General features: G+C 39.2%; 55 protein-coding genes and 2 riboswitches (1 of these 57 only partly in view). Of the genes, 37 read left to right on the top strand and 18 right to left on the bottom strand.

Features of this window, described 5'->3' with window-relative positions; translation table 11 throughout:
* Positions 1 to 283: 283 nt before the first annotated feature.
* Both DL897_RS13680 and DL897_RS13675 read left to right on the top strand, forming a co-directional pair.
* The gene (locus DL897_RS13680; protein WP_113659714.1) at positions 284 to 1,918 is read left to right on the top strand and encodes an SLC13 family permease; all 1,635 of its coding nucleotides are present in this window, start codon (positions 284 to 286) and stop codon (positions 1,916 to 1,918) included.
* 146 nt (positions 1,919 to 2,064) lie between these two features.
* Positions 2,065 to 2,373 carry a hypothetical protein gene (locus DL897_RS13675; RefSeq protein WP_113659713.1) on the top strand — a complete coding sequence of 103 codons (309 nt, stop codon included), beginning with the start codon at positions 2,065 to 2,067 and terminating at the stop codon, positions 2,371 to 2,373.
* A gap of 297 nt (positions 2,374 to 2,670) precedes the next feature.
* Here DL897_RS13675 and DL897_RS13670 read toward each other — a convergent pair whose 3' ends face one another.
* From DL897_RS13670 to DL897_RS13625, 10 genes are all read right to left on the bottom strand, one after another.
* A complete protein-coding gene (locus tag DL897_RS13670; protein ID WP_113659712.1) occupies positions 2,671 to 4,011 on the bottom strand; it encodes a 5'-deoxyadenosine deaminase in 1,341 nt (446 codons plus the stop codon).
* A 27-nt stretch (positions 4,012 to 4,038) separates the two neighbouring features.
* Positions 4,039 to 5,403, bottom strand: a complete 1,365-nt coding sequence (locus tag DL897_RS13665; RefSeq protein WP_240627446.1) for an NCS2 family permease — start codon at positions 5,401 to 5,403, stop codon at positions 4,039 to 4,041.
* Between the two features lie 143 nt (positions 5,404 to 5,546).
* Positions 5,547 to 5,647, bottom strand: a riboswitch (purine riboswitch).
* Between the two features lie 267 nt (positions 5,648 to 5,914).
* Entirely contained in the window at positions 5,915 to 7,420 is a 1,506-nt protein-coding gene (gene gcvPB / locus DL897_RS13660; RefSeq protein ID WP_113659711.1) for an aminomethyl-transferring glycine dehydrogenase subunit GcvPB, read from the bottom strand.
* Position 7,421: 1 nt separating this feature from the next.
* Positions 7,422 to 8,765: an aminomethyl-transferring glycine dehydrogenase subunit GcvPA gene (gene gcvPA / locus DL897_RS13655; RefSeq protein ID WP_113659710.1), complete on the bottom strand. Its 1,344-nt coding sequence runs from the start codon at positions 8,763 to 8,765 to the stop codon at positions 7,422 to 7,424.
* Between the two features lies 1 nt (position 8,766).
* Positions 8,767 to 9,156 (bottom strand): glycine cleavage system protein GcvH, encoded by a 390-nt coding sequence (gcvH, locus tag DL897_RS13650; RefSeq protein ID WP_113659709.1) that lies wholly within the window; start codon positions 9,154 to 9,156, stop codon positions 8,767 to 8,769.
* Between the two features lie 24 nt (positions 9,157 to 9,180).
* A complete protein-coding gene (gene gcvT / locus DL897_RS13645; protein WP_113659708.1) occupies positions 9,181 to 10,296 on the bottom strand; it encodes a glycine cleavage system aminomethyltransferase GcvT in 1,116 nt (371 codons plus the stop codon).
* Positions 10,293 to 11,192 (bottom strand): L-serine ammonia-lyase, iron-sulfur-dependent, subunit alpha, encoded by a 900-nt coding sequence (gene sdaAA, locus DL897_RS13640; protein ID WP_113659707.1) that lies wholly within the window; start codon positions 11,190 to 11,192, stop codon positions 10,293 to 10,295. The genes gcvT and sdaAA overlap by 4 nt, the downstream gene beginning before the upstream one ends.
* A 4-nt stretch (positions 11,193 to 11,196) precedes the next feature.
* Positions 11,197 to 11,712: a serine dehydratase beta chain gene (locus DL897_RS13635; protein ID WP_113659706.1), complete on the bottom strand. Its 516-nt coding sequence runs from the start codon at positions 11,710 to 11,712 to the stop codon at positions 11,197 to 11,199.
* Between the two features lie 12 nt (positions 11,713 to 11,724).
* On the bottom strand, positions 11,725 to 12,975 hold the full coding sequence (glyA, locus tag DL897_RS13630) for a serine hydroxymethyltransferase (RefSeq protein WP_113659705.1): 1,251 nt from the start codon (positions 12,973 to 12,975) through the stop codon (positions 11,725 to 11,727).
* A 171-nt stretch (positions 12,976 to 13,146) separates the two neighbouring features.
* A riboswitch (glycine riboswitch) is annotated at positions 13,147 to 13,252 on the bottom strand.
* 138 nt (positions 13,253 to 13,390) lie between these two features.
* Complete coding sequence (locus DL897_RS13625; RefSeq protein ID WP_113659704.1) at positions 13,391 to 15,481, bottom strand: golvesin C-terminal-like domain-containing protein; 2,091 nt, start codon at positions 15,479 to 15,481, stop codon at positions 13,391 to 13,393.
* Positions 15,482 to 16,227: 746 nt separating this feature from the next.
* Here DL897_RS13625 and DL897_RS13620 point away from each other — a divergent pair.
* From DL897_RS13620 to DL897_RS13550, 15 genes are all read left to right on the top strand, one after another.
* On the top strand, positions 16,228 to 16,599 hold the full coding sequence (locus tag DL897_RS13620) for a Na-translocating system protein MpsC family protein (protein ID WP_113659703.1): 372 nt from the start codon (positions 16,228 to 16,230) through the stop codon (positions 16,597 to 16,599).
* Positions 16,600 to 17,128: 529 nt separating this feature from the next.
* A complete protein-coding gene (locus DL897_RS13615; protein WP_113659702.1) occupies positions 17,129 to 18,547 on the top strand; it encodes a dihydroorotase in 1,419 nt (472 codons plus the stop codon).
* Positions 18,548 to 18,702: 155 nt separating this feature from the next.
* Positions 18,703 to 19,272, top strand: a complete 570-nt coding sequence (locus tag DL897_RS13610) for a cysteine hydrolase family protein (protein WP_113659701.1) — start codon at positions 18,703 to 18,705, stop codon at positions 19,270 to 19,272.
* 64 nt (positions 19,273 to 19,336) lie between these two features.
* Positions 19,337 to 19,894, top strand: a complete 558-nt coding sequence (locus DL897_RS13605; protein WP_113659700.1) for a UbiX family flavin prenyltransferase — start codon at positions 19,337 to 19,339, stop codon at positions 19,892 to 19,894.
* 1 nt (position 19,895) lies between these two features.
* A complete protein-coding gene (locus DL897_RS13600; protein WP_113659699.1) occupies positions 19,896 to 21,236 on the top strand; it encodes a UbiD family decarboxylase in 1,341 nt (446 codons plus the stop codon).
* Between the two features lie 29 nt (positions 21,237 to 21,265).
* Positions 21,266 to 21,535, top strand: a complete 270-nt coding sequence (locus tag DL897_RS13595; protein ID WP_113659698.1) for a BMC domain-containing protein — start codon at positions 21,266 to 21,268, stop codon at positions 21,533 to 21,535.
* A gap of 18 nt (positions 21,536 to 21,553) precedes the next feature.
* Positions 21,554 to 22,528, top strand: coding sequence for a hypothetical protein (locus DL897_RS13590; protein WP_113659697.1), 975 nt, complete (start codon positions 21,554 to 21,556; stop codon positions 22,526 to 22,528).
* A gap of 16 nt (positions 22,529 to 22,544) precedes the next feature.
* Positions 22,545 to 23,018: a BMC domain-containing protein gene (locus tag DL897_RS18905; RefSeq protein ID WP_113659696.1), complete on the top strand. Its 474-nt coding sequence runs from the start codon at positions 22,545 to 22,547 to the stop codon at positions 23,016 to 23,018.
* Positions 23,019 to 23,144: 126 nt separating this feature from the next.
* Positions 23,145 to 23,426, top strand: a complete 282-nt coding sequence (locus DL897_RS13580) for a BMC domain-containing protein (RefSeq protein WP_113659695.1) — start codon at positions 23,145 to 23,147, stop codon at positions 23,424 to 23,426.
* Positions 23,427 to 23,434: 8 nt separating this feature from the next.
* Positions 23,435 to 24,169 carry a hypothetical protein gene (locus DL897_RS13575; protein ID WP_113659694.1) on the top strand — a complete coding sequence of 245 codons (735 nt, stop codon included), beginning with the start codon at positions 23,435 to 23,437 and terminating at the stop codon, positions 24,167 to 24,169.
* Positions 24,170 to 24,181: 12 nt separating this feature from the next.
* Positions 24,182 to 24,454 (top strand): EutN/CcmL family microcompartment protein, encoded by a 273-nt coding sequence (locus tag DL897_RS13570; RefSeq protein ID WP_113659693.1) that lies wholly within the window; start codon positions 24,182 to 24,184, stop codon positions 24,452 to 24,454.
* Between the two features lie 68 nt (positions 24,455 to 24,522).
* On the top strand, positions 24,523 to 26,331 hold the full coding sequence (locus DL897_RS13565) for an adenine deaminase (protein WP_113659692.1): 1,809 nt from the start codon (positions 24,523 to 24,525) through the stop codon (positions 26,329 to 26,331).
* 13 nt (positions 26,332 to 26,344) lie between these two features.
* Complete coding sequence (locus DL897_RS13560; RefSeq protein ID WP_113659691.1) at positions 26,345 to 27,037, top strand: cyclase family protein; 693 nt, start codon at positions 26,345 to 26,347, stop codon at positions 27,035 to 27,037.
* A gap of 24 nt (positions 27,038 to 27,061) precedes the next feature.
* Positions 27,062 to 27,673 carry a DUF1989 domain-containing protein gene (locus DL897_RS13555; RefSeq protein WP_240627444.1) on the top strand — a complete coding sequence of 204 codons (612 nt, stop codon included), beginning with the start codon at positions 27,062 to 27,064 and terminating at the stop codon, positions 27,671 to 27,673.
* Between the two features lie 57 nt (positions 27,674 to 27,730).
* Positions 27,731 to 28,891: a M20 family metallopeptidase gene (locus DL897_RS13550; protein WP_113659690.1), complete on the top strand. Its 1,161-nt coding sequence runs from the start codon at positions 27,731 to 27,733 to the stop codon at positions 28,889 to 28,891.
* Positions 28,892 to 29,029: 138 nt separating this feature from the next.
* On the opposite strand, the gene DL897_RS13545 is transcribed toward DL897_RS13550, so the two are convergent.
* On the bottom strand, positions 29,030 to 29,536 hold the full coding sequence (locus DL897_RS13545; protein WP_113659689.1) for a GNAT family N-acetyltransferase: 507 nt from the start codon (positions 29,534 to 29,536) through the stop codon (positions 29,030 to 29,032).
* A 395-nt stretch (positions 29,537 to 29,931) separates the two neighbouring features.
* Between DL897_RS13545 and DL897_RS13540 the strand changes: the two genes are divergently transcribed.
* From DL897_RS13540 to DL897_RS13525, 4 genes are all read left to right on the top strand, one after another.
* Positions 29,932 to 31,023, top strand: coding sequence for a DUF871 domain-containing protein (locus DL897_RS13540; RefSeq protein WP_113659688.1), 1,092 nt, complete (start codon positions 29,932 to 29,934; stop codon positions 31,021 to 31,023).
* Positions 31,024 to 31,242: 219 nt separating this feature from the next.
* Entirely contained in the window at positions 31,243 to 32,904 is a 1,662-nt protein-coding gene (locus DL897_RS13535; RefSeq protein ID WP_113659687.1) for a tetratricopeptide repeat protein, read from the top strand.
* A 180-nt stretch (positions 32,905 to 33,084) separates the two neighbouring features.
* On the top strand, positions 33,085 to 33,498 hold the full coding sequence (locus DL897_RS13530) for a thiol-disulfide oxidoreductase DCC family protein (RefSeq protein WP_113659686.1): 414 nt from the start codon (positions 33,085 to 33,087) through the stop codon (positions 33,496 to 33,498).
* Between the two features lie 17 nt (positions 33,499 to 33,515).
* A complete protein-coding gene (locus DL897_RS13525; RefSeq protein ID WP_113659685.1) occupies positions 33,516 to 33,998 on the top strand; it encodes a hypothetical protein in 483 nt (160 codons plus the stop codon).
* A 230-nt stretch (positions 33,999 to 34,228) separates the two neighbouring features.
* Here DL897_RS13525 and DL897_RS13520 read toward each other — a convergent pair whose 3' ends face one another.
* The gene (locus DL897_RS13520) at positions 34,229 to 34,909 is read right to left on the bottom strand and encodes an oxidoreductase (RefSeq protein WP_240627443.1); all 681 of its coding nucleotides are present in this window, start codon (positions 34,907 to 34,909) and stop codon (positions 34,229 to 34,231) included.
* Positions 34,910 to 35,214: 305 nt separating this feature from the next.
* Between DL897_RS13520 and DL897_RS13515 the strand changes: the two genes are divergently transcribed.
* From DL897_RS13515 to DL897_RS13435, 16 genes are all read left to right on the top strand, one after another.
* Complete coding sequence (locus DL897_RS13515) at positions 35,215 to 36,105, top strand: NAD(P)-dependent oxidoreductase (protein WP_113659684.1); 891 nt, start codon at positions 35,215 to 35,217, stop codon at positions 36,103 to 36,105.
* A gap of 831 nt (positions 36,106 to 36,936) precedes the next feature.
* Positions 36,937 to 37,794 (top strand): polyamine aminopropyltransferase, encoded by an 858-nt coding sequence (gene speE / locus DL897_RS13510; protein ID WP_113659683.1) that lies wholly within the window; start codon positions 36,937 to 36,939, stop codon positions 37,792 to 37,794.
* A 171-nt stretch (positions 37,795 to 37,965) separates the two neighbouring features.
* On the top strand, positions 37,966 to 38,625 hold the full coding sequence (locus tag DL897_RS13505) for a DUF2953 domain-containing protein (RefSeq protein ID WP_113659682.1): 660 nt from the start codon (positions 37,966 to 37,968) through the stop codon (positions 38,623 to 38,625).
* Positions 38,598 to 39,104: a GerW family sporulation protein gene (gene ytfJ, locus DL897_RS13500; protein ID WP_113659681.1), complete on the top strand. Its 507-nt coding sequence runs from the start codon at positions 38,598 to 38,600 to the stop codon at positions 39,102 to 39,104. Before DL897_RS13505 ends, ytfJ begins: the two co-directional genes overlap by 28 nt.
* Before the next feature lie 277 nt (positions 39,105 to 39,381).
* The gene (locus tag DL897_RS13495) at positions 39,382 to 40,530 is read left to right on the top strand and encodes a D-alanyl-D-alanine carboxypeptidase family protein (RefSeq protein ID WP_113659680.1); all 1,149 of its coding nucleotides are present in this window, start codon (positions 39,382 to 39,384) and stop codon (positions 40,528 to 40,530) included.
* Positions 40,527 to 41,111, top strand: a complete 585-nt coding sequence (locus DL897_RS13490; RefSeq protein ID WP_113659679.1) for a nucleoside recognition domain-containing protein — start codon at positions 40,527 to 40,529, stop codon at positions 41,109 to 41,111. The genes DL897_RS13495 and DL897_RS13490 overlap by 4 nt, the downstream gene beginning before the upstream one ends.
* Positions 41,112 to 41,209: 98 nt before the next feature.
* Complete coding sequence (locus DL897_RS13485) at positions 41,210 to 41,743, top strand: spore maturation protein (RefSeq protein ID WP_113659678.1); 534 nt, start codon at positions 41,210 to 41,212, stop codon at positions 41,741 to 41,743.
* Between the two features lie 151 nt (positions 41,744 to 41,894).
* Positions 41,895 to 42,404 (top strand): GNAT family N-acetyltransferase, encoded by a 510-nt coding sequence (locus tag DL897_RS13475; protein ID WP_113659676.1) that lies wholly within the window; start codon positions 41,895 to 41,897, stop codon positions 42,402 to 42,404.
* A gap of 237 nt (positions 42,405 to 42,641) precedes the next feature.
* Entirely contained in the window at positions 42,642 to 43,391 is a 750-nt protein-coding gene (locus tag DL897_RS13470) for a pseudouridine synthase (RefSeq protein WP_113659675.1), read from the top strand.
* Positions 43,392 to 43,570: 179 nt separating this feature from the next.
* Positions 43,571 to 45,136 carry a cytochrome c biogenesis protein ResB gene (resB, locus tag DL897_RS13465; protein WP_113659674.1) on the top strand — a complete coding sequence of 522 codons (1,566 nt, stop codon included), beginning with the start codon at positions 43,571 to 43,573 and terminating at the stop codon, positions 45,134 to 45,136.
* Positions 45,137 to 45,148: 12 nt separating this feature from the next.
* A complete protein-coding gene (gene ccsB / locus DL897_RS13460; RefSeq protein ID WP_113659673.1) occupies positions 45,149 to 46,351 on the top strand; it encodes a c-type cytochrome biogenesis protein CcsB in 1,203 nt (400 codons plus the stop codon).
* Positions 46,352 to 46,413: 62 nt separating this feature from the next.
* Positions 46,414 to 47,130, top strand: a complete 717-nt coding sequence (locus DL897_RS13455; RefSeq protein WP_113659672.1) for a response regulator transcription factor — start codon at positions 46,414 to 46,416, stop codon at positions 47,128 to 47,130.
* A complete protein-coding gene (locus tag DL897_RS13450; RefSeq protein WP_113659671.1) occupies positions 47,127 to 48,881 on the top strand; it encodes a HAMP domain-containing sensor histidine kinase in 1,755 nt (584 codons plus the stop codon). The genes DL897_RS13455 and DL897_RS13450 overlap by 4 nt, the downstream gene beginning before the upstream one ends.
* Before the next feature lie 173 nt (positions 48,882 to 49,054).
* Positions 49,055 to 49,963: an EamA family transporter gene (locus DL897_RS13445; RefSeq protein ID WP_113659670.1), complete on the top strand. Its 909-nt coding sequence runs from the start codon at positions 49,055 to 49,057 to the stop codon at positions 49,961 to 49,963.
* Between the two features lie 378 nt (positions 49,964 to 50,341).
* Positions 50,342 to 51,130: a helix-turn-helix domain-containing protein gene (locus tag DL897_RS13440; protein ID WP_113659669.1), complete on the top strand. Its 789-nt coding sequence runs from the start codon at positions 50,342 to 50,344 to the stop codon at positions 51,128 to 51,130.
* Positions 51,131 to 51,178: 48 nt separating this feature from the next.
* Entirely contained in the window at positions 51,179 to 51,712 is a 534-nt protein-coding gene (locus DL897_RS13435) for an MOSC domain-containing protein (protein WP_113659732.1), read from the top strand.
* A gap of 169 nt (positions 51,713 to 51,881) precedes the next feature.
* Here the strand turns inward: DL897_RS13435 and DL897_RS13430 are convergent, their stop codons facing one another.
* From DL897_RS13430 to DL897_RS13405, 6 genes are all read right to left on the bottom strand, one after another.
* Positions 51,882 to 52,256, bottom strand: coding sequence for a carboxypeptidase-like regulatory domain-containing protein (locus DL897_RS13430; RefSeq protein ID WP_168188793.1), 375 nt, complete (start codon positions 52,254 to 52,256; stop codon positions 51,882 to 51,884).
* A gap of 92 nt (positions 52,257 to 52,348) precedes the next feature.
* A complete protein-coding gene (locus DL897_RS13425; protein WP_113659667.1) occupies positions 52,349 to 53,305 on the bottom strand; it encodes a trypsin-like serine peptidase in 957 nt (318 codons plus the stop codon).
* Between the two features lie 343 nt (positions 53,306 to 53,648).
* Positions 53,649 to 54,338, bottom strand: coding sequence for an SDR family oxidoreductase (locus tag DL897_RS13420; protein WP_113659666.1), 690 nt, complete (start codon positions 54,336 to 54,338; stop codon positions 53,649 to 53,651).
* Positions 54,339 to 54,350: 12 nt separating this feature from the next.
* The gene (locus DL897_RS13415) at positions 54,351 to 54,689 is read right to left on the bottom strand and encodes a hypothetical protein (RefSeq protein WP_113659665.1); all 339 of its coding nucleotides are present in this window, start codon (positions 54,687 to 54,689) and stop codon (positions 54,351 to 54,353) included.
* A gap of 301 nt (positions 54,690 to 54,990) precedes the next feature.
* A complete protein-coding gene (serA, locus tag DL897_RS13410) occupies positions 54,991 to 56,571 on the bottom strand; it encodes a phosphoglycerate dehydrogenase (protein WP_113659664.1) in 1,581 nt (526 codons plus the stop codon).
* Positions 56,564 to 57,671: the 3' portion of a pyridoxal-phosphate-dependent aminotransferase family protein gene (locus DL897_RS13405; RefSeq protein ID WP_113659663.1), read on the bottom strand. The gene runs 50 nt beyond the window's last position; the window shows 1,108 of its 1,158 coding nt (coding positions 51-1,158); the start codon falls outside the window, past its right edge; the stop codon is at positions 56,564 to 56,566. The genes serA and DL897_RS13405 overlap by 8 nt, the downstream gene beginning before the upstream one ends.

Raw genomic sequence — 57,671 nt, 5'->3', positions numbered from 1 at the left:
AATAAAAACAATGAAAGGAGCTTTAACATATTTGCTGGGAAATCGAGCTATCGAAGTACCTATTGGTAGATCAACTTGCTTAGGCTACGTTACCATACAATAACCTCTATATCCAAAAACCTTCTATTAGGAAGTAAATAAGATTATAAATATAAGGAATTATTAAGTAAAATAATTCCTGTATAGACGAAAATTATAAATATAATTGAAAGCGTTTACTATTTATGTATACTTATATATAGAATGTTAATAAAAATCGAAAATTATAAGGATGTTGATATGGATGAGATTGGCTACACTTACAAAATGGTGGAGTTACGCATGGCAGCTTCATGCGGAAACAAAAGATTTACTTCGATTCTTTAGTGGAAAGAAAAAAATAAAAGCAGGTAAATTAGAAAAAGGGCAAACGAAAGAAGAGCAACCAAAAAAGCCTCCCAAATTGGAAACAAGACAAAAAGTTGGATTGATTTTAGGACCGCTCCTATTCCTACTTATTCTTATATTCGGTAATTTTCCTGGAATGGGTTATGAAGCCAAAGCTGTCCTAGCTTCTACTGTTTGGATTGCGACATGGTGGGTAACTGAAGCGATCCCTATTCCTGCGACGTCACTCTTACCCATTATCTTATTTCCCATCACAAAAGTAACTGAAGTAAAGGATGTCACTGCAGACTATGGTGATACAACGATTTTCCTGTTTATGGGTGGATTTATCGTCGCTTTGGCGATGGAAAAGTGGAACTTACATAAACGTATCGCTTTGACGATCATTTCTTGGATTGGAACAAAAGCAGATCGGATTGTGCTAGGTACCATGGCTGCAACTGGCTTTCTTTCAATGTGGATTTCCAATACGGCTACCGCTATGATGATGGTTCCCATCGGTTTAGCAATCATTTATCAATTTTCCGCAGTATTAAAAGATCATCCCGATGTGGATACAAGTCAAGGAAATTTCCCATTTGGTAATTCAATGATGTTAGGAATTGCTTATGCAGCGTCGATTGGTGGACTTGGAACATTGATTGGAACCCCGCCCAATGCGATTTTTGCTGCACAAGTCAAAAAACTATATAATGTAGAAGTTTCTTTTGCTACTTGGATGTTGATCGGTGTTCCCATTGTGATTATTTTACTAGCATTAACTTGGCTTTATCTAGTGAAAATCGCTTTTCCAATGAAAGTGAAAGAAATTCCGGGTGGAAAAGAAGTGATTCAAAAAGAGATTCAAACCCTTGGAAAAACATCAAGCGAAGAAAAAATGGTGATGGTGGTATTTACACTCACAGCATTGGCATGGATTACACGAGACTTTCTCCTAGACCTATGGATTCCTGGGATTGATGATACGATGATTGCGATTGTAGCGGCTGTCGTCCTCTTTTTATTACCAGCGAAGAGCCAACCTGGAAAAATGATTATGGATTGGGATACTGCCAAAAAACTACCATGGGGCATTTTGCTATTGTTTGGCGGTGGACTGGCTATTGCTGGAGGATTTAAAGATTCTGGACTGACGAAGTGGATCGGCGAGCAACTAACAGGGCTTCAAGGCGTTTCATTTATCCTAGTACTTACACTTGTAGTGACACTGGTTATCTTCTTGACCGAAATAACGTCAAATACAGCCACGGCTACGATGATGTTCCCAATTATGGCAGCTTTTGCAAGTGCAATTGCCGTTCATCCGTATGGATTAATGGTAGGAGCTGGCTTAGCAGCATCTTGTGCCTTTATGTTACCAGTGGCCACCCCACCGAATGCCGTTGTCTTTGGTTCCGGTTATGTCCGAATTGGGACCATGGCGAAAGCGGGATTCTGGCTAAATATCATTTCTATTATTGTGATTGTCCTAGCGATTTATTTTATCATGCCACCTGTGTGGGGAATTGATTTATTAAAGCCAATGAAATAGCCTTAAATGAACGGTTTGTATTCAATGTTAAAGAAAAATAGATATAGGCTTCAGATTGAGCTGAGGGAATTTGAATTTGCTATAGAAATAACGTTATAATAGATCTCTCTAAACTTTTCGTCTTAGAGAGAAGGAGCATATCATGTATGATTGGGTCTGAAGTACTAAGCGTTTTAGAAACAGGCATTCATGAACGTATCAAACAAATAGAGCATGGGCTAGATTATCATCGCAATAGCGGAATCCATAATCCAGATACCATTTTTTATATCATTGCTAATTGGCATGATGTTAAGATGGTGATGGACTTTTTGCAAAAACATAAGTTACGGTCTGATTATCAAGAAATCTTTAACAGAATTACGGATGAGATTTTGGAAGCAGGTATTGTCTTGCCTGACACTAAAGAAGAATTTGACCAAGTTTTACAAATACTAAAGCAATTAGAAGGTTAAGTATACCCACAGTTCCTTAAACTGTGGGCTTTCTTTTTTACTTCCCGATGATATTAAATCTGGTTCATCCTTGGTGGATGGGGGATAATCCCCAAAAATGTATAGTGATGGATAATTATTATAATGGAGTTAATCGTAGGCTATTGAAAAAGACTACTGACAATTGGACTGACTATTCTAATTGTCAGTAGCCTATCTTATCACAAGGGACTATATCTATTCGTTGAAATAGAAGGAGGAGAAATCATATAATAAAAAAGAGACTTATATAAAAACTATTCCAAAAAAACTGTTTAATTAGTATTGGATGGATGGTAACTTTTTAAGTAAACGTTTGATGGACTTATTTGCTTCTTTAAGTACGACTTTTTCGTCAATGGTTTTCATGATCCGATTTTCCATAACGATTTGACCGCCTATGATGGTGGTTTCCACATCACCCGAGTTGGCGGTGTAGACAATCCGGGAGATCGGATCGACCTCTGCCCATGGTGCAGAGTGGAATTTGTTTAAGTTAAGGATAGCTAAGTCCGCTTTTTTACCCACTTCTAGACTTCCGATTTTGTCTTCCATTCCCACTGCTTTAGCACCACTGATGGTGGCCATTTCAAATACCTGTCTTGCTTTCATCGCTGTTGGACCGTAGGCAGGCTTATGCATAATCGCAGCTAAGCGCATCTCATGAAACATATCCAACGTATTGTTACAAGGTGCTCCATCTGAACCTAAGCTAACATGGATCGCTCGATCGATCATATCGGGAACATCAGAGATTCCGGAAGCGAGCTTTAAGTTAGAGCCCGGACAGTGAGAAACCTTAACCCCACGCTTTTTAATGATTTCTTTCTCTTCATCATTAAGGTGTACACAGTGAGCGAGAATAAGATTTTCCCGAGCCATACCAATATGATCGAGATAAACAACGTTACGCATACCGCGTTCAGCTTCAACGATGGCGATCTCCCCACGGTTTTCGGAAGCATGAGTATGAATTTTAACACCATACTGTTCAGCTAGATCACGTACATTGACGAGTAGTTCTTCGGTACAAGATACGACAAAGCGAGGGCAAAAAGCATATTCAATCCGACCATGATCATAGTTATGCCACTTCTCCAGCAAGTTTACACTTTCTTGAATAGAATGAGCTGTGTTTTCGCGAAGTAGGATCGGAACTTCGTTACCATGATCCATCATACATTTTCCAGATAAAGCGCGGAAACCACTATCTGCAAGGGCTTGGAAAGCAGAATCGGTATGGTGTACGGTTTCCATATCGACGATACAGGTGGTACCACTTTGGATTAATTCCCCAATGCCAAGTAGGGCAGAGTAGTAAAGCGATTCTTCATCATGAGATGCTTCAAGTGGCCATACCCGTTTTTGTAGCCAATCCATCAGTTCTAAGTCATCAGCTTGTCCACGGAATAATGTTTGGCATAAATGAATGTGTGTCTGGATAAAGCCAGGAATAACGATCCGACCCGTTCCATCAATCACTTTATCTACTGAACTGGGATTTAGATTTTCTCCTACTTCACGGATGGAATCGTTTTCAATATAGAGATCACCTGTGAAAATCGTATGATTGGGATCCATGGTAATGATTTGGGCGTTCTTAATTAGTAGACTGGACATTCATATCACCTACTTGTATAAATTTGGTTAGCCATGATAGAGAAAGCTAATGATAAAGGCTATGCTGATCACGTGAACCATCCAATGGGGCTCTTTATATTTACCACTTAAGATTTTTAGCAAGCTATAAGCGATAAAGCCAATTCCAATTCCATTGGCAATACTATAAGTAAGCGGCATCATAAAAATGGTGATAAAAGCAGGAAGTGTATCTGTGAAATCATCAAACTTAAGATGTCGTATTTCTTCCAACATAAATGCACCGACAAGAACGAGAATAGGAGCAGTTGCTACACTTGGAATTAGTTGAATAAAAGGCATTAAGAAGATAACGGAGATGGCTACTAATCCAGCTACAATCAGAGCTGTTAAGCCTGTTCTGCCACCAGCAGCAATTCCTGCTGCATTATCACTGTATGCGTTGGTTGCGGTTGAACCAAGTGCTGCACTTCCCATAATGGCGAATGCATCACCATAGAATGCTTGTTGCATGTTCGGAATTTTTCCTTCTTTATTGATTAAGCCCGCTTTTTGTGCCAAGGCAACGAGTGTTGCAGAGTTGTCTAGCAAATCGATGATGGTAAAAGAAAAGATGACTGAGAATACGCCGTAGCCAAATGCTGCAGGAATATCCATGGCTAGGAATGTAGCTGTTATATCAGGGAATTTAAATGAGAAAATATCGCCGACCGCTTTAGGAGCAGGAGAGTTTCCTACCACCATCGACAAGAGGGTCACGATGAGAATACTAATAACTAAACTTCCTTTGATATTCCTAGCCGTGAGTACTCCAGCAATGATTAAACCGATGAAAAATAGAATCACACTAGGGGAGGTTATCGATCCAAGAGTCACAAAAGTGGATTTGTCAGCGACTACCACTCCAGCACTTTTAAGACCAATCAAACAGAGAAATGCTCCTACACCAACGCCAACGGAATATTTGAGCGGATTAGGTATTGCTTCGATAATCACCTTTCGAATATTGGTGATGGTTAGAATGAAAAATACAACACCAGAGATAAATACAGCGCCTAAAGCAGTTTGCCAAGGTAATCCCATCCCTTGTACGATGGAATAAGCAAAAAATGCATTTAATCCAACACCAGGTCCTACAGCAATGGGTAAGTTTGCAAATAAAGCATATAAGAGTGACCCTAACACAATCACAAAGCCAGTCGCTCCGATCGCTGCTTCTAGTGGAATTCCAGCATCATGTAGAGCTTTTGGATTTACCAAAAGAATATAGCTGATTGTCATAAAAGTCGTTAATCCTGCAATAATCTCAGTGCGAACATTTGTACCTCTTTCTTTTAATTGGAAGAATTTTTGCAAAAAAGAGGTTTGACCTACTTGGGTATGATCTTCATGATTTACTTTGGCGCTACTCAATGGTTTTCCCTCCAATATGGATCATTTAGCATGACCTAGGTGACCTTCAACAGGATGATGCTAAATTGATAAAGCGCTTACATTTTTGACTCACCTCCTAATAGTATTCCATAATAAAAAACTTCCTAACGACAAGAACAATCGCATAAAACGACTGTTCTCGTAGCTAGGAAGTTATCGGTTCCCTCTAGATAGTCCCAAACCATATTTTCAGGATTATACGAGCGATGATGAATCTATGAAATTATCCGAAAATAATAGCTATAAATAACCTATTGATTGTAATTATTTTTATATTTCATTCGATTATTATTCTATCAAGTATTTAATGATAAATCAATACTTTTATGGAAAAATATTTATTAATTTCACCATATAATATCAATAGTAAATATTAGAAATATATAGTAATTAGGTAGTGTTTTATTGTTAAGGTTGTATCAACGAGCATCATCTAACCTTAGTAGGGATATTCCCCCACCTCTTTGGCATAGAGGATGGGGGAGTTTGTTTAGGCTTTAACCGTTTCTTTGTTGGATGGGTTTGCGCTTGCTTCATGATTTGGAGTATAACGAAGAATAGGCTTACGAGCTGCAGATACTTCATCTAATCGGGAAACTACTGTATCATGAGGTGCTTCTAAAACAATCTCTGGTGATTCTTCTGCCTCTTTGGCGATTTGGATCATGGTGTTAATAAATGCGTCTAAGGTTTCTTTGGACTCGGTTTCGGTTGGTTCGATCATCATACATTCCTCGACAATCAGTGGGAAGTAGATAGTTGGAGGATGGAAGCCAAAGTCCAGTAGTCTTTTAGCGATATCAAGTGTACGAACTCCCAGTTTCTTTTGACGGCGACCTGAAAGGACAAATTCGTGTTTACAAACCCGGTCATAAGGAAGATCAAAGTAAGGCTGTAATTTACGCATCATATAGTTGGCATTTAAAACAGCATCTTGTGACACTTTGAGAAGTCCATCTGGTCCATTGGAACGAATATAAACAAAAGCACGTAGTAAGATACCAAAGTTCCCAAAGAATGCTTTAACACGTCCGATCGATTGTGGAATATCATGGTTTAATTTAAAGTGATCTCCAACTTTTACCACCTGTGGACGTGGTAAGAATGGTGCTAAGATTTTTTTCACACCAACGGGTCCTGCACCAGGACCACCGCCCCCGTGGGGTCCAGTAAAGGTTTTATGCAAGTTAAGGTGAACCACGTCAAAGCCCATGTCCCCAGGACGGGTAATCCCTAAGATCGCATTGGCATTGGCTCCATCATAATAAAGAAGCCCACCTGCTTCGTGTACGACTTTAGCGATTTCGACAATGTGTTCTTCAAATAAACCTAAAGTATTGGGATTGGTAAGCATCAGTGCTGCCGTGTCAGGACCGACCGCTTTTTTCAGTTCTTCAACATCGACGAGACCATGTTCATCTGATGGAATTGTAATCGTATCTAGACCGGCTACTGCAGCACTAGCTGGATTGGTACCATGAGCACTATCTGGAACGATTACCTTGGTACGATTTTCGCCACGGCTTTCATGGTAAGCACGAATCATCATCAAAGCAGACCATTCACCTTGTGCGCCAGCTGCTGGTTGTAGAGTTACTTCGTCCATCCCTGTAATTTCAGCAAGCTCAGTCTGAAGGTTATAAAGAACTTCTAATGCACCTTGTACCGTTTCTTCAGATTGGTAGGGGTGAATCTTCGCAAAGCCAGGATAACGTGCTACATCTTCATTAATTTTTGGATTGTATTTCATGGTACAAGAACCAAGCGGATAGAATCCAGAATCAATCCCGTGATTTCGATTGGATAGCTCGGTATAGTGACGCATTAAGTCTAATTCCGAAACCTCAGGTAGTTCAGCTGGAGTTTGGCGAATTAAATGAGATGGAATCAGCTCTTCCAACTTTGTTTCAGGTACATCGCAATCAGGGAGGTCGTAAGCCGCACGTCCAGGTCGGCTCATCTCAAAAATGAGCGCTTTTTCCTTTTGCTTGATCATATTAGATTTCCCCCAATCCTTGAACTAACAAGTCAATTTCTTCTTTTGTACGTGCTTCAGTAACTGCGAGTAATATATGCTGCGATAGCTCTTTATAATCACGACCTAGATCATATCCACCTACAATGCCACGTTTAAGTAATGCGGAGTTGATCTCGGACACGGGCTTAGGAGCTTTGATTACAAATTCATTAAAGGTAGGAGCATCAAATACGACTTCATATCCCTCTAATTGATTAATAGCCTGTTTAGCATAGTGCGCTTTTTGGATGTTTTGTATGGCAACTTCTTGAACTCCTCTTTTACCAAGGGCAGTCATGGCGACAGAAGCTGCTAAGGCGTTGAGAGCTTGGTTGGAACAAATATTGGAAGTAGCTTTCTCCCGACGGATATGCTGTTCACGAGCTTGTAAAGTAAGTACAAATCCACGTTTACCATCTTCATCCGTGGTTTGCCCGACAATTCTGCCTGGAATTTTACGCATATATTTATTACGAACAGCAAAATAACCACAGCTTGGTCCGCCAAACTGCATCGGGATCCCAAAAGGTTGTGCTTCACCGACAACGATATCAGCAGCAAATTCTCCTGGTGGTTTTAAAACACCCAAAGAGAGTGGATTGGAGCTTACGACGAACAATCCTTTATGCTTATGAGCAATTTTTTCAATGGCTGCTAGATCTTCGATGCTACCCAAGAAGTTTGGATATTGTACAATGACTGCGGCAGTGTCTTGATCGACAGCTTGATCTAAAGCTTCCAAATCAGTCAGTCCATTTTTTATATCAACTTCTACTACATCATAACCTTGCCCATTGGCATTGACTTGTAAAATAGCACGAGATTGTGGATGAACCGCTTTAGAAATAACTACTTTTTTCTTTCGTGTTACTCCACAAGCGAGATTCGCTGCTTCAGCCAATGCGGTAGGGCCGTCATACATGGAAGAGTTGGCCGCATCCATGCCCGTTAATTCACAAATCATCGTTTGGAATTCGAAAATAGCTTGTAATTCTCCCTGACTAATTTCTGGCTGATAGGGAGTATAAGCTGTATAGAATTCAGAACGTGAGATCACATGGTTTACGGTACTAGGAATGTAATGATCATAAATACCAGCACCTAAGAAGTAGATATAATCATCACTATTTACGTTCTTTTTAGCTAAGCGACTAAAATACTTGACAGCTTCAGGCTCAGACAGTGCTTCAGGAATTTGGAGACGACGATTTAATTTGATTTCGTCTGGAATGTCAGCGAATAGTTCATCTACAGAAGAAATGCCTAAGAACTGTAGCATTTCTTTTTGATCTTCTTCAGTCATTGGTAAGTAACGGAAGTTCATATTATTCACCCTCAATAAATTCTTTGTATTGGTCTGCACTAAGGAGTTCTTTTAGTTCATCTAAGTTGGAGAGTTTTACTTCAAACATCCAGCCTTCACCAAATGGATCATCATTAATCACTTCTGGAGAGTCTACTAATAGTTCATTGACTTTGGTCACCACACCTGAAACAGGACAATACAAGTCGGAAACGGCTTTGACCGACTCTACACTTCCGATACTGGTATGTGCCTCAACTTCAGAATCTACTTCAGGTAACTCTAAGAAAACAATTTCACCGAGTTGATCTTGGGCAAAATCACTAATCCCAATTCTTACTGTATCATCATCTAACACTTGTACCCATTCATGTTCTTTACTGTATATGAGATTTTCTTTGACTTGACTCACGATTTATTCCTCCCCAAAAAATCGTTATGTTCTTTTATAGAATGGTGTTTTTACGGTAACTGCTTCAACTCGTTTATTACGAATCTCGACGGCAACTGGGGTACCAACACTGGCATATTCTGCTTGAATGAGGGCAAATCCTAAGTTTTTCTTTAATGTAGGAGAATGGGTACCAGAGGTGACAAATCCAATTGGCTCCGCTTTATCGATCGCATAAACAGCATAGCCATGACGTGGAATTCCACGTCCTACCATTTCAATTCCTACTAACTTTCTTGAGAGCCCTTTTTCTTTTTGTTCTTTGAGTGCTTCTTTCCCAATAAAATCATTTTCTTTATTTACTTTGACAGCAAAGCCGATCCCAGCTTCAAGTGGACTAATATCAGCACTTAATTCTTGACCATAAAGTGGTAATTTTGCTTCAAAGCGGAGGGTATCACGAGCTCCTAATCCGCAAGGAAGAACCCCCTCTTCTTTACCTGCCTCTAAGATTTTATCCCATAAACTCTCTGCGTCTTTGGCATCCAGATAAAGCTCAAAACCATCTTCACCCGTATAGCCTGTTCGTGAAACAAGCACTTCAATGCCGGATATATCTACCTTAGGCAAGAAATGGAAGAAGCCGATTTCTGATAAGTTGACAGAGGTAAGCTTTTGCAAGACCGCTTCTGCTAGAGGACCTTGCAATGCTAACAGTGCCACTTCGGATGAAATATTTTTCACCGTTGTTTTGCTATTGACATGTTCTTCAATCCATTTTACATCTTTATTGATATTGGAGGCATTGATAACTAATAAGTATTCGTCCTCTGCTAGTTTATAGATCAGCAAATCGTCAATGGTGCCACCATCTGGGTAACACATAGCCGTATACATCGCTTGGTTAATGGATAGACGACGAATATCATTGGTCATCAGATATTGCAGGGAATCGATGGCTCCTTCACCTTTTAAGAGCACTTCACCCATATGAGAGACATCAAACAAACCAGCTTTGGTTCTTACCGCTTGGTGCTCGTCTAGAATGCTGGTGAATTGAACGGGAAGCTCCCAACCACCAAAATCAATGGTTTTCGCACCATACTTTTGGTATACAGGGAACAAGGGAGTTCGTTTTAACTCTTGGTTTGTCGTACTCATTTTTCATACCCCATTTGATTTTTGTCTTGAAAAATACGTTTCTTTACTTTTTTACCTGTAGGAGTCATAGCTAGACCGCCCAAAGCTGTCTCGCGTAATGTTCTTGGCATGTTTCTGCCAATGTCATACATAGCACCAATGACTTCATCACACGGAATCTGGCTCTTTATCCCTGCTAAGCCGAGATCGGCAGCTGCGAAGGCAATGGAAGTACCAATCACATTGCGTTTGATACAAGGCACTTCGACCAAGCCAGCGACGGGATCACAGACAAGTCCAAGTAGAGATTTAAGAGCAATGGCGGTTGCTTGAGTCGCTTGCATCGGTGTTCCACCTTTTAATTCTACAATCGCCGCAGCTGCCATGGCCGTCGCAGATCCGACTTCAGCTTGGCAACCTCCAGCAGCACCAGAGATAAATGCACGGTTAGCTATAACATAGCCAATTGCACTTGCTGTCATCAAGCCCAACACTAGTTTCTCATAAGAATATCCTAGGTTATGATGTAAAGAAAAAAGACATCCGGGAAGGATTCCAGCCGATCCAGCCGTTGGAGTTGCCACAATGACACCCATTCTCGCATTATTTTCTGATGTGGCAAAAGCAAAGCGCATCGCATCAGAGACGATAGAACCAGAGAGTGCTTGCCCTTTTTCTTGATATTCGGTCATCAAGATGGCATCTCCGCCTGAAATTCCACTTGGAGCAGTTGAACGATCAGAAAGACCCGTGTCAATTGCCTCTTTCATTTTTATGAGACGTTCGGCCATCATTTCTATAATTTGCTCATTCGATCGACCCGATTTCTCACTTTCAAAGTCCAACATCACTTCAGCGATACTTTTATTCCTTTGTTCACAGTGTTTGATGAGCTCTTCGATTGATTGGATATTCATAATTTCAACTCCCGACAAGCGGAATATAAGTCGATGAGGTTCGACGATAACTTCTTAACTTCTCAAGATCATAAGGAGTGTTTAGTAGAATGTCTACTTTCTTGTCATCAATGAGAAAGATTTTAGAGAGCCCACCGCCAAGAGAAACACCACCCACGGTGATGGTTTCACCGTTTTTTTCTGCTTGAATCACCACCGTATTGGGATGATCATAATAAGTGCATGTTCCTTTTAAATGAAAGATGATTTCAACCTGATTATGTTTGGCATGGTTCAGGGAGTGACGAATGCGAATATCATCGGTTTCCATTCCTAAAAGTCCACCTACGATCGCCTTATCTGTACCATGACCTTGGTATGTTTCGGCAAATGAATCATAAAAGGTAATCTCGGCTCGGTCAGGGACATCCCCGATCAGGTCATACACAAATTTTCCTATGGATACAACCCCAGCGGTATGGGAGCTGGAAGGCCCCACCATGATGGGACCGATAATATCAAAACAGCTTTTGAATTCCATGATCTTCCTCCTTTAGCTTATCGCCACTTTTTGATGGAGAGGAAAAGACTCACATAGCTGTCTTATGTTCTGACGAACTTCTTTTATCACTTCTGGATTTCCTTGGCTCATTAGTACTTTGGCAATCAACTCTCCAATTACTTTCATTTCGTTCTCTTTCATTCCACGTGTAGTGACTGCTGCTGTTCCGATTCGAACACCACTGGTTACAAATGGACTTGTAGGATCATAGGGGATGGTATTTTTATTAACAGTGATACCAGCGTCTTCGAGGATCTTTTCAGCTACTTTACCAGTCAATCCCCATGGACGAACATCAACTAGGATTAAGTGATTATCCGTTCCGCCAGATACAAGAGCAGCTCCTTCTTTTTTCAAAGTGTTAGCTAGTTGGGTAGCATTACGTACCACTTGAATGGCATATTTTTTGAAATCAGGTTGTAAGGCTTCTTTAAAAGCAACCGCTTTCGCAGCGATGACATGCATTAAAGGCCCACCTTGAATACCAGGAAAAATCGCTTTATTTACTTTTTTGCTAATTTCTTCATCATTAGTTAAGATAATTCCACCGCGTGGCCCTCGTAATGTTTTATGTGTCGTGCTTGTAACGACATGGGCATGTGGAATCGGGGAAGGATGGAGATGGGTAGCAACAAGCCCAGCGATATGAGCCATGTCTACCATCAAATATGCTCCAATGGAATCGGCAATCTCTCTGAATTTAGCGAAGTCAATATAGCGTGGGTAAGCGCTTGCACCAGCAATGATTAATTTGGGTCGTTCACGTTTAGCAATAGAGGCAACTTCATCATAATCGATCATGTGTGATTCTTCATGTACACCATATTGAACGACATGAAACCATTTACCAGACATACTTACTGGGCTACCATGTGTAAGGTGTCCGCCGTGGGATAGGTTCATACCCATAATGGTATCACCCGGCTGTAAGAGGGCGAAGAACACAGCAGTATTGGCTTGTGCTCCTGAATGAGGCTGTACATTAGCGTACTTCGCGTTAAATAGTTGAGTGACTCGTTCAATCGCTAATTTTTCGACAACATCGACAAATTCACAGCCACCATAATAGCGTTTGCTTGGATATCCTTCAGCATACTTATTGGTTAATTCTGAGCCCATTGCTTCTAAAACGTCTTCACTTACAAAATTTTCGGATGCGATGAGTTCTAAGGTAGAAAGTTGTCTATGTTGTTCTTGTTGGATCGCTTCATAAATTTCAATGTCACGGTCTTTTAGAGTCATAAGAATCCTCCTAGGCCAGCTGTTTTTCTACCTTTCCAAGACAACACAAAAAGACAGAGGAAAGGCAGAATTGTACCCATTCTACCCTTCCTCTGTCTTTTTACCTGAGAGTTTTACTTCAAGGATATGAAGCTTTCCCCATCGGTGGCCAGCCGGCTCTTTCCAGAGGTGCGTCGTATTGTGGTCTCTTTACCTGAGAGATTGCGCCCCAAGGTTTTTAGGGACATTGCTCCTTCGGTGTCGAACGGGATTGTCCGATCTCTCCCACAACAGTCATCCGCTTATTTAATTGGCTTTTATAGTCATCATAATTGTCAAAAACAAATATGTCAATATATTGAGTAATAAAATGGAAGTCTATTTTGAAAAAAGAGCTCAGGTTTCATTGAGCCCTTTTTTATGTAAAAATGTCTTATTACTCTTTAACTAACTTCACTGCATCCGCGATCACATAGCCATCTGCATTTGCAGATAAAGTGATGGAAGTTGCACCTTGAACAAAGGAATAGACCCCTAGATCAACCCATTTTTTGCCATCTGTTTTTTGGTTTACAGGTTTGATAACACTTTGTCCATCACCATAGCGGATAGTATAAGGAGCATTAGTTGCTCGGTCATTAGCAGATGTATACCAGACATAGACACGATAGTTTCCGGATTCAGGTACATTTAGTTTCCAAGTAAAAGAAGCAGAAGTATCTTTGTTATGAACCCGATAACTTCCTTTATACCCACCAGACATACTGGATGATGAACGCCAATCGGTTAAAGCAGGGGATGCAATGACATGATTTGTGTCCGAATCGTCTACAATAGCAGACGGAATATATTCTAATTTCACTGCATCTGCCACAACTCGTGTATTATCAGCTAGATCAGATAAAGAAATCTTATTTGCACCGCTATTCAATTCATAAAGCCCTACATCGACCCATTTTCCACCATTAGTGGTTTGGTTAATCGTTTGGGTAATAGCCCCATTTTTCGTATGAATTGTATATTGTGCATTGGTTGCATTACTTACACTGCCCGGATACCAAATGGATACACGATAGACTCCAGTTAATGGAAGATTAAAGTTCCAAGTAAATACATCACTACCTATTCCACTTCCACTATAATAATAATTTTCATTATATTTTTGGGATAATAATGTGGAGAGTGTCCAACTTCCTGTTCTTGTATTCGTCGAAGCATCATTATCGATAATGATTGGTTCGGTGGGTACTTGTGGTTGATTTAGGTTATTAGAGACGCTAGTACGTAAATTAGGTAGTTCGTTCTTAATATAAGCGCCTGGACAGTTTGTTGAAGCACGTGGTAGTAATCCATGACCAGTTAGTGTAGGAATGCCAGCATCTACTTTAGGTACATTGGGATCATTATAACTGTAATTTCGGACATAATCTTTTTTGATTGTTGGATCAATCTTGTTGAGATCAGCTACATAGGTAAGAATCTGAACCAATGATTTGCGCATATGATCAGGTAGCACCACTTGATCATAATCTCCCATCATCGAGACACCAAATGTTCCATAGTTAAATGAATAAGCATGTCCACCAACAACACCATTGCTTAAAACTTCTCCATCTTTTCCATGACGGCCTTCATAGATCTTCCCATCACTGCCGATGATAGCATTATAGCCGATATCACCCCAACCACGAGTGACTGTATGGAAGTAATAAATCGAACGCATTCTCGCTGCTGGATCAGGTTCATTATTTTCTGTTGCAGTATGATGTACGACCATATGTGTTGGAGCTAGATAATCTCGGGGCCATAATTCTTTTCCCGTTTGATCAAAGCGGATAGACTCGTCAGCCCCCCAGTCGGCACGACTTATGACAGGTGGTTTATTAATAGCAGCATCTACTTTCTTTGCAAATAAGGATGCTAAAGAAATTTTCTTATCTTTCTCTTTACTGCTAGTCGGTGTTATTTTTGCTCCATCTTCGGAGTTCATTAAGGTAATCTTTAAATCTTGTAATTCCGGCTTCTTCCCATTTTTCGTATTTAAAGTGATACGATATTGTAGGTATTTACCACGTTGCCCTAAGAGTAATTGAGTAAAAGTCTCTTTATTTTTCTTATGATCAGGTCCTTCTTGGTCCTCAACACGGAGCCAGCTCCATTTTGACCAAGATCGATTATCCTTTGAGGTTCGTATTTCAAACTTCACAGCATCAACAGGTAGCTTATTATTTTCTAGCCAATGAACTCCTAAATCAGTAAATTCGATTTTCGTTTTAATGGTGGGAGAGGTATAAACAGCCTCTTCTCCATCTGTGTTCATCGTTAATTGTGCTTTGTTTTTTGCATCTTTTAATGTGATGTTTTTGTTTTTCCCAGAAAAATCTACTTTTTTCTCATGGTGGATCTCATCGTGAAGCACCTTTACCACTTTCGGTTTTGCCCAAGACTCTGGAAAGATCGGTAAGATTATAGTGCTTAGAACGACACCTGTTGCAATCAAAGTCTTTTTCCATTGAAGTAGTTTCATAGCTGTCTCCTTTTAGTTTTTAATAACACTATATAAATAAATGTATTATAATTTTTATAATGAATCAATAGGTCAAAATATTAGGTATAATAAAAAATAATATATAATTATAGGTAAATATTCTACTTATCAATACAATATAAAAATATTAGAAGGACATATAATATAAATCATAGTGGCTACTTGGAATGTGGTAATAGTATGAATTGGATATCCTATATAGCAAGCAAAGCATATATGATAAGTAGGGGTTATTCGATGAAAGGGGGGAGCTTCATCATGCTATCCAGAACGGAAGTTTAGATAAAGGGAGTCTAAATTTTATCACTTATTTTATAAAAATAGCTTTCCTCTATTTTATTATCGATGAAATTGTGATGCTCATTCTCTCGATCATGAAAAGAAAACGCAAAATCCATTGATCTTATAAGTAGATCTTTTTTATAGGAATAGAATAAAATAGTCTTAAAGAAGGTAAGTCTTACAAATCTCTTTTCTTTTTTGAGGCCAATCGACAATCATGATAGCTTACTCTATGAATCTAACATCCCAAACCTTTTATTTAGATTTATCACGATATTGTATATTATTGAAGTTTACAAAAAGGAAAATAAACCATGTCAACAGGGAAGATTCATAAAAATGATATACTAACTATTGACGGGTTCTTTTTTTTGTCTTAAGATAAGAAATACAAAGTTAAATTTATATTGCATCGCTCATTAATCCTTAAGGAGGACATGTGCATGAAAAACCCTAAGTACCTTTCTCCTAATAACACATTCAAAAGAAAATTAGCGCAATTTTGTAATGAAATTAGTCAGGAGATGTATGGCTTAGGGGTTAAAAAACAACGCATCGAAATATATGATGACAAAATCATTATCTTTGGGCAACATAAACGAGTCCCTGCTTTATCCGCTCTTACTGGAAAGTATCTGGATCTAACCTTAACGGTAGATGCTGCTTTGATTAGAGAGTATAAGGTGAGACTCAAAGACTACATTGAGAAAGAGTTACAAATCGAAGTAGTTACCATTCTCAAAGATTATGACCCTATAACTGAAAACGCTTTTATTGCAATTTATCTGAAAAAACCTTTAACCATACAAGATTAATAAAATGAAATCGATAATATATATTTCTTGGAGACATTACGCAAAGGTCGTTTTGTCTACCAGAAAATAAGAGGATAAACGGACGTTAATACTCTGTTAAACGGAGTGTTTCACGCCGTAGAAATAGAGAGAGCTCTCTATTTCTACGGCGTTTTTTTGTGGATCCCTATTTAGATAGTTCTGGGCATGACTGTTGGGAGGTGATGCTTTCAAGCAAGGATAATGAGATCGTTTAAAAAGTAAAACGAATTTATTCCATATTAAACTAATTATGTAAAAAATAGGGAATAAACTAGTAGAAGGTTTATCCGTTCTAGCAACCTCGTTGTTAGACTCATATAAAAAATAGAATTTGTTGCATGATCTAATTATCAAGAACCTGAGTGAATCGTTTTTTGTAGGATCACCGCCCTAATAGCGTCAAGAGTAGAACTCTAAGACGTAACTGGGAGGGAGTGAGTAAGGAAGCGATAAGCAACTGGTTCATGCAACAACTCAAAATAATCATCCATATAGGAGGCGTAATTTTATGCAATTAATCTTAAAAAATGCAAGAATTCCTCAAGGTCAAGGAAATGATACTGTCATTACCAACATTCTAGTCAATGAAAATAAGATTGCTGGATTTGTGAATCATGTAGATGGGATTGAAGCACAACAAGTGATCGACTTAGAAGGAAAATTAGTGGTTCCTGGTTGTATTGATCCCCATACTCATTTCATGGACCCGGGATTTACACACCGCGAAACTTTTGAAACTGGAAGTGCTTCTGCTGCAGCTGGAGGTCTGACAACGATTGTAGATATGCCTTGCTGTAGTAAACCTTCAGTCAGAAGTAAAGATGAATTCCATGCGAAGTGGGATAAAGTCAAAAATAATTCGTACATTGATTTTGGTTCTTGGGGTGGAATGACTGGAGAAGATGTACGCGAAGATAAATTGGATAATGTTTGGGGGCAAGTTGAAGAAGGGATTACTTGCTTTAAAGTTTATATGACTCCATCTGTGCCAACATTCCCAAAGGTAACGGATGCGGAAATGTTGGAAATCTTCGCTAAAGTGGCTGAAACAGGTTTACCCGTTGGTATTCATGCCGAAAACTTCGATATCTGTGACTTTCGAGTAAAAAAGCTTCGTAAAGAAGGACGTATGGATGCTCCAGCTTGGTCTGAAGCTCGAAACAATCTTGCTGAAAAAGTGGCGATTGAGCTGGTAATTAGCTTTGCTGAAGCGACAGGTGCTCGCGCTCACATTGTGCATATGAGTACCAAAGAAGGTGTTGAACTGGTCCGCCAAGCAAAATTACGTGGAGTACCGATCACTGCAGAAACTTGTCCACACTACTTAGTCCTAAACTATAAAGATGCTTTAACCGAGTTTGGTACTTTTGCTAAAGTGGCTCCTCCACTACGTGAAACAGCGGATAATGAAGCCCACTGGAAAGCCCTCGCTGATGGAACGATTGACTTTGTGGCAACAGATCATGCCCCCTATGAGATTCCAATAGAAAAAGTGGGTGAAGGATTAAATATTTGGGATAGTTTCCCAGGGTTCCCAGGTGTAGAAACGATGGTTCCCGTATTGGTAAGCGAAGGACTTAACAAAGGCCGCCTTACTTTACAGCGCTTTGTAGAAGTAACAAGTACCAATGGAGCTATTCTTCACGGGTTGTATCCGCAAAAAGGTCATATGGGAATGGGTGCGGATGCTGACTTTACGGTCATTGATCTCGAAAGAGAATATACCATCGATAAAGACAAAGTTCATACGATGGCCAAATATACTCCGTTCCATGGTATGAAACTAAAAGGCAAACCGATTATGACGATCGTTCGGGGTACGGTTGTTTATGATGAAGATCGTGGTGGTTTAGTAGGGCAAGTCGGCTATGGTCAATATGTCAGACGTCAAACAAATATTCACCCACCAAGACAAATTCAGTTCTAATATACCTAATTGAAATCAATGTCTGCGAAATTAAAATGAGCTACTGATGAGCTTATCCAAATCGAATAGCTATTGGCTCGGAATCGCTCATTGTTCAAAATATAAATCCAATTGAATTACAAATCAAATATTTGACTTGCTGGAGGTATGAATCCATGAGAGGAAATAAACACGCACTCGTAATTATTGATATGTTAAATGATTTTATTGGTGAAAAAGCAACACTACGCTGTGAAAATGGCGAAAAAATCGTATCGAAAATCCGTGAGCTAATCGATTTCTGTCATGAGAACGATATTCAAGTCATCCATGTGCAAGAATGGCACCGTAAAAATGATGCGGATTTCCGCGTACGCCCTGTACATGCAATTCGTGGTACTTGGGGAGCTGACTTTATCCCTGAATTACAGCCTGAAGAAGATAAAGGTGACTATATCATACAAAAACGACGTCACAGTGCTTTTTCTTATACTGATATGGATCTTTTCTTACGTGAAGAAGGAATTGATACAGTTGTGCTCACTGGCGTATGGACCAATGTTTGTGTACGTAGCACCGGCTCTGATGCTCTCTACCACGGTTATAATGTAATCGCAATCAGCGATGCATGTGCATCTCAAACAAATGATATGCATGAATCTGGACTTCGCGACATCGGTATATTTGGAGAAGTATTTAGTACAGAAGAGTATAAAAAATTAATGTTAGAAAAAATCGGTAAATAAAGAGAAGATGTACTAGTGGACGGTTCGGATCTTCCGAACCGTCTGATTACAAAGGAGCATAGCTATGAGAATTGTAGTCGGAATAACTGGAGCGAGTGGTTCAGTGTATGGCTATACTCTAATTCGTGCTTTATATGAGTTAGGTGTAGAAACCTATGTCATTACCACACAAATGGGTGAGAAAGTTCTCGAATTTGAAACAGGTGTAACCATAGAGCAGTTAAAGCAGTACGCTACGATTTTAAGCAATAAAAACTTATTTGCTCCTACGGCTAGCGGTTCTTTTAAAACAGATGGCATGGTGATTGTACCCTGCTCGATGAATACCTTAGGTGCTATTGCTCATGGTGTGGGAGATACCTTGTTAAGCCGTACAGCAAGTGTCGTACTCAAAGAGCGAAGAAAGCTGGTGGTAGTACCGCGTGAAACACCATTAAGCCTCATTCATTTGGAGAATATGACCAAATTAGCACAAGCTGGTTCGATGATTTTGCCCGCTTCACCTGGCTTTTATCAGCGTCCTAAAGAAATATGGGAGTTAGTTAACTTTGTCGTGGGGCGTATTTTAGACGCATTAGATATTGAACATGAATTTATAGCAAGGTGGGGAGAAAAACATTGAGATGATTACAAATATAAGAGAACTAATCGACTATTGGAGTCAAACAGGTAAGTTAATGAAAATCAAGAAGGAAGTCGATCCCGATTTTGAACTAGGAGCAGTAGTGAATCATCTTCAGGGAAGACAGCCCATGTACTTTGAAAAAGTAAAAGGTTCACAAGTACCGATGATTGCAGGGTTTGGTGGGGATCGTGAGTTGGTAGCTGATAGTATGGGGCTATCAACGGGTTCTGAGTTGGTTCCCAAATTAATCGAATCGGTGGTAAACCCACTTTCCACTAACCGAGTATCAACGGGGCCTGTCCATGAAAATGTTATTTTAGACCCCCACGATCTTGAAATGTTATTTCCTCTCTGTCGATATCATGAGCTTGACTTTGGTAAGTATTACGTTGCTGGAGTGCTTGTCGTTAAGGATATCGCAGGAAATAAACGTTATACTTCAATTCGTCGGATGCGCTTTATCGGCGGGAATCGTACGAATATCCTAATTACTTCTCCTGAACTAAATGATCAATACTACTTCTATGAACAGCAAAATGAGCCGATGGAAATTGCTGTCATGTTTGGAGTCGTTCCAGCAGTTGTACTTAGCTCGCAGGTAAGCACACATTTGTATCATACAGATAAGTTTGATATCGCGGGTGCCTTGATTGGCAAATCACTTGATGTTGTGAAATGTAAAACGGTTGATCTCGAGGTTTTAGCTGAAGCCGAAGTGGTCTTTGAAGGGCGAATGTTACCTCACACTCGCGAAATTGAAGGGCCGTTTGGAGAGTTGGCAGGCTACTACGGAAAACAAGCTCCGCAACCTGTGATTGAAATTTCTGCAGTAACCTATCGGAACAACCCCATTTGGCAAACGATCCATCCTTCAAGTCATGAAGAATTACTACCCATGGCTATCGTCAGAGAAGCTACCTTGCTCAGTACAGTTCGTCAGGTTGTTCCTGGAATCAAAGATTGTGTAGTTACCTTAAATGGTGCATCACGTTGTCATGCTGTGATTCAGATTCAGAAGCGTCATGAAGGGGATGGAAAACAAGCTTGTTTAGCAGCCTTTGCTAGTGATAAAGACTTAAAACACGTCGTCGTCGTCAATGATGATGTGAATATCTGGGACCCGAATGATGTAGAGTGGGCGATTGCTACACGTGTACAAGCTGATCAGGATATTTTTATCGTTCCAGGTGCCAAAGGTTCTCCGCTAGAGGCTTCGCATAACTTACGCGGTGTGTCAGCCAAAATGGGTATTGATGCGACTTATCCACTACATGCTGCTGAAGAATTTAAACGGAAGTCGATTCCATGGGGGCCAATTGATCTGAAAGAGTATTTATAGATTTTTAAACGCACTAAAGGGGGATTTTTATGCAAGCCATTGGCTTGGTGGAGACAAGGGGTTTGGTTGTGGCTATTGAAGCACTGGATACGATGTGTAAGGCAGCCAATGTACGAATGATTGACTTGAAAAGAGTAGGATCTGGCTTAGTCACAGTGATTGTTGAAGGAGATGTAGCAGCCGTAACCGCAGCAGTTGAGGCTGGAAAACAAGTTTACACCGTGACGGGCGGAGAGCTAGTATCCAGCAATGTGATTCCACACCCACATCCTGAACTAGCACTCGCATTTACACTGTAGGAATGGAGGTGACTTAGATTGTCAGATTTTATGAGAAATCTCGTAAATGGCATTTTAGGAAAAAATGAATCAAATGCTACTTCTCCATCACTAGGGCAAAGCAAGCAGGGTAATCAGCTTCCTAATATTCAACGACCTAACTATCAGAAAGAAAAGATCAAGCAGCGTTTATCACCACTGGCAAATGGTTCGGGATCAGTATCAAAAGGTGCAACCCAAACTTTAAATCGACTCTCATCAAATACGGTTTCAGCACCATCTACGAACCAAATGATTTCATCTGTCCTAGAGAAAAAGCCAAATCAAGTTCCAGGATCTTTGGTAGAAAAAGCACTATCTCCTTTACAAAAACTTTCACTTTCACAGTCTATCGGGGGCAAAATTTCTGCTCAAGCTTCAACAGATATAGCGCAATTTATTGGAAAAACGAGAGATGGAAGTATTGTATGGTTCTTCCCACAACTGGAAGAAAGTTTAGCTTCTTACCTCCAAATGAAAGAAAAAAAGAGCGATGCTGTAGGAATTGTAGCGGTTAGTTGCTTTTCGCCAGGACAACTTTTTTATATTGATGAAGTTATGAAGGAATTCCCGCAATTGGCTTATAATACGGAAAGTTGCCAAACTGATGAATTCCCATTTGTCTTTCGAGTGGTAGGTAGTCATGCACAGGAAATTCAAAAGGTTGTAAAAGAAATTTATCTAAGGCTAAACCGTCGGGTCATTCAAGGAGTCACATCTTATTTTCAACCGACACCGACTCGCTTCTTAGTTCAAAGTCTTAGACTGCAAAACCAAGAAGCAGTGGCTGTACTTGATGGAATCAATGTTTTCCATGGAGTCGGGCTGATGGACCGGCTGTTTAAGCAAAAACGCCCCTCTTCATTGCGCTTTCGGATTGAATCCAATTATCTCTTGATCCAAGGTGAACAAGAAGTAATTAAAAATATGATCACCTCATTGAAACAAGAAGCAGACAGACTGATTGCAGACTAATTAAGGGGAGGGTAAGATGAACCAACAAGCTTTAGGACTCATTGAAACGATCGGTTATACAACGGCGATTTCCGCAGCCGACGCCGCTTTAAAAGCAGCCAATGTAACGTTAGTCGGTATGGAACGGATTATTGGTGTAGGTCAAGCCTTAGGGGTGACCATTCACTTAAGTGGCGATGTTGCTGCAGTCACTGCTGCAGTACAAGCTGGTAAGGAGGTAGGGGAGCAAGTGGGTAAAGTCGTTTCTGCTCATGTAATCCCTCGAGCACATAATGAAGTAAGCGATAAAATTGTTTCCCAGTTTCTCATGAAAGAGAAAAAAGAAGAAGTAGATGTAGAAGAAACTAAAGAAGTAGCAGAGCCAAACGAAGAGTTGAAAACGGAAAATATAGACGATCCCTCTGTAGAAAAAGAGGATCTTGCTAAAGCGGAAAAAGACCCATCGGGTGAAGTCAAAAAGAAAAGAAATAGAAGTAATAAGAGTAAATAGAGGATGTCCGAATACTTTTCCTGACACCATCAGTCTACTGAAAAATATGCCTTAGGTAAAAGCCCATTTTTATGTAAAACATGACAACGGATCATTCATTGATCCAATAACAAGGGAGGACTAAAAATGAGTGAAGCATTAGGTTTAATTGAAACTAAGGGTTTAGTAGGAGCGATTGAAGCAGCCGATGCCATGGTAAAAGCGGCCAATGTGCAAATTTGTGGTTATGAAAAAATTGGTTTTGGTTTGGTAACAGTGATGGTAAGAGGAGATGTTGGAGCAGTTAAAGCAGCAACAGATGCTGGAGCTAGTGCGGCTAGCCGTGTTGGAGAATTAGTATCCGTACATGTCATTCCACGTCCTCATACTGAAGTAGAAAGAGCGCTCCTAAGCAAAGGAAAAGAATGATCTAAACAATGAATATGACAGGAAATACGTTGTTTCGGGAAATTTTACTTCAATTATATTACCGTGGTCGAGAGCATGAGGTAGTAAGAATACCCAAGGTTTTAGCACTGCTTACTTATCATATCACTGGGCTTGAGCAAGGACTCCAAGCTCTTGAAGCAGTAAAAAAAGAGAAAGCTTGCTTAGAGATTTGGTCTGATCAATATGCGAGGATATCTACGGAGTGGAATTTGAGCGTTACTCCATTGAAAATGGAAGATCCACTATGGATGATGAATTGGTTTGAGGAAAGCAAAAATCGATTTAGTCATTTACTTATTCCTGTCTTATCATTTTCGTTGATCTCTAAATTAGTTCAATTAGAAGATGATCATCCTTTTGTACAGCTCATCCTATGGGCGCTTTTATCTGGAAAACAAGTAGCAGCTGTAAACATGGCAATCGATTCGAATCACACTAAAGGGGGAGATCGCAGGATATCATCCCCTCCCCTTTTAAAACAGCAGATGCGTAGACAGTTGGATCAGTTACGTAATTTAGGAATTTCGCTCATCGAGGTAAGTCAAATTGAAGAATGGTTAAACAGTGATACTTATTCGAAGAAACAAGTATTAACCAGTGAAGATATTCGTCAAGCACGGTTAGACCATCAGAATAGCCTAATCATTGGAAAGAGTACACTTGTCACTCCATTGGCTGCCGATTTAGCTGCCGAAAGCTACATCCAAATTATTCGAAAATAAGGGGAAGATCTTATGCAAATGGGAAAAGTGATTGGACTAGCGATTGCCACAAGAAAAGATGAACGATTGGTCGGAACAAAATTACTGATTACACAGCCCATTTCTATGGATGGTAGCTTAATTGGTCAGCCAATTATTGCAGTTGATACGGTTGGGGCGGGGATCGGAGAATTAGTCATTTTTGTAACAGGAAGCGTTGCTGCAAGAGCGATGTCCAAACCGGAAGCTCCTTGTGATGCCGCTATTGTCGGAATTATTGATAGTATAGAAGGTTTAAGTGGGTAAAAGACATATCGGAAGGAAGATTACGTTCCGGTAGGTTTCTAACAAGGGGAGTAGAAAGGAGATACATCATGAAAACTTCGCAAATAAAAAAAGCCATCGAATGGCGAATGTTAATTGAAACATTGTTAGGCGAAGGGAAATATGCGGATGTTGTACTACAAGGTGGATATGTCATTAATGTCATTACCCGGGAAATCTATGCAGCCGATGTAGCTATTCTCGGGCAGCGAATCTTATTAGTTGGTGATGCTTCAAAATTAATCGGTCCAAAAACAATGATTGAAAACGTACAAGGTAAATTTATTAGTCCAGGATTTATTGATTCACATATGCACTTTGAAAGTGCCATGTTAACAGTGACGGAGTTTTCCAAACTATCCATTCCTACAGGAACCACCACACTGGTAGCAGACCCGCATGAAATCGGAAATGTACTAGGAGTGGTAGGGATGAAAGCGATGATTGAAGAAGCCAAAACCTTACCCAATCATGTTTTGTTTACAGTTCCCTGCTTAACTCCGGATGTCCCCGGCTTGGAAACGGCTGGTTATGATGTAACTTCCAAAGACATGGAAGAGCTACTCAATGATCCATATGTACAAGGAATTGGAGAAATACAGGGCTTTGCCAACGTACGCCCTGTATTTGAGCATACTCCTGAAGTATTGGATGATCAGCTAACCTCTGTAGCTTATGCGAAAAGTATCGGCAAAACAGTCGAAGGGAACTGTCCAGGATTATATAATGAAGATTTAGCAGCTCACATTATAAGTGGTGGAGGTCATGTATCTTGTCACGAAACCACGGAGAAAGAAGAAATGGTTGAAAAATTACGATATGGAATTACCGTCTTTATGCGTGAAGGTTCTTCTCAACGTAACATGGCTGAGTGTATCCGGGCGATCACGGAAGAAGGACTTGATTCTCGCAATGCGGTATTGGTTTCTGATGACATGGTACCTGATGACTTGATTAAGTACGGTCATATGAATGATATTGTTCGGCGAACGATTGCCCAAGGAGTAGATCCAGTCGAAGCCATTCAAATGGCTACGATTAATCCTGCCACCCATTTTGGTTTCGAAGATGTAGGAGCGCTTTTACCAGGTCGGTATGCAGATATCGCGATCATTAGTGACTTAGAACAAATGCGAGTCGATGCTGTTTATTTAAGAGGGAAAAAGGTCGCAGAACATGGTGAACTTGTGATCGATATTCCTTCATATACCTATCCTGACACAGTGAAAAACTCGATCAAACGTAAACCGATAAAAGTAGAGGATCTATATATTCGTGCGAGTGGTCATCGGGCGCGTGTCCGAGCGATCGAAGTGATTCCAGACCAAAACTTAACAGGGGCTCTTGAGTTTGATATGAGTGTTTCGAATGGAATTATTCAACCTGATGTTAGTCGTGATGTTCTACCCATCTACATGATCGAACGTCATGGTCGTAGTGGTAAAATCGGTAAAACATTTGTACATGGTATGCGTATCAAAGAAGGGGCGATGGCGGAGTCGGTCGCTCATGATACTCATAACATCATTGTGACCGGGACTAATTATGAAGATATGGTGCTCGCTGTCAATCGTGTGATTGCGATGGGTGGTGGACTTGCCATGATCAAAGAAGGAAAAGTGATCGGTGACTTACCACTCCGTGTAGGAGGACTTATTTCCGATGAGTTAACAGGAAAAGAGTTAAGTGAAAAAATTGCTGAACTTACCCAATTGGCAGAAACAGAACTAGGTTGTACTCTCCATGCACCATTTATGCATTTATCTTTCTTATCACTGATTACAAGTCCAAAATGGAAAATCACAGACTATGGTTTGATCGAAGTCGATCAATTTAAAGTAATACCAACTTTAATTTAAGGAGGGGACCTTTTTGTTTCAACAAGGTGTACGTTTAGTTGACTTGTCTCTTGAAATCTATCAGGGAGCCCCTGTCTGGGGACTCCATCAAAAAACGATGATCTTCCCCAATATGACACACGAAGAAAGTATCGCTAAAATCGGTTTTCCTTTTGCTACGAATAATTTATTGATCAATGAACATGGTACTACCCACAGTGATGCTACTTATGAATATGATCCGAACGGTGATTACATTAATGATATGCCTTTAGAATTTTTTTATGGTCCGGCTATTTGTTTAGACTTATCTTTTGTATCACCAGATGAATATATCACTCCTGAACATCTTCAAACAGCTCTGAATCGATCTGGCTTAACCATTGAAAAAGGAGATATCGTACTACTATATACAGGTCACTGGAATCGTGCCTATGAAACGGACGAATGGTTAAACAGACATGCGGGACTAAACTATCAAGCAGCTAAATGGTTAGCCGAAAAAGGAACCGTTAACATCGGAATTGATGCTCCCGGGATCGATAAACCAGATGATACCAAATATTCCGGTCATTTAATTTGTAGAGAATATAAAATAACCAATACTGAAAACTTGTGTAATTTAGATCAAGTAGCAGGCAAACGGTTTGTATACTTTGGTTTACCGCTTAAAATTCGTAAAGGGACAGGCTCACCCATTCGTGCAGTGGCATTATTAGACTCTTAAGAGCCCAGTTAGGAGGTAGAGGCAGTGAGTAGATATCGTATTCGCGAAGAAATTATGGTTCCAGGTTACGAAGGACGGGCTACTCGTATTCGAAAAGGTGAACGCCTTTGCATTATCGATATAGAAGGAAAGCAAGTCGGCGACTTTATTTGTTTTAATCTTAATGATCTGACTGAGCATGTTTCTCCCGTCCATATGCGTACATGTCTAAGTAGTATTCGTCTAAAAGAAGGCGACTATTTGTATAGTAATCGGCGGAGACCTCTGATGCAGTTAGTAAAAGATACAGTGGGTAGACATGATTTTTTCTTTGCAGCTTGCGATTACTATCGTTATAAAATCGATTTTGGTTTAGAGGACCATCCAAACTGTCATGATAACCTCACGAAGGCCATCGCTCAATATCATCTTCATCCGCCCTATTTACCGGATCCAATTAACTGGTTTATGAATAACCAACTGGATGAAAACTGGGACTATGTTATTGAAGAGCCTTTGTCAAAACCAGGCGATTATGTAGAAATAGAAGCTTTGGAAGACTGTCTCATCGCATTAGCGGCTTGTTCCCAAGACTTAGCACCTGTCAATGGGTGGAAAGTGACTCCACTTAAAATGCAAATTTTAGCTCCTATATAAATGGGGAAATAAATAAAATTTTCACTCCTTAACAAAATACATTAGGGGAGAAACATGATGAGTGAGATTGTGGATGCGAACGATGCAATACAGTTTTTACAAGAAATGATTCAGATTGATAGTTCAAATCCACCCGGAAATGAACACCGGGTGACAGAATGGCTAGTAAAACGTTTAAAGCGATGGGATATACCTGTGCAAGTGATGAACGTGGAAGAAGGAAGAAGTAACCTTGAAATTCGCCTCATTGGAACGGGACGGAAAAAACTTTTCTATTGTGGTCATATGGATACCGTCACCATAGGTGATCTCTCTCATTGGACGTATCCACCTTTTTCAGGAAAGATTATCAACAATCGCTTATATGGTCGTGGTGCATCGGATATGAAAAGTGGCTTAGCTGCCATGATACTCGCTGTGGAATCACTATATCGTGATGGAATTTCTTTAGATGGTGACCTCATCTTATTAGCTACAGCTGGTGAAGAAGTCGATAGCTGTGGTGCTCGAAATTATCTGGATAACATGGGGGTAGATGAAATCGATGCGATGGTAATTGGGGAGCCAACCAACGAGAGAATTGCGATTGGACATAAAGGTGCTCTTTGGTTGGAAATAACTTGCTTCGGAAAAACGGCTCATGGTTCCATGCCAGATCAAGGGATCAATGCGATTGATCATACGATTCATTTTATAGAAATACTAAAAAAATATGAGCAGAAGTGGAAAAAAGAAGAACGAATTTTAGGTAAAAGTAGTATCACTGTTACACAGATGCACGGTGGAATTCAAACCAATGTGATTCCTGATCGATGTGTGATGCATTTGGATATTCGAAGTGTACCTTCTCAGTCCCATCAAGAATTAATCGATGATATAAACAAGAAGATCGAGGATTTATCCAAACAAATTCCAGATTTTCGAGCAGAGATACGTATGTTATTAGATCGTGCCCCCATTTATAGTTCTACCTCCTCTGATATTATTCAAACGGCATTAAAAATCAAAGAATGTTCAGCCGAAAATGTGTATGGTGTTTCTTATTATACAGATGGTTCCGTTTTAAATCCTCATAGTAAAATTCCGACTCTCATCTATGGTCCGGGTAATGATCAGTTAGCTCATCAGCCTGATGAATGGGTTGATATCCAAGCTTATCTACGATCCATTCTCTTCTACCGACAGTTAGCGATCGAATACTTGGGACGGATTTCATAGAGTAGAGATAAAGAATAAGAAAAAAAGGGACTTCCTACCAATAGAAGTCCCTTTTTTATCAGTGGTGTTGTTATCAGAGATGAGTCCGACGCCTTTGTTTTTTATATGTTGCGTAAATTATATTGCACCATCATTCAATTAATTAAACACTGAATAAACAAATATTTCTTTTCCCCACTTCATCATCCTCTTTTCCTTGTTCATACCGATGCGCCTAGCAACTTGAATTGAAGGTAGGTTCTTTATATCAATTAAAGAAATCATCTTGCTGAATTTCATTTGCTCAAAGCCATATTTCTTACAAGCTAAAGCTGATTCTGTAGCATACCCATTTCCCCATACTCGCCTTGCAAAAAGATAACCAATCTCCATTTCGATGGCTCCATCAATTTCTTGCGGGACAATCCCACATTGTCCTAAAAACTCTCCTGTTTCCTTATCCTCTACGATCCATAGGCCTACACCATACTGAGTATAATTGTTCATTGTCCATTCAATCCATTCGATTGTCTGCTCTACGTTTTTGGTTGAAGGATAATATTTCATAGCTTTAGGATCTGAGAAAATCTCCATTAAATTTGTAACATCGTTTGGATTCATTTTTCTTAAGTTTAATCTTTCAGTACGGAGGATTAATGAATTCATTTTTTGCTTTTACCTCACTCTATAACTATATTTAATCATATACAGCATATTGCATCTTTCGATTGAAAATCCAGATCATAGCTAAAGAAATTGCGTATCATTTTGTATGGGATCGACATTTGCGCCACCCCTTTAGCAGAAGTGAGTGGGGAAGGGAACAGTGGCTGATGAATGCAACAACCTCATATAGTTAAAATAACTTAAATACTCACACTTGTTTTATTTGGGCTTTGTTTATTATAATATTCTTAAGTAATCATTACGAATTCTTAGGAAAAATAGCATCATAAGATTTAATAATTTATTTTGCCCGTAATAGATAAATATTGATAAAATGTATAGAAGACTCATTTTCTTTTTAAATTTTATAACTATTATGGCGAGGTGGTTCATAAGTGAGCAAACAACTAGGAATCTCTATTTATCCTGAACATTCCACAGCTGAGAGAGATAAAGAATACATAAAGTTAGCACACCAATATGGATTTCGTCGGATCTTTACCTGTTTACTTTCAGCAGAGGGTAATAAGGATGAGATTTTTCACCGATTTAAGGAGATCATTTCCTATGCCAATGAATTGGAAATGCAAGTTGTTATTGATGTAGCACCACCGGTTTTAAGTAAACTGAACGTTTCTTACAATGATTTATCTTTCTTTCAAGAAATGGGCGCTTATGGAATTCGTTTAGATCTTGGATTTACGGGGCTTGAAGAATCGGCGATGACTTATAACCCAAGCGGTATCAAAATCGAAATTAACATGAGTCAAGGTACGAAATATATCGATAATATTATCAGCTATCAAGCCAATCTTGATAACTTATTAGGATGTCATAATTTTTATCCGCATCGCTACTCTGGATTATCTTATGACCATTTTATCAAGTGTAGTCAGCAGTTTAAAGAGAAGGGAATTCGTACAGCAGCTTTTGTTAATTCTCCTTCAGCTACGTTTGGTCCATGGCCTGTTACTGAAGGCTTATGTACACTTGAAATGCATCGTGATTTACCGATTGAAGTACAAGCTAAGCATTTATATGCAACAGGCTTAATTGATGATGTGATTATTGCCAATGCATATGCATCAGAAGAAGAGTTAAAAGCGCTTAGCCAAGTGAATCGTGATATAATCACCCTCAATGTTGAGTTAGTAGAAGGAATTAGTGATATCGAACGAAAAATTGTCTTAGAAGAGTTCCATTTTTATAGAGGAGATGTATCGGAATACCTGATTCGTTCTACACAGAGTCGGGTTAAATACAAAGCGGAGAACTTTCCACCACATCATACTGAAGATATTCAACAGGGTGATCTACTCATTGACAATGAATTGTATGGCCAATATAAAGGGGAGCTACAAATTGCCCTTCAGCCTATGAAAAACTCAGGTAAAACCAATGTAATCGGTCGAGTTGTACCTGAAGAAGCTTTTCTACTCAAATATCTGAAACCATGGAGCAAATTTAAACTAACACTCAAAAAATAAAGATTAGCTAGAGCTTCCTATATTCAGATTAGAGAACACTTGCTGGACAGCGAGTGTTTTCTTATGAATGGATAGCTCAGTTTTGCCTAATTTGTTATATTGAAAATTAGGGGTATTTTTTAGCCATTTTAAAAAACGAATAAGGCAACGACACGACTCCTATTTTGAAATAGTTTAGTATGATAACCATTTATTACACATAGAAAAGAGGAGGAGCAGATGAGTCAACAACCTATCAATCTAATGGCCAAAGAAGGAGAAAAATGGTTGCGACGTGCAGCTACTGCAGGTCATCTTCCCGCTTTATATGAACTAGGCTGGCGTTTATTGGATGGTAGTGGAATCAATCGTAATCAAATGGAAGGGGAGAAATGCGTAAGACAAGCTGCTGAGGCTGGATATATTTATGCCATGCGTGGCTTAGGTTGGCGTCTCTTTGATGGGGTTGGTGTGAAAGTAGATCAAGAAGAAGGGGAACATTGGCTTAAAAAGGCAATTGAAGCGGGCCATGTAGAAGCTATGAATGACTTAGGTTGGCGCCTCATTGACTATACAACTAAAAAGGAAGAAGGAGCACAGTGGCTTAAAAAAGCAGTGGATGCAGGTAATGTAGGGGCGATGGTGAACCTAGGCTGGCGATTGATTGATGGAAAAGGTGTTCCTCAAAATCCAACCGAAGGACAAAACTTAATTTTACGTGCGATCGAAATGGATAGTGTTTATGGTATGCGTGAACTGGGTTGGCGCTTTCTCGATGGTGCGGGAGTGCGTCAAAATATTGAAGAAGGGGAGCTACTACTTCGTAAGGCAATGACAATGGGGGATATGCGAGCGATGTATTATCTAGGTTTTCGGATCTTAGATGGAAAGCTCCCACATATGAACCCCAAAGAAGGAGAACGATTTCTCCGTACTGCTGCAGAAGCTGGAGAAATCGGTGCGATGCGTGCATTAGGCTGGCGGCTCGTTGACGGGTATGGCGTTGAGCAAAATATCGAAGAAGGGAAAAATTGGTTATACAAAGCAGCCGATGCCGGTGATGAAATTGCCATGTATGAACTAGGCTGGCGTTTCGTTGAAGGGAAAAATCTTAATCAGGATATGGAGGAAGGGAAGCGCTGGCTGAAAAAGTCGGCCATACTGGGCGATGCTTATGCGATGTACTATTTAGGCTGGTCGATGTTATCTCAAGAAATCACTGAAGATGAACCAAATGAAGGCGAAAAATGGCTCCGTCTAGCGGCAAAACTAGAATATACTTCAGCGATGTGTCAGCTGGGTTGGCGTTTAATCGATGGTGATGGAATCAAGAAGGACCCGACGGAAGGTGAGAAATGGCTGCGCAAGGCGATTGCTCATCAAAGTGTGGCTGCCATGTGTGAATTAGGTTGGCGGATCATCGAAGGAATGACTCCAACGACAGACCGTGCAGAGGGAGCAAAGTTACTAAGGCAAGCTATGTTAAATAAAGATACGAAAGCGATCTATTGCTTGGGACTATTCATCGTGGACGGCAAGATCGATGGAGAAGATCCAGCAGAAGGGGAAAAGCTGTTACGCCAAGCTGCTGATCTAGAATATCCCATGGCGATGAAAGCATTAGGCTGGCGATTACTAGATGGAAAAGGCATGGAACAAAATATAGAAGAAGGTGAAAAATGGCTTCGCCTTGCGATTAAAGCGGGTAATTTAGACGCGATGTATGAACTGGGCTGGCGTTTGGTTGATGGAGTATCCTTACGGAAAAACATGTCAGAAGGCGAAAAATTACTGATCGAAGCAGCAGAAAAGGGCCATCCTGATGCAATGTACGCCTTAGCTATTCGCTATTTGGACGGAACGATTCATTACACATCAGAAGTAAAAGGAAATCTACATTAAGGATTTCTATATAAAATAGGATTCCTCTTTAGATATGGAATAGAAGAGGAATCCTATTTTTTAATATAGGATTATAAGTAAAGAATGAATTAACCTCGATTTAATGGATAGTTAAGCCCAAATTAACTATTTTTGAGATAGAATAATAAATGCAATTGATGAAAAGGAGGTTTTCTCCTAATGATTTCAAAGAATGATGCAGTAATCCTGTTTGATGGTGTATGTAACTTTTGTAATGGGGCTGTTCAATTTGTCATTCGTCATGATTCAAGGGGGTTATTTCGGTTTGCATCACTCCAATCCTCCATTGCCAAACAACTACTATCCGATCATTCGATTTCTCATACCTTAGATTCAGTTATTCTCATTGAAGGCGATCACTATTATACAGAATCAACCGCCATTTTAAAAATATGTAGACAGTTGGATGGTTTTCTTTGGAAATGTTTATATGGGTTAATCATTATCCCAAAGCCGCTACGAGATATAGGCTACCGCTTGTTTGCGAAATATCGTTATAAACTTTTTGGAAAGCAGGAGAGTTGTATGATTCCAACTCCAGAAATTCGACAAAGATTTTTAGAAATGAAATAGAGGATAAGGTGATATTAATGAATACAGGCCGCATTAGACGTGTGCTTACACAGTCGATCCCTACTACATTTCGCTTGTTTTTAGGCATTACATTTTTAATTTATGGATTAGCTAAACTCTATCCAGGGCAATTTGGTGTACCCACTCCAGAAATAGCTACCAAAAATGGCGAAGGGTTTGTTATGGCTTGGTCATTTTTTGGATATTCACGTATTTATGAAATTTTTATCGGTTTAGGTGAAGTGATTTCAGGAATTTTGATTATGATTCCGCGAACGGCGACGCTAGGTGTAGTTTGTTTTTTTCCTATTGCGCTTAATGTGATGATGGTCAACTACTGCTATCAAATTGGCGTACAAGACCTGAGTACATTGATGGTTGGAATGTGTATCATTCTCTTATGGCTGGATCGAAAAAAATTATTTTTGATTTTTGCACAAACAAGAGAATTAGATAACTCTGTATCTGTGAACAAACAGAAAGGGGAACGGGGCGCATGACCGGTTTTGTCATTCAAATGTTTGTGGGGATTTTTATCTTCACCACGATTTATTATTGGATCAAAGATATCCGAATGGAGAAGAAAAATAGTTCATAGAATAAGAAGAGGATGACCTCAAAAGATAAAACAAGTTGAGCCCATCCCTAAACATGTCCGTATCACTTATAAAGTAGTACGAGTTTTTAGTATGTTATTTTGAATCATCCTCTTCTTTTGATTTGTTGTTTTTTACGAAGATGATATCGTAAACGCATCTGCCAGCTTTTGTGTTTCTTGTGAATCGTAGATTTGGTATCCTTTCCGATTTTGATTAGCTACTTGAATCATTGCTTTCGCCACGTCTTCCCCTTGAATTGCACGATACTTGGTAAGTGGACCTATCATGAGGAATTCAGTCATTTTCATGAAGATCTCAGCCACTTTTTCTTTGGATCGGAATTCATCTCGTTTTCCGAGTAGAAGAGACGGACGAAAGATATGGATACTTGGAATGTTGAGCTTTTGGATAGCTTCCTCCAGTTCACCTTTTACACGATTATAAAAAAAGAAAGAATTTTTATTAGCCCCTGTACCAGTAACCAGTAAAAATTGTTGTATGCCTTGCTTTTGTGCTATAGTTGCAGCTTGATAAGGATAGTTAAAGTCAACGAGGCGAAAGTTTTCTTTGGTTTTGGCTTTTTTGATCGTAGTTCCTAAGGCACAATAAACTTCATCGACTTGAAATAAGAGAGGATATCGATGGAGCTGATCGAATGGAATAACATGGGCTTCTAACTTTGAATGGGAAAATGTAATGGGACGACGAGTGATAATTCGGACTTTCTCATAAGCAGCATGTTCTAATAAGAGCTGCATAATTGCCTGACCGATTAATCCTGTGGCCCCTAAAACCAACGCTTGTTTGGGCATGAGTTTCACCTCTGCTAGTATCATATGATCATCATAGCATGAATCCAAAATGTGGTAAAATATATTAAGAATCATCGGACTTATCTCTGATTGACATCTTCAGTCACGTGATAAAAATATGCTTTCACTACCATTTATTTTTATCCAAATCGACATAACGGACACAAAAGTGATTCACTCTAATTTTTAAATGATCTAGGCTTTTACGTGAATGATGCAATATACTCAATGTTAAACTCATTTTGTGTTATAATAAATAGAATATTTTTTAAATCAAATAATAAGAGTTTTAGGGGTGGAGTGCAATGAAAAAGATTGGTTTCATTGGTATAGGAGCAATGGGAGCTCCTATGGCTTTGAATTTACATAATGCTGGGTTTGATGTGACCGTATTTAATCGTACGAAAGAACGTATAGTCACTTTAAAAGAAAAAGGAATTTCTATTGGGTTGGACATAGCACACACCGTACAAGATAAAGATATAGTAATCACTATGCTCTCCAATGATGAGGCTGTTAAACAAGTCGTATTGGGAGAAAAAGGGGTACTGAAGCACATCGCACCTACAACGATTTTAGTAGATATGAGCACGGTCTCCCCAGATACTTCCCTAACCATTGCTACAGCTATGAAGCAAAAAGGAGTCTCTTTTATCGATGCACCTGTTTCAGGCGACTCTAATGCTGCGAAACGAGCTGGACTGGTTGTCTTAGGCGGTGGAGATTTACAAGTTTTTGAGTCACTTCAATCTGTTTTTAGTGCTATAGGAAAAGCTTCGTACTATTTTGGTGAAAATGGTAGTGGTTCCCGAGCCAAATTAGTTATTAACTTATTAATGGGCGTTACGATGCAAGGAATCTCAGAAGCCTTAGTACTCGCGGAAAAATTTAATCTGGACCGAAAAACAGTCCTCCAAATGATGAAACAGACAGCCGTTGCTTCCCCTTTTATAGGGTTTAAAGAAGAATTATTGATGGCAGAAAAATTCCCCATTGCGTTTGCTTTAAAACATATGCATAAAGATTTGGAGTTGATTTTAGAGCAGGCTAGAAAAACAGAGGCGGAGAGTGCACTACCAGCAACGATGGCAACGCATCAAAGTTATACAAATGCTCTTAACTCTGGATTTGGTGAGATGGATGTATCTGCTGTTTTTAAACAGCTACTCATGGAATCAGAGTTAGTGAAAAAATAATAAACGTGGGGCTTATGTAAAGAGCCTCATTTATAAAAATACCCCAATCACAATAAAAAAAGTGGTAGGGGTATTTTGTGATGACTACTCATATCGTTTTCTTTTTTTGTAGTGATTCCTTCGAATCATGGAATAGAAGTTGTTATATAATTATGCAATAATAAATAGTTGAAATGAATTGCCATGTTATTATCAATATTAATTTGAATGTTAAATATGGGGGTGCTATTTTATGAAGAACATCATTACGAGTGTGATTAGTGGGATTATTTTTGGTTTGATTTTTTCCTTGGCTTAGGAGCTTTTTCAAATTCGAGTTCACTCGAATTAAACCAAAAGATTGGGATAGCTGCGTGTGTAGGTTTAGCAGCCAGTATCATATATTTTATACGGGATAGAAAGAAAAATAAGAGTAAAGAATAGTTATTTGATATGAAATACATAGCCCATCCGTGGTGTCCATATGGGGAGAGTCCTGATTTAGAATATCAGCAAAGTTACAAAAAGACAGATATTAGTCTTAGAAAGTTAGAACAAGAAGGGTATTTTTTACTCTTCTTTTTTATATGAAGAATCATTCAATCTACTTTTTGGATGAACTTCTTAACCTAGATCACTTCTGGAATCAAAGCGAATCGTTTTTATGACTAAAAAGGCACAGGAGAAAACGATGAGCGGCTGAATTAGGCAATGTCCTCTTGAATGAGTCATTCTCAAAAACTTTGTGAACATCAATCGCTGGATTCAAAAGTGGAAGATACTGCAAAACCTACTTGATTCTGATACAATTAATTCTTAGTGTGACCATTTACATAAAAGGAGGCCGTAGCCATGGTAGAAAATCCACAAGGCTTAAAAACGATTGATGGAAGCACTTGGCTGATTGAAGATGAAGCAGAAAATATGAAAATACAGTATCGGGTCGATGATGTATTGTATTCAGAAAAGTCACCATTCCAGCATGTCATGGTTGTTAACTCTCCTGTTTTTGGCCGAATGCTTGTTCTGGATGGAATCGTTCAAACGACCTCATTAGACGGACATATTTATAATGAAATGATTACTCATGTACCTTTATCCATCCATCCCAATCCTAAACGAGTATTGATAATTGGTGGTGGGGACTGTGGTGCAGCACGTGAAGTAGCTAAATACTCAGAGATCGAAGAGATTGATATGGTAGAAATTGATGAGCTGGTTGTTAAAGCATGTCAGGAATACCTTCCCGCTGTTTCAGGAAACTTGTCCGATCCACGTGTGAATTTTATCTTTGATGACGGATTGAAGCATGTAAGCAAATATAAAGATCATTATGATGTCATTATTGTTGATTCTTCTGATCCGATCGGTCCAGCCGTTCAATTATTTGAGAAGAGCTTCTATGCAAATATCAAGGAAGCACTTAAAGAGGATGGGATCATGGTATGTCAAAGCCAATCTCCTGTTTTTCATTTGAATATCTTACAGCAAACGTATGGATACCTTCACGAACTATTCCCGATTAGTCGTGTCTATACAGCAGTTGTCCCTACTTACCCTGGTGGAATGTGGAGCTTTACATTAGGATCGAAAAAGTATCAGGAAGTAAATGCTCATTCTTTTGACAAAGAAACGAAATATGTGAGCCAAGATCTGTTACAACAATGTTTTGCTTTGCCAGCCTTTCTTAAAGATGCACTATCCAAATAAAGTAATTAGTATAATTCGACTAAAAAACTAGATAATTTTAAACTGAGGAGCGAAAAGTGACAGATTTAGAGCTTGTCGTTTAAATTACTTACTCTTTTTAACTATATTTGAAGGTTTGTATAAAATCCCTAATCATTTGCCTAAAATACCTAATAATGGCAGGTGGTTGGGGTGAATTTTTTTATATGGATAGGCATTATTTTATTAGTTTTTTTACTAATCATTCCCTTTACTTCCATACGTATCGAAGTTTTATATCAGCGTACAAAGGAAAATGATCAAGGTCGAGTGGAGGTAAGAGCTTTATTTGGTCTCATACGTTTTCAGTTAAAGCTACCTAAACTCGATTTTAAAGGGCTGGATCAAGGGATACATATGAAAAGTAAAGCTAATATCATTACTAAAACTCGTATGGAAGATAAAATCGGTCCAAAAAGTATTCAATTTTTCAAGGAAAAATATCAAGAGCTACTTGATCACTTCACGGATTTTATCGAAGTAACGAACTGGTTCTTAAGTAAGGTGACTTGTGAAAAATGGATTTGGCACACAAAGGTAGGGACAGGCGATGCGGCGGAAGCTGGAATCCTAACTGGAATGATTTGGGGAGTGAAATCTACCTTGGTAGGTTTTATAAGTCACTATATCCAGTGGCAAACATATCCATTGTTAAATGTACAGCCTGCATTCCATCAAGCGATGTTCGATATCTACTTTCATAGCATAATTCGCTTTCGAATTGGGCATGCTATCCTTGCCATGAAACGTTTGGTTTGGGATCAGTTTGTGAGGAGGGACAAAAAGTGGCAGAGCATCCAATCCAAGGCTTAATGCAAACCGCCATGGAAAATTTAAAAGAAATGATTGATGTGAATACGATTATTGGTGAAGCTGTGGAAACACCAGATGGACAAGTTATCATTCCGGTATCTAAAGTGGGATTTGGATTTGCAGCGGGTGGAAGTGAATTTAGTGGAGCCAAGCAAAAGCAAAATGCAAGTTCAACATGTGACGACAGTGGACAAGATAAAAATGGAACAAAACAAAAAGATCAACAACAAAAGTCTTATCCATTTGGTGGAGGTAGCGGTGGTGGCGTCTCGATAACACCTGTCGCTTTTATTGTCGTTAGTGAAAATAATATTAAACTCATGAGTCTGGAAGGGAATACGCACTTGTATGATCGTATTATCGACTCAGCCACCAAAGTTATTGATAAAATCGGTGACGGAATGAAGAGCAAAGAAGGACAAAAGCAAGAAGATCAGCAGAAAGAAGCGAGTAAGCCTGAGAATCTATCGGGTTGTTAAGTATTTCTAAGCGTAAAGTACTAAGAAAACAGCAAGAATATAAATGGAGCAAGTGAATGCAAAAATAATAAGCGACCTTTTATTGTAAATTCAACATCCCTCTCCATATGTGGTTGGGGATGTTTTAGTTTGAGTGTAAACATTTCAAAATAACAAATATCATTTCCAAAGCCCGTCTATTAAGGGTTTTTTTATTTTATCTATTTTGTTTACATAACCTCGTCCCACTTGCATATATTTTTGGTACAAACCTCTATATGTGAGTGAGGTGAGAGGAATGAAAAAAATTTATTTATGTTTGCTAACTTGTTTGGTCTGGCTCATGGGCAATCCTATGCAACAAATGATCGCTTATGCGGAGCCTTCTAAAGAACCAGAAATTAGTGCACAAGCAGCTATCTTGATGGATGTTGCTTCTGATCGAGTACTTTTTGCTAAAAATGCAGATCAGCCTATGAAAGTAGCTAGCCTTACTAAAATTATGACAGCGATTATTGCTATTGAAAAAGGAGAGTTAGATCAGCTTGTTAGAGTAAGTCCTAAAGCAGTTGGAATCGAGGGATCTTCTATTTATTTAAAGGCAGGAGATCAAGTTCCTTTGCGTACCTTACTTTATGGTCTGATGCTCCGTTCAGGAAATGACGCTGCGATGGCGATTGCTGAACATATTGGAGGATCTGTAGAGGGATTTGTCTATCTAATGAATGAGAAAGCGACTTACTTAGGTTTAAAAAATACCCATTTTATGAATCCACATGGATTAGATAAACCGAATCATTATTCATCTGCTCATGACTTAGCTATATTAACATCTTATGCATTAAAAAACCCTGTGTTTCGAGAAATAGTAAAAACGAAAGTGATCGCTTTACCTTGGCCAGGAGAAACGTGGCGCCATAAATTTTATAACAAAAATAAGTTATTACGTATGTATTCCTATGCTGATGGTGTGAAAACGGGGTTTACCAAACAAGCAGGTCGTACTTTGGTAACATCTGCTACAAAAAATGGTCAACAACTCGTTGCTGTCACACTCAATGATCCTAATGATTGGTTGGATTCTACAAAAATGTTTGAATATGGGTTCCGATCGTATCAACTTGTTACTCCCCTACATAAAGGACAAGTCATTGTGCGAAAGATGAAGGACAAAAAGCCTCTGGAACTCGTTGCTGGTGAGGATTTTCGTTATCCACTTACTGCAGATGAAAAAAAGCATAAACGATTTCAAATTCAACCGATTATTAGCTATCCGCTCCAATTGGTAGATAAAGAAAATATATCAGTTGGCAGTGCCCGCATTTACCTAAATGATCAATTATTAGGCTCTGTTCCTTTACTTGTAAAAAGATCAACAGAATCGACTTTTTTCTCAAAATGGAAACAGATTCTTTTTTCATGGATGGTACAGGGGGATAAATCATGATTAACTATATCTGGCTATTTATGATTGCTAGTGGTGTGACTGCAGCTGCACTTCAAGGAAGAATTGATTTGGTTACGACTGCTGCTTTAACAGGCGCAAAAGAAGCGGTGGCCGTCTGTATTGGACTCATTAGTATTTTAGTGTTTTGGCTAGGGATGATGCACATTGCCAAAGATGCGGGATTGCTTGAAAAACTCGCTAAGTTGCTACGGCCTGTTGCTAAGCTACTTTTTCCTACTGTACCACAAGATCATCCAGCAATGGGTTATATTTTATCCAATATGAGTGCCAATTTATTTGGTCTTGGAAATGCAGCTACTCCCATGGGCATTAAGGCAATGGAAGAACTCCAAAAGCTAAATCCAAATCCAACCATAGCAACACCCGCAATGTGTACCTTACTTGCATTAAATACATCAGGCCTTACTTTAATTCCAACAACAATTATTGGTATCCGTATGAAGTATGAGTCTGTGGACCCAACGGATATCATTGGTCCTACTTTGTTAGCTACATTTTGTGCAACGACCTTCGCTGTTTTACTCGATCGTTATTACCAGTATCGGACTTGGAATAAGTAGCGAATATGAATGCATCGGAGAATAGGATAAAAGCATGACCGCTAATTATTCATAGAATCGATTTAGAGAATTTTCGTAATAAGGAAGGGGATGAAAAAATGTATGAGATCATTACAACGATATCGAAATGGATGTTACCTTGTTTGGTGATTTTCATCCCCTTGTATGCATTGATTCGAAAAGTCCCGATTTATGAAAGTTTTATAGAGGGTGCAAAAGAAGGTTTCCCGACAGCGATTCAAATCATTCCTCACTTAGTCGGTATGATGGTAGCAGTGGCGATTTTTCGAGACTCAGGAGCGATGCAATTTTATCTCCAATTCTTAAAGCCAGTAGCACATTGGTTTCACATTCCAGATGAAGTTTTACCAATTGGCTTGTTACGACCCATTTCGGGAACAGGTTCGCTCGCTTTTGTGGAGAGTATTTTAAGAACCTATGGACCGGACTCTTTCATTGGGAAGGTGGCTTCAACCATTCAAGCTAGTACAGACACGACATTATACGTTATTACCGTTTACTTCGGAGCAGTTGGGATTAAACGTTCGATGTATGCACTAAAAGTAGGACTCTGGGCTGATTTAGCAGGATTTATTTTCTCTTTGATTTTTTGTTCATTGGTTTTTCTTTAAAAAATCCTCCCTCATCGATAGGGGATAGATCATGTGTTTGGTTCCTAATTAACTTGTCTAAAGGAACTATTTGCCCGATAATCGAAATATGAGCGGATTTTTGTGGGATAACCTCTAGATCATTAGCTTGATATACGAGGGGGATTAAATCATGCAAACTGCTTGTCAGCCTATTCAGCTATCTTTTTATAAGCCTGAATTTGATGTGATTCTAAGTACATTCCAACTTCCTAAGGAACAACATCAGTATACAGCTCTTCCCAATGAGATTCTTAAACAAGCGATAGAGGATCAGAATCAATATCCCGTTGTCATTTTGCTAGGGGATACACCTGTTGGCTTTTTTATTTTACATAAGACAGAGAATACTCAACAACTTACCGATTTTCCGCATGCCCTTTTGCTTCGTACACTATCCATAAATCATATACATCAAGGCAGAGGCTATGCCTATCAAGCGATGTCTAATCTTTCTATGTTTGTATGTGAACATTTTGATGAGATAGATGAGATTGTATTAGTAGTAAATGAAAAGAATCTAGCTGCCCAACGTTTGTATCAGAAAGTGGGATTTGTGGATAAGGGAAGAAGAAGGGTAGGTCCGATTGGTCGACAAAAGGTTTACCACTTGGAGTTATCCAATCGAAAAGAGTCTATATGAGAAATAGCTTTCCTAGAAAGTTGAAAAGGTTCTTACTTTGTATGGTTGGCAAAGTAAGAACCTTTCCTCTATTTTGGAGATATCTATGTCATTTGATTTAAAAATGATATCTAAAGCGACGACCAGCTAATTGAGAGGGGGCTATTTTATTGAGAAAAAGATTGAAAACCTTTCTGATAGGATCTAGCACTTGTGATAAAGGGTTATAATGGATAAGATGTCTAAGAGGTGACAAAGATGGAACGACTACAAAAAGTGATGGCTCAAGCAGGTGTAGCTTCAAGGCGACAATGTGAAGAGCTGATTCAAAAAGGCTTGGTTAAAGTAAATGGACAAGTAGTCCAAACACTGGGAGTCAAAGTAAATCCGAAACGTGATGTAATCGAGGTGAAAGGGAAGAAGTTACAACAGGAAAAGAAGCGAACCTTTCTTTTTTATAAGCCTCTACGCGTGATTACAAGTATGAATGATCCACAAGGAAGAAAAGTCGTGGCCGATTATTTTCGTCATATCTCCGAGCGCGTTTATCCTGTAGGACGTTTGGACTATGATACGGAAGGGCTTTTACTCGTTACGAATGATGGCGAACTGGCGAATCACTTAATCCATCCACGTTATGAAATGGATAAAGTGTATAAAGTGACTGTGCAAGGAAGACCTTCTAAGGAAGCTCTAGCACAGCTTCGAGAAGGAGTTATGTTGGAAGATGGACAAACAGCTCCAGCCAAAGTAAAAATACTCGAAGGAAATGATAAAAAATCAGTATTAGAGATCGTGATTCATGAAGGAAGAAATCGGCAAGTACGTCGTATGTGTGAAGTGATCGGTCATCCTGTTATCCATCTAATTCGGACGCGATTGGCTTTTCTTACACTAAAAGGTCTCAAAAAAGGGCAATCCCGAGAGCTAACATCAGGAGAAATCCAGCGATTAAAGAAGTTGCTCAGTTCCTCGACTAAGGACAAGCACAGAAAAAGAAGATTTTAGCAGAACTTGTAAGTTGGAAGTGGCTTTCTTTTATGTTGTGGATTTTTTAAACTAGAGCATATTGACTTCATTGGATGTTCAAACAATCTTCAAATTTTAACGATCAGTGAATGAAGAATATGGCGATATAATAAAGTTTAGAGTTTCACAAAGTCTAAACTTTATATGGGGGGAATGGAATGATTGAAAATACAAAGTGTGAATGTGGACATAACAACCCCATTGGTACTATTTTATGTGAGTATTGCGGAAAGCCGCTTTTAGAAGAAACAAAGGAGAAAAAGACGATTGAACAAGAGATGCGCTATGAAGGAAAAGCGCGTCGATCACAGATAAAACATAAAAACTTCATTGATCAAGTTTGGAGTTTTTTCTCCTCTGTCAAAGTGGCGATTATCCTCATTTTAATTACTTTGATCGCTGCAGGAATCGGTTCACTCTTACCACAAGAGCGTGTAGCAGCAACAAGTAATCCCGAACTATTTTATTCTCAGGAGTATGGGATTTGGGGAGAATGGTTCTATAAGTTAGGCTTATCGGATATGTATAATTCTTGGTGGTTTATGACCTTATTAGCGATGATTGGTGTCTCACTTGTTATTTGTAGTCTGGATCGTGTGATACCTCTTTATCGTGCCCTTAAAAATCAAAAGGTAGAGAAAAGTACTGACTTTCTATTACGGCAACGTATTTCCTATCAGGAATCGGTAGCTGATGAAAAGAAAGAAGAGAAATTTGATGCGCTTACGACTGCACTAAAGAAACGACGCTACCAAATTCGACAAGAAGGAGATTCGATCCTTGCCGAAAAAGGACGAATCAGCCGTTGGGGTCCTTATATTAACCATATTGGTCTCATCATATTTTTATTGGGTGTTCTTTTACGTTTCTTGATTCCAGGGTGGTATCTGGATCAAGCCATGTATATTCAAGAGGGACAAACAAGAAAAGTTCCTGATACACCTTACTACGTTAAAAATGAGAAATTCATCGTTGAACAATATGATGGAAAATTTGCAGGGATTCCTAAGAAATATCAAACCAAGTTAATTTTATATCAACAAGATTCATCCGGAAACTTAAAACCGGTTCACCGAGGGTCCGCAATTGTAAACCATCCTTTTGAATATAAAGACTTATTTTTGGTTCAAGTTGATGCTCAAACGAATCTAAAAGGGATTAAGCTGAAACTCATGGATAAAAAGAGTCAGCAGTCCAAAGGAACCTTTTTAGTGGATCTAGGTAATATTAAACCCAATCAGGTGTATACGGTCGGTTCCAATCTAGAAGTGAGAGCTTTAGAGTATTATCCCGATTTTGCTTTAGAAAATGGGAGACCGATCACTAAGTCACAAGAAGTGGTTAAACCTGCTTTTATTTTTGAAGTCAAAGAAAAAGGACAAAAAGAAGGTGAGCGTTCTTGGGTAATTTCTGGAGAGAACGCCGATGCACTCACTCCAGAAAATAAATATGTGATTAAACTAGCTGGCTTTGAGATGATTCCAACGTCAGGTTTATTGGTTCGTATAGATAAGAGCTTACCTATCATATTTGTGGGTGGTTTTATCTGTCTTATTGGCTTAGCGATGGGATTTTATTGGCATCATCGTCGGGTTTGGATACGATACAAAGATGGTGTCCTTTACCTAGGAGCACATACCAATAAGAGTTGGTTTTCCCTACGTCGTGAGTTAAATCAAGTAGGAAAACAGTCAGGAATCGATTTGAAATTGGTTCAAGAATAGGTGGGTGATATAATGGAACAGCTAATGGAAAATCTATTGCTTTGTACTTTTTTCCTTTATTTACTTTCCTCTGTTGCTTTTGTGATGGGTATAAAGGGTAAAAAAGGTGAAGAGCCCAAACAAAGAGAGCGAAAGTGGGGGAATATTGCTGTAGGACTTGCTATTATTGGTGTAGTGTTTCAGATTGCTTTTACCATTACCCGAATATTTATTAGTGGACATTTCCCAACGAGTAATATGTTTGAGTTTACGGCGTTTTTATGTTTTACGGTGGTCCTCTCCTTTATTGTGCTCTTCTTTATTTATCGCACGGTAGTATTAGGTGCTTTTGTAATGCCACTAGCCGTCATTTTGCTTGCATATGCCTCCGTTTTTCCTAAAGATATACAGCCACTCATCCCAGCCTTGCAGAGCCATTGGTTATATATTCACGTAACAGTTGCCGCTCTTGGGTCAGGTGCCTTTGCAGTTGGATTTGCTGCTGGATTGGTTTATTTAATTAACCAAGTTGGTAACAAAAAAAGTGGAAAAAATGCAGCCTACTTGGAAGTGACTTTAGTGGTTGTCTTGATGTGGGTAAGCTTTATTTTGAGTAGTTTTGTTTCAGGTGCACTCGGATATCAAGCGGAAATTACAGCACAAATAGAAGGGAAACAAGTTACACAAAAATTTGATTTACCACCGATTTTTGGCCCCCATGAAGGAAAGGTAGTTAAGATGGATTCCTTCCTTGGACAAAAAGAGCCTTTATTTGAAGTACCAAGCTGGATGAAAGGGCAAAATGCTGCTAAAAATGTAAACTCTACGTTTTGGGGAATCATAACCGGATTGATTTTGTATGGGTTGATCCGCTTATTCACAAAAAAACGACTAACTGAAATCCTTTATCCTTTGGTTAAAAAATGGAATCCTGAATTACTTGATGAGATTAGTTACCGTTCAATTGCGATTGGGTTCCCTATTTTTACATTGGGAGCATTGATTTTCGCAATGATTTGGGCACATGAAGCTTGGGGTCGTTTCTGGGGATGGGACCCCAAAGAAGTTTGGGCACTAATTACTTGGCTATTTTATAGTGTCTATCTTCATTTGCGTTTATCCCGTGGCTGGCATGGAATGAAGTCCTCATGGTTAGCTGTTGGTGGCTATGTGATCATCATGTTCAATCAAATTGTAATTAATATGGTAATTTCCGGTCTACATTCTTACGCGTAAAAGTTATAAAATAGAATAAAAAAATGAAAGAAAAAGATCGATTGTTCGCATGAGGTGAAACCATGGATAGGCAATATCATATTTTAGTAGTTGATGATGAATCAAGAATTCGAAGATTACTTCGTATGTATTTGGAAAGAGAGGGTTACAAGATTGATGAAGCTGAAGATGGAGAAGAAGCGTTAGTTAAGGCTTCAGAAAAAAACTATGATTTAATTCTATTAGATCTAATGCTTCCGGGCGTAGATGGTCTAAATGTGTGTCAGGAGATTCGTAAGAATAAAGCAACACCGATTATTATGTTGACAGCCAGAGGAGAAGAAGCCAATCGGATTGAAGGCTTTGAAGCTGGTACAGACGATTACGTTGTAAAGCCGTTTAGCCCACGTGAGTTGGTACATCGTGTGAAAGCGGTCTTACGTCGTGCGTCAGCTACTGCTTATCTTTCAACCAATACGGAAACACATAATGTGATTGTATTTCCGGATCTACAGATTGACCACGATGCACATGAGGTTAAAGCGGGAGGCAAAGCCATTAATTTAACTCCCAAAGAATATGAGTTATTATATTACCTAGCTAAATCACCTGATAAGGTTTTTACACGTGAAACCTTGTTACGTGATGTTTGGCATTATGAGTTTTTTGGAGATTTACGTACTGTAGATACACATGTCAAACGTTTACGTGAAAAACTAAATCGTGCTTCGAAAAGAGCAGCACAAATGATTACGACCGTTTGGGGAGTCGGTTATAAATTAGAGGTGCCGAAAGAGTGATATTACGAAGTGTAGTAGGGAAACTATGGTTAACCATTATCATACTTGTATCAGTTGTGCTTATTGCTTTAAGCCTGTTTTTAAATGAACAAGTTGATAATACGTATACACGAACACATAAAGAGAGCTTAGAACGTCTCGCAAAGGAGATTCGATCAAAGAGTGCTGATTTAAATCATGTCCAAGAGGTTAGTAAAATATTCGATACTTATATGATTGTGATGAATTCACAAGGAAAAATAGATACATCCAAATCAAAGCCTGATTCATTACCTGTAGCTGAAGAGGTAATTCAACTCGTTGATACAAGTAAAGTTTCTGAGAACGATGTATATATTCAAACAGGGAAGGTCGAAGCGAAACATGGTGATATCATGTTAGCTGCGGTTCCTTACCATTTAACAAATGACCAAGTTACGTTGATATTTTATCAGCCTTTAAATGAGTCAATCGAAGAAGACCTTAAAATGTGGATTCTTTACTCTGCTTTAATTGGGATCGCTCTAACAACCATTTTCGCTTTCTTTTTATCTACACGAATTTCTCAGCCGCTGATTCAAATGAAAAAGGCAGCTGAAAAGATGGCGAAAGGGGATTTTACAGCTCGAGTTCATGTCAGAGAGCATGAAAAAGATGAGATTGCAGATCTTTCTTTAACCTTCAATAGAATGGCTGGACAATTAGATGATTTAGTTAATATGCTTTCTCATGAAAAAGAACAGCTAACCAGTATACTACGTAGTATGACTGACGGAGTTATTACTTTAAATGCGAAGGGCAAAGTCATCATGACGAATCCACCAGCTGATCGCTTATTGGCGATTTTTCGTGAGCCTGGTGAACTTAGTTTGAAAGCCACATTACCTCCTCCACTGAAAGATTTTTTTGATACGGTTGTTAAAGAGGAGAAAGAACATTTTGGTGATATTACGGAACAAGGTAGAACATGGGCTGTAGTCATGGCTCCTCTTTATGCTCGAGGTCAATTACGAGGTGCTGTAGCCGTATTCCGAGATGTGACTGAAGAGCGTCGCTTAGATAAGATGCGTAAAGACTTTGTAGCCAATGTGTCGCATGAACTACGGACGCCTTTAGCCATGCTTCAAGGATACAGTGAAGCATTGATTGATGATATTGCGCAGTCGCCTGAAGAAGTGAAAGAGATCGCTCAAGTGATCAATGAAGAGTCCATGCGAATGGGCCGTTTAGTTCGCGAACTTCTTGATCTTGCTCGGATGGAGGCAGGACATATTCAAGTACAGCTATCTGACTTAGATGTATCCATGTTTGTTCAACGTGTTGTTCGTAAATTCCAAAACTTGGCACGTGATCGAGATGTCGAAGTAATTGGTGAAGTGGCGGAAGATCTCCCCTTTGTTCGGTGGGATGAGGATAAAATCGAACAAGTACTTACTAACTTGGTAGATAACGCTATTCGTCATACACCACAAGGTGGGAAGGTAACTGTACGTGCATTTTGGAATGAGAAAAATATGTTCATCGAAGTCGAAGATACAGGAACAGGGATTCCAGAAGAAGATCTTCCTTTTGTATTTGAACGCTTCTATAAAGCGGATAAAGCAAGAACCCGTGGTCAATCGGGTGGTACTGGTTTAGGACTTTCGATTGTGAAGCACTTAGTGACTGCACATCAAGGAAATGCGACTGTTCGCAGTCAGATTGGAAAAGGAACCGTTTTCTCCATCCAGCTTCCTGTCGAAGTACCCGAGGATGCTGAATTAAAACTATAAAAGTATATGATATGATTGACTCTAAAATCTAATTATTCCTTAGTTCAGAGCGATAAGCAGCTGATTTAGAAGATAACCTCTATAAAAAAGATTAAAAGTATGATTAAATAAAAATAGCTCCTATATTTGGGGGCTATTTTTATATATTTGGGGAGGAGGAGCAACGTTTTGATATGAAACGCTTTGTTGCGATTGGTTCAGTCCTACTAGGTGCTGCTTCATATGGAGCCATGTCCGCAGTGATCAAACTTGGTTATCAAGCTGGTTTTACTCCCAAGGAGATAACAGGGGCACAAGCATTTATCGGATGTTTGGGATTATGGCTTATTTTTTTGCCAATGATCAAAAAAGTAAGGGAAGTTCGTAAAAAAAATGTATTCTCTTTAGTTGTTTGCGGTGTAGCTTCAGGGATGACTGGTATCTTTTATTATTTATCATTGAAAGAATTGCCTGTAAGTATAGGGATTATTCTTTTATTTCAGTTTGCTTGGATGGGAATGATTGTTGAATCGTTTCAGAAACGAAAATGGCCACTCGTTCATCAATGGGTTGCGATAGCTGTGATCTTATTAGGAACTTATTTTGCAGCAGGATTAACAAGTACCCCTCTAGAGCAAATTTCGACCAGAGGGATCATCTATGGTTTAATTGCTGCTGCAAGCTATACTGGATTTTTACACTTTAGTGGAAATGTGGCCAATCATGTTTATCCATTATTTCGAAGTGCACTTATGCAGACGGGAACGATGATCTTTATCTTTATCATATATCCGCCAGAGTTTTTGATAAGTGGTGCCTTACCAAAAGGCCTGTGGATTTGGGGTGGATTGTTAGGGATTTTTAGTACAATGATTCCAACCATCCTCTTTGCTCGAGCACTGCCACATGTAGGAACTGGATTAGGAGCAATCCTAAGCTCGATCGAGCTACCAACAGTGATTATTATGTCACATATCGTATTAAGGGAGCAGATAACATGGCTGCAATGGGTAGGAGTATTCTTAATCCTCCTTGGGATCATGATTGCTAATCGTAAAGTTACACTTCAGCAATCAAATGTTAAAGAGAATAGTTGTTCATAGTGGAATGCAAAGAGGTTATATAAGAAAAAAGATAGTGATAAACCCTTGATATATAGACGTTAGTCTTTAGATATTAGGGGTTTTTCTATTTTTACCGTTTAGACAAGGACTTATAAGATTTAGTCATATAGAATCATGTCTACCATGATTACGGAATCTACTAAAGGAAAGCAATAGATCGGGGGAATTTTAGTTAAGGAATATGGAAGAGAGAGGCTTTTTTATATAAAAAGAGCCATTAATAGTGAAGAAAGGTTAATAATCTCGCTTTTTCTAACGTACTGTGTTCTAGAATATCTTTTGTTTTTTCAGTACAATGGTCTTTAATATTACTAACCCTTCAGTTAGTAATAGAATAGGGTATAGAGGTGTATACAAGTGGCGTGGCTTACAGTAAAAGAAGCGCTAGATCTATTAAAAAGTGAAGGCGTATCAGTTAGTGATCATATGATTCGTCGCTGGCTTCGTGAAGGGAAACTTAAAGGAAAGCGCCCCAAAAACCGAAAAGAAGGCTGGAGAGTGGATCAAAAACACTTGATCCAGTTTATACAGTCTAAGAAGTCACAAGATAGTCAAACATCGACTATCCACATCTATGAAGCCTATGAAGTACTAAAAAAAGAACGAGATACATTATTAGCAGAAAATGAGCAACTAAAAGCAGAACTAGAGTACCTCCGTAAGGAACTTTCGGATAAAGGAATAAACAAGATAAAGAAACAGGAACCGGAAATCGATGACCACTATTTGTTCGATTTATCTCTTTTGTATGCAAAATCAGAAGATCACGGGGGAGTGCCTGTTGAAATCATGCAAGACGAAGGAGATGAAGAAGAATTTGATGAAGCACCTTTAGTGGAAAAAGAAAAGATCTCCAGAGAAAAAGTGATGAAGATTTGGCAGGAACAAATAAAAAGGCTAAATGATCGAGAAGAAGTGTTAAAGCGAGCCAAAGAGGTATTGTTTACTACATTATTTAAAGAAGATGATCGTTATGCTACCATTGAGCAAACGGAAAAGGGATATTATATCTGCCCATTTCGTTCACCAAGAGGAAAATATTATGGTAGTGCTCTTAAGCTAATTGAGACAGCTATTCCAGTACTCATTAAATATGCAAATATCCAATATGGTAGGGAATTGGAAAGACAAAAATTGGGCTATTAATCAAGAGGTGTCAAGTTGAAAAAACTTCTAGCTAAAGTAGAAGCAGTCATGATAGCTGATCAAACGGAAAGTTTTGTTACACGTCGACTAGAAGAAGCCGATTTAACTTATGGTGGTATTCCTGGTGATCGACATTTTGGAATTACTGCACGTGCTGATACTCGTCAACCCATGTATCCAAAGGATACAGAAATCTTTAATCGACGACAAATTAGTATATTATCCGTTGAAGAATTAGATGTCATAGCAAAAGAATTAGGTGTGAAAGCAATTCTTCCCGAGTGGCTAGGGGCAAATCTACTGATTAGTGGACTTTCAAATCTTACACAACTTACGATGGGCTCTCGGCTATTATTTCCGAGTGGAGCAGGGCTTGTTTGTATGGGAGAAAATAGACCTTGTCGTTTTCCTGGTGAAGTGATACAAAAAAATCTCCCCATGGTACCAGAGTTAGAGAAAAAGTTTGTCCGAGCTGCTTATAAGAAAAGGGGCATTGTTTGTTTGGTAGAACGACCAGGAACCATCAAGCCTGGAGATCAAATCAAGATTTTGGTAAACGATTTTGCTAATCCATTACAATAAAAACAATGTAAAAGGGAACTATTGTTGTAAAGATAGTTCCCTTTTATAATTAAAATGGACCCCTCTTTCGATTGCCTTAAAAACACATCCGACTCCGATCTTTTCCGTGGTTCACTTGCCCTGTTAAGGATAGGTGTAAAAGTAATGACACAAATACGATAGGATTCGATTATTTTTTCTCCTTTAAAACAATACGCAGGGTCATCCCTTTTTTGGTTAAATTGATTTCGCTTGTACTGACTTGATATCCCTCTTTACTGATTTGAATCTGATATTTCCCTACTGGTAAATTCCACTCAAATTTCCCTTGATTGTCGGTCTGTTTCCCGATTTCTGGTAAGGCGACTTGGAACTGCGGGATAGGATTAATCCCAGCTTGAGCAATGGGTTCTCCACGTTCGTTTGTGACTATTCCTTTCAACAGGCTGTATTCTAATTTAGGAGGAAGAGTAGGCTCATGATGGGTTGAAGACTGATCATGACATCCAATTAGAAACAGTAATAGAATAGATACGAAAAAATAACTAATCCTTCTAAAAAACATAGATTTCTCCCCTTTACTATAGAAAATAGAAATAAGGGGAGTTCTTGACGAAAGAATCCCCTGTAGTAACAAACTCTTGTTTGAAGCCATTTCTATTTTTTGGCATTCTTCCAATTACTCAGATTGTCAAATACGTCCTTGGTAATCCGTGTTCCGTAGTTGTGATTATCATTGTAGAGACCTGTTCCATATGCATGAATAGCAATTCCGCAAGGACCTTTACACTTGGAATTATTAGGCTCATACACAGGTGAACCACTTTGCCCACCTTCTGTGTCGTTTTGATAACCGAGTTGTCTATCTTTGTTTTTTCTAATTTTATCAGAATGTTGCCACATGGTTTGTGGTTTACTGGCAGGATATCCGGCAATATTTTCACCAATTCCGTTTAAACTAGCTGATTGCCATCGATAACCGAACCAACCGGTTTGATTGCCTAGAGGACGGTTGATCTTAATCGCACCATAATCATATTTTGGATCATTACTGTTGGTCCAGCCTTTCACTGTATATAAATAAGTTGCATCGGCATAACCATACGGAGAGGAGGAACCGTTTCGTCCTGGATAAATTTTCGCCCAAGGGACCCAACCTTTTAATCCATTTTTTTTCGAGACATCATAAACACAGTGACCAGCTGTTACGACAGTATCGGGACTTATAAACCAACCTGTACATACATAATTTTTCGGTAATTCAATAAATGCAATCGCGCTGTATGGGTATGATTTGGTATTCTTAACTTGTGCTCGATTGTCTTTTCCAATGATAGAATGAGTCGTAATATCTGGCTTCTGTTGACTAGGAAGGATTGGGATTTCTTGTGGATGTAGTTTACCTGATCCTTGATAAGCAGGCGAAATGGACTGCTGCTCTGATACAGCGGGCATAGCATCGTAACTCTCTTCATTGGTTATTAGATTTTTAGAAATGGAAGTATCTAGATCAGATGGATTGGCTGCAGAAGAGGATTGAACAGTAGACATCAGACAAAACATAAGTAAACCAGTCAAAACAAAGATAAAGGAAAATGAACGAAGTTTCCTCATGATAAACCACTCCTCTTATTCTATGATTGATGTGATAGAAATGAGTTGCAGAAGATAGGTGTTGTTACTGATCACCTCCTAGCGGTTTCTCTTCTCTATTTTTGCAATATTGGGAATAAAATAAATGGGATAGGCTCATAGTATGGCAAATTACTGTTTAACTTGTAGATTTTTCAGTTTTTTACACGAACACACTCTAATTATAGCATATATTATATAAAATGGAATATTTAGATATCTATTGCTGGAAAATAGAATGGAATTCATTGCAAATAAAGATTAATAAGCATCGGTTCCAAAAAAACAGAACACCTCATCGAATAGGAGATGTTCTGTCTTATTCTTATTTTTTTTGGAATTCTTTAGGTACTTGGGGACGCATGACAACTTGGTTGATAATTACATTTTTGGGTGCGGAAATTATCAACCAAACCGTTTCTGCCACTTGCTCTGGCTCCATCGCCCAGTCTTTGGGGTTGTTAAACTCGGTTTTTATCGAGCCAGGGCAAAGTGTAGATACATTTACATGATGTGATTTAAGTTCTAAAGTAAGAGCTTCGGAAAAACCCATAAGCCCAAATTTTGAAGCACAATAGCCACCACCATTAGGAAAAGCAACCATTCCAGCTACACTGGAAATATTGATGATGTGCCCTTCGGTTTGCTTGAGATAAGGTATGGCGTATTTACAAGCGAGAAAGGTTCCTTTGAGATTGACATCCATCATTTCATCCCAATCAGACTCATCTAATTCGTGTATGGGAGCAAAGCGTCCTAACCCAGCATTATTAATTAGAACATCGATCTTTCCACATTTTTCGATCGTGAATTGGATCAGCGACTGAACTTGTTCACTTTTGGTTACATCACATGTAAAAGGGAAAATTTGACTAGGATATTCTTGTGCAAGAGACTGGAGTTGCTCTTGACTACGAGCAGAAGCAACAACAGTTAATCCCTGTCGCGCTAAACGACGTGCAATCGCAGCTCCAAGCCCTTTGCTAGCTCCAGTAACAATAGCTACTTGATCCATGAAGAACACTCCTTAGGCTACAAAATGAAATACTGATTTCAGAACGATAAGTAATAGGGCCCATATCGTATATGATATTAAGCAAAGCCACCAGACAACAACCAAACCAATAATAATTCCCCAGCCATGGCGGCTTCCTAAGCGACGCCAAGCCATGATAATCAAAGGGGTTAAGATAATCAATATAAAAATACTTAAAATGGGGAAAGCCAAAAAGACCAAAACCCTTGGAATCAATGAAAATAAGTATAAGGGTGGAGCTATCCACAAAAGAATAACATAAAACAACAGAGAGAGAAACAAAGTAGAGTAAACCACAATAAGCGTTTTCTTTCGTTGATCTTCTACCATCAGTATCCATCCTCCTGTGTGGTTAGTCTTGGCACAACGTTAGATCAATCCTGTCGATTAGATAACACATTTTAGAACATTCAATACCATCAACAATTGATATATGATTAAATTTCTGTATATATGAAATATATTCCCATTACAATGGACAGAAATGGAGGAAGCCTATTCCTTTTAAGTAATGGTTAAAAATAATAAAGGGATGATCCACAAAGGTATGGTAGCCTTTGTAGTCATCCCTCTAATTATACTATTAAAACAAAGCAGTTACTCTAAATAGTAGGAGATTATTTTATGATGTTTATAATGCAATTTCTTTTACAGAGTAAATCCCTTCTACTTGCTGGAGCTCTTGTAAGATATCAGATGTAAGTCCTTTATCGATGTGCAGGAGCATAATGGCCTGTCCGCCAATCTCTTCCCGACCTACTTGCATCGTAGCAATATTGATATCATATTTGCCTAAAACCGAACCTACTCGGCCGATAGCTCCGGGGCGATCTTGATGTTGAATAAAGAGGAGATGACCATCTGGTGAAATATCAATCGAGTAATTATCTACTTTGGTAATCCGGGGCCCTAAGCCATTAAGTAGAGTTCCCGCTACACTTCTTTGTTCCTGATCGGTTTTAATTTCCACTTTGATAAGTTGAGTAAAACCATAGTTTTTAGTAGATTTTTGCTCTATGATTTGAATCCCCCTATGTTTGGCTAGATGTGGAGCATTCACGTCATTGACATCGGAAAGGTGGCAAGAAAGTGCTCCTTTTAAAATGGTACGGGTAAGAGGGGCAATATCCCACTGAGCAACTTCTCCAGCAAAAGTAACTGTAATTTTTTCCAAAGCACCTTGTACCACTTGAGCCGCAAATTGCCCTAATTTTTCGGCTAGTCCTTGATAAGGTTGTAGCTTAGCTTGCAATTCTTCAGGGATTGAAGGCAAATTGACCGCATTTTTAAAAGGTTGCTTATGCAATATATGAAGCACTTCTTCCGAAACGTCGATAGCGACATTTTCCTGAGCCTCTACCGTTGATGCACCTAAATGCGGTGTAGCGATCACTTGTGGCAAAGAAAACAATGGATGTTCTCCAGGAGGTTCGGTAACGAATACATCGAGAGCTGCTCCTGCTACTTTTCCAGATTGAATGGCTTCGTATAATGCATCTTCATCAATAATTCCACCTCGGGCACAATTTAAAATACGCACACCTGGCTTCATCTGAGTAAATACATCTTGATTGATCAAATGACGAGTCGTTTTAGTAAGTGGAGTGTGAACAGTAATAAAGTCACCTATAGCAATGGCTTCTTCGAAGGATGCTTTTTTTACCCCTAATTTTTTAGCACGCTGTTCTGTTAGATAAGGATCGTAAGCAACCACATCCATCTGAAATACTTTAGCTCGTTTTGCCAATTCACCCCCAATTCTGCCTAGTCCGATAATACTTAAGGTTTTGCCCTTCAATTCGACTCCAACAAATTGTTTGCGTTTCCACTCCCCTTGGATGGTTGAACGGTAAGCTTGTGGAATATTGCGAGCGAGAGCAATCATCATGGCAAAGGTATGTTCTGCTGTTGAAATGGTATTTCCGTCTGGGGCATTAACCACGATAATCCCTTTTTTGGTTGCGGCAGTAATATCGATATTATCTACTCCCACACCTGCACGACCAATTACTTTTAAACGGGCAGCTTTTTCGATCACTTCAGCTGTTACTTGGGTTTGGCTACGAACTAATAAGGCATCAGCACTTTCGATTTCGAGTAGCAATTCATCGAAGGATAAATTGGTTTTACGGACTACTTCGACTTCTGGATCCATTAGCAATTTTTGAATACCTAAATCGCTGAGTGGATCAGTGATTAATACTTTATACATGTTGTAAGAACACCTCCTGAGCAGCTTGAACGCCTTGACCTAGTTCGATTGGGGCGTTGATTTGTTTTAGAGCAATTTCGAGTGCTGAAAGAGTTGATAGAATATCAAATGGATCACAATAACCCATATGTCCAATACGGAAGATTTGTCCTTTGAGATATTGTTGTCCACCAGCAACGGTAACATTAAGCTTTCTTAGCGCCTTTCGTAGCTCTTCAACATCCCAATCTGCATCTTTTCCATCAATCGATGTAACGGTTGGAGATGCGTCTTCATCTGATGTCATTAAAGGAAGACCAAGTCCCCGAATCCCCGCACGGGTCATATTTTTAAGTAACTCGTGTCGATGATAAACATGGACGAGACCTTCTTCTTCGAGTAACCGGAGCACTTCTTTTAGACCAAATAATAATGAAAGTGCAGGTGTATATGGTGTGGTCTTTTTGTTGAGCTGGCTCTGATAAGCTCGAAGATCAAGATAAAAGCGCGGTGTTTGATTTTGCTCAATCACTTTCCATGCTCGTTTGCTTACTCCAACAAAAGCAAGCCCTGGTGGAAGCATAAAGGCTTTTTGTGAACCTGTTACCAAAAGGTCAATACCCCATTCATCCATCTGGCTTGGAACCGCACCGATACAACTTACACCATCCACGATCACCAGTGCATCAGAATGGGTATGAGTAACTTGAGCGAGTTCTCTAATCGGATTGAGTACTCCTGTAGATGTTTCGCAATAGGTCATAAATACCGCTTTTACATGAGGATGTTGATGAAGGAATGCTTGAAGTACATCTGGGCTACAGGCTGTCCCCCAAGGAATATCAAGGCGATGAACATATACTTGGTAGCGTTCGAGAATCTTTACAAAGCGCTCTCCAAATACACCTGTTACTATTACAACTGCTTCTTCACTCGGAGAGAGTGTATTAACAACGCAAGCTTCGAGTGCTGCTGTACCTGAGCTACTTAAAATAAGGGGTTGTTCCTCTGTTCCTAAAATGGGTTTGAGTTTATTGCTACATAAAGCGACTAGTTCAGACGCATCCGTACTGCGATGTCCAATCATGGGTTGAGCCATTGCTCGCTCTACACTTGGGGGA

Origin of the sequence: Thermoflavimicrobium daqui (assembly GCF_003313465.1) — a bacterium.
Classification (GTDB): Bacteria; Bacillota; Bacilli; order Thermoactinomycetales; family Thermoactinomycetaceae; genus Thermoflavimicrobium; species Thermoflavimicrobium daqui.
Note: the sequence above shows the minus strand (reverse complement) of the source record. Positions and strands in the feature narration are given on the sequence as shown.

Excerpts from the sequence above, each read along its gene's own strand:
- DL897_RS13625 (WP_113659704.1), bottom strand. The coding sequence starts at position 15,481 with ATGAAACTACTTCAATGGAAAAAGACTTTGATTGCAACAGGTGTCGTT.
- DL897_RS13415 (WP_113659665.1), bottom strand. The coding sequence starts at position 54,689 with ATGGTAGAAGATCAACGAAAGAAAACGCTTATTGTGGTTTACTCTACT.
- DL897_RS13580 (WP_113659695.1), top strand. The coding sequence starts at position 23,145 with ATGAGTGAAGCATTAGGTTTAATTGAAACTAAGGGTTTAGTAGGAGCG.
- DL897_RS13435 (WP_113659732.1), top strand. The coding sequence starts at position 51,179 with ATGATAGCTGATCAAACGGAAAGTTTTGTTACACGTCGACTAGAAGAA.
- DL897_RS13520 (WP_240627443.1), bottom strand. The coding sequence starts at position 34,909 with ATGCCCAAACAAGCGTTGGTTTTAGGGGCCACAGGATTAATCGGTCAG.
- DL897_RS13485 (WP_113659678.1), top strand. The coding sequence starts at position 41,210 with ATGTATGAGATCATTACAACGATATCGAAATGGATGTTACCTTGTTTG.
- DL897_RS13600 (WP_113659699.1), top strand. The coding sequence starts at position 19,896 with ATGATTACAAATATAAGAGAACTAATCGACTATTGGAGTCAAACAGGT.
- DL897_RS13670 (WP_113659712.1), bottom strand. The coding sequence starts at position 4,011 with ATGTCCAGTCTACTAATTAAGAACGCCCAAATCATTACCATGGATCCC.
- DL897_RS13615 (WP_113659702.1), top strand. The coding sequence starts at position 17,129 with ATGCAATTAATCTTAAAAAATGCAAGAATTCCTCAAGGTCAAGGAAAT.
- DL897_RS13475 (WP_113659676.1), top strand. The coding sequence starts at position 41,895 with ATGCAAACTGCTTGTCAGCCTATTCAGCTATCTTTTTATAAGCCTGAA.
- DL897_RS13455 (WP_113659672.1), top strand. The coding sequence starts at position 46,414 with ATGGATAGGCAATATCATATTTTAGTAGTTGATGATGAATCAAGAATT.
- DL897_RS13680 (WP_113659714.1), top strand. The coding sequence starts at position 284 with ATGAGATTGGCTACACTTACAAAATGGTGGAGTTACGCATGGCAGCTT.
- DL897_RS13570 (WP_113659693.1), top strand. The coding sequence starts at position 24,182 with ATGCAAATGGGAAAAGTGATTGGACTAGCGATTGCCACAAGAAAAGAT.
- DL897_RS13425 (WP_113659667.1), bottom strand. The coding sequence starts at position 53,305 with ATGAGGAAACTTCGTTCATTTTCCTTTATCTTTGTTTTGACTGGTTTA.
- DL897_RS13445 (WP_113659670.1), top strand. The coding sequence starts at position 49,055 with ATGAAACGCTTTGTTGCGATTGGTTCAGTCCTACTAGGTGCTGCTTCA.
- DL897_RS13565 (WP_113659692.1), top strand. The coding sequence starts at position 24,523 with ATGAAAACTTCGCAAATAAAAAAAGCCATCGAATGGCGAATGTTAATT.
- DL897_RS13420 (WP_113659666.1), bottom strand. The coding sequence starts at position 54,338 with ATGGATCAAGTAGCTATTGTTACTGGAGCTAGCAAAGGGCTTGGAGCT.
- ccsB (WP_113659673.1), top strand. The coding sequence starts at position 45,149 with ATGGAACAGCTAATGGAAAATCTATTGCTTTGTACTTTTTTCCTTTAT.
- glyA (WP_113659705.1), bottom strand. The coding sequence starts at position 12,975 with ATGACTCTAAAAGACCGTGACATTGAAATTTATGAAGCGATCCAACAA.
- speE (WP_113659683.1), top strand. The coding sequence starts at position 36,937 with ATGGTAGAAAATCCACAAGGCTTAAAAACGATTGATGGAAGCACTTGG.
- DL897_RS13430 (WP_168188793.1), bottom strand. The coding sequence starts at position 52,256 with ATGTTTTTTAGAAGGATTAGTTATTTTTTCGTATCTATTCTATTACTG.
- DL897_RS13620 (WP_113659703.1), top strand. The coding sequence starts at position 16,228 with ATGAAAAACCCTAAGTACCTTTCTCCTAATAACACATTCAAAAGAAAA.
- sdaAA (WP_113659707.1), bottom strand. The coding sequence starts at position 11,192 with ATGAATATCCAATCAATCGAAGAGCTCATCAAACACTGTGAACAAAGG.
- DL897_RS13545 (WP_113659689.1), bottom strand. The coding sequence starts at position 29,536 with ATGAATTCATTAATCCTCCGTACTGAAAGATTAAACTTAAGAAAAATG.
- gcvPB (WP_113659711.1), bottom strand. The coding sequence starts at position 7,420 with ATGATCAAGCAAAAGGAAAAAGCGCTCATTTTTGAGATGAGCCGACCT.
- resB (WP_113659674.1), top strand. The coding sequence starts at position 43,571 with ATGATTGAAAATACAAAGTGTGAATGTGGACATAACAACCCCATTGGT.
- DL897_RS13535 (WP_113659687.1), top strand. The coding sequence starts at position 31,243 with ATGAGTCAACAACCTATCAATCTAATGGCCAAAGAAGGAGAAAAATGG.
- gcvPA (WP_113659710.1), bottom strand. The coding sequence starts at position 8,765 with ATGAACTTCCGTTACTTACCAATGACTGAAGAAGATCAAAAAGAAATG.
- gcvT (WP_113659708.1), bottom strand. The coding sequence starts at position 10,296 with ATGAGTACGACAAACCAAGAGTTAAAACGAACTCCCTTGTTCCCTGTA.
- serA (WP_113659664.1), bottom strand. The coding sequence starts at position 56,571 with ATGTATAAAGTATTAATCACTGATCCACTCAGCGATTTAGGTATTCAA.
- DL897_RS13610 (WP_113659701.1), top strand. The coding sequence starts at position 18,703 with ATGAGAGGAAATAAACACGCACTCGTAATTATTGATATGTTAAATGAT.
- DL897_RS13530 (WP_113659686.1), top strand. The coding sequence starts at position 33,085 with ATGATTTCAAAGAATGATGCAGTAATCCTGTTTGATGGTGTATGTAAC.
- DL897_RS13550 (WP_113659690.1), top strand. The coding sequence starts at position 27,731 with ATGAGTGAGATTGTGGATGCGAACGATGCAATACAGTTTTTACAAGAA.
- DL897_RS13490 (WP_113659679.1), top strand. The coding sequence starts at position 40,527 with ATGATTAACTATATCTGGCTATTTATGATTGCTAGTGGTGTGACTGCA.
- DL897_RS13525 (WP_113659685.1), top strand. The coding sequence starts at position 33,516 with ATGAATACAGGCCGCATTAGACGTGTGCTTACACAGTCGATCCCTACT.
- DL897_RS18905 (WP_113659696.1), top strand. The coding sequence starts at position 22,545 with ATGAACCAACAAGCTTTAGGACTCATTGAAACGATCGGTTATACAACG.
- DL897_RS13470 (WP_113659675.1), top strand. The coding sequence starts at position 42,642 with ATGGAACGACTACAAAAAGTGATGGCTCAAGCAGGTGTAGCTTCAAGG.
- DL897_RS13635 (WP_113659706.1), bottom strand. The coding sequence starts at position 11,712 with ATGGAATTCAAAAGCTGTTTTGATATTATCGGTCCCATCATGGTGGGG.
- DL897_RS13495 (WP_113659680.1), top strand. The coding sequence starts at position 39,382 with ATGAAAAAAATTTATTTATGTTTGCTAACTTGTTTGGTCTGGCTCATG.
- DL897_RS13605 (WP_113659700.1), top strand. The coding sequence starts at position 19,337 with ATGAGAATTGTAGTCGGAATAACTGGAGCGAGTGGTTCAGTGTATGGC.
- DL897_RS13595 (WP_113659698.1), top strand. The coding sequence starts at position 21,266 with ATGCAAGCCATTGGCTTGGTGGAGACAAGGGGTTTGGTTGTGGCTATT.
- DL897_RS13515 (WP_113659684.1), top strand. The coding sequence starts at position 35,215 with ATGAAAAAGATTGGTTTCATTGGTATAGGAGCAATGGGAGCTCCTATG.
- DL897_RS13575 (WP_113659694.1), top strand. The coding sequence starts at position 23,435 with ATGAATATGACAGGAAATACGTTGTTTCGGGAAATTTTACTTCAATTA.
- DL897_RS13675 (WP_113659713.1), top strand. The coding sequence starts at position 2,065 with ATGATTGGGTCTGAAGTACTAAGCGTTTTAGAAACAGGCATTCATGAA.